The 45252-nt window shown below is 69.7% G+C and carries 34 protein-coding genes and 2 pseudogenes; 9 read left to right on the forward strand and 27 right to left on the reverse strand.

All coding sequences use genetic code 11. The features are described from left to right. On the reverse strand, positions 1-8008 hold an 8008-nt coding region (locus QR77_RS00100), incomplete at its 3' end, for an SDR family NAD(P)-dependent oxidoreductase (RefSeq protein WP_078876390.1). Between the two features lie 559 nt (positions 8009-8567). On the opposite strand from QR77_RS00100, the gene QR77_RS00105 reads away from it, so the two are divergent. The 3 genes from QR77_RS00105 (at position 8568) to QR77_RS49720 (ending at position 10294) form a co-directional block, all read left to right on the forward strand. Next, complete coding sequence (locus QR77_RS00105) at positions 8568-9326, forward strand: 3-hydroxyacyl-CoA dehydrogenase (protein ID WP_040019095.1); 759 nt, start codon at positions 8568-8570, stop codon at positions 9324-9326. 315 nt (positions 9327-9641) lie between these two features. Next, positions 9642-10127, forward strand: a complete 486-nt coding sequence (locus QR77_RS00110) for a hypothetical protein (RefSeq protein ID WP_040019096.1) — start codon at positions 9642-9644, stop codon at positions 10125-10127. A gap of 41 nt (positions 10128-10168) precedes the next feature. Further along, positions 10169-10294 (forward strand): hypothetical protein, encoded by a 126-nt coding sequence (locus QR77_RS49720; protein ID WP_269084303.1) that lies wholly within the window; start codon positions 10169-10171, stop codon positions 10292-10294. A 160-nt stretch (positions 10295-10454) separates the two neighbouring features. Here the strand turns inward: QR77_RS49720 and QR77_RS43000 are convergent. Then, positions 10455-10604: pseudogene (locus tag QR77_RS43000) on the reverse strand (ATP-binding protein); the annotation flags it as partial. 34 nt (positions 10605-10638) lie between these two features. Here QR77_RS43000 and QR77_RS00115 point away from each other — a divergent pair. The 3 genes from QR77_RS00115 to QR77_RS00125 are packed head-to-tail and all read left to right on the forward strand — an operon-like array spanning position 10639 to position 13180. Continuing rightward, entirely contained in the window at positions 10639-11178 is a 540-nt protein-coding gene (locus QR77_RS00115) for a hypothetical protein (RefSeq protein WP_078876391.1), read from the forward strand. After that, entirely contained in the window at positions 11175-11924 is a 750-nt protein-coding gene (locus QR77_RS00120; RefSeq protein ID WP_052488402.1) for an ABC transporter ATP-binding protein, read from the forward strand. The genes QR77_RS00115 and QR77_RS00120 overlap by 4 nt, the downstream gene beginning before the upstream one ends. Before the next feature lie 5 nt (positions 11925-11929). Next, positions 11930-13180 carry an ABC transporter permease gene (locus QR77_RS00125; protein WP_052488403.1) on the forward strand — a complete coding sequence of 417 codons (1251 nt, stop codon included), beginning with the start codon at positions 11930-11932 and terminating at the stop codon, positions 13178-13180. Between the two features lie 134 nt (positions 13181-13314). On the opposite strand, the gene QR77_RS00130 is transcribed toward QR77_RS00125, so the two are convergent. From QR77_RS00130 to QR77_RS00155, 6 genes are all read right to left on the reverse strand, one after another. Beyond that, positions 13315-14250, reverse strand: coding sequence for a MerR family transcriptional regulator (locus tag QR77_RS00130; protein WP_040019097.1), 936 nt, complete (start codon positions 14248-14250; stop codon positions 13315-13317). Positions 14251-14705: 455 nt separating this feature from the next. Further along, complete coding sequence (locus QR77_RS00135; protein WP_040019098.1) at positions 14706-17747, reverse strand: glycoside hydrolase family 38 C-terminal domain-containing protein; 3042 nt, start codon at positions 17745-17747, stop codon at positions 14706-14708. Between the two features lie 99 nt (positions 17748-17846). Further along, positions 17847-18779, reverse strand: a complete 933-nt coding sequence (locus tag QR77_RS00140) for a carbohydrate ABC transporter permease (RefSeq protein ID WP_040019099.1) — start codon at positions 18777-18779, stop codon at positions 17847-17849. Then, on the reverse strand, positions 18776-19651 hold the full coding sequence (locus tag QR77_RS00145; RefSeq protein ID WP_040019100.1) for a sugar ABC transporter permease: 876 nt from the start codon (positions 19649-19651) through the stop codon (positions 18776-18778). Before QR77_RS00145 ends, QR77_RS00140 begins: the two co-directional genes overlap by 4 nt. 73 nt (positions 19652-19724) lie before the next feature. Further along, entirely contained in the window at positions 19725-21029 is a 1305-nt protein-coding gene (locus QR77_RS00150; protein WP_040019101.1) for an extracellular solute-binding protein, read from the reverse strand. A gap of 393 nt (positions 21030-21422) precedes the next feature. Then, entirely contained in the window at positions 21423-22517 is a 1095-nt protein-coding gene (locus QR77_RS00155) for a LacI family DNA-binding transcriptional regulator (RefSeq protein ID WP_040026989.1), read from the reverse strand. 297 nt (positions 22518-22814) lie between these two features. Here QR77_RS00155 and QR77_RS00160 point away from each other — a divergent pair, with 297 nt between their 5' ends. Then, on the forward strand, positions 22815-24074 hold the full coding sequence (locus QR77_RS00160) for a glycosyl hydrolase (protein ID WP_040026990.1): 1260 nt from the start codon (positions 22815-22817) through the stop codon (positions 24072-24074). A gap of 27 nt (positions 24075-24101) precedes the next feature. Here QR77_RS00160 and QR77_RS49940 read toward each other — a convergent pair whose 3' ends face one another. The 17 genes and pseudogenes from QR77_RS49940 to QR77_RS00240 form a co-directional block, all read right to left on the reverse strand. After that, complete coding sequence (locus QR77_RS49940) at positions 24102-24344, reverse strand: hypothetical protein (protein WP_040019102.1); 243 nt, start codon at positions 24342-24344, stop codon at positions 24102-24104. 85 nt (positions 24345-24429) lie between these two features. Next, positions 24430-24540: pseudogene (locus tag QR77_RS48030) on the reverse strand (pentapeptide repeat-containing protein); the annotation flags it as partial. 749 nt (positions 24541-25289) lie between these two features. After that, positions 25290-27032 (reverse strand): M4 family metallopeptidase, encoded by a 1743-nt coding sequence (locus QR77_RS00170; RefSeq protein WP_040019103.1) that lies wholly within the window; start codon positions 27030-27032, stop codon positions 25290-25292. A 501-nt stretch (positions 27033-27533) separates the two neighbouring features. Beyond that, positions 27534-28373 carry an inositol monophosphatase family protein gene (locus QR77_RS00175; RefSeq protein WP_040019104.1) on the reverse strand — a complete coding sequence of 280 codons (840 nt, stop codon included), beginning with the start codon at positions 28371-28373 and terminating at the stop codon, positions 27534-27536. A 3-nt stretch (positions 28374-28376) separates the two neighbouring features. Next, positions 28377-29594 carry an alpha-D-ribose 1-methylphosphonate 5-triphosphate diphosphatase gene (locus QR77_RS00180; protein WP_078876394.1) on the reverse strand — a complete coding sequence of 406 codons (1218 nt, stop codon included), beginning with the start codon at positions 29592-29594 and terminating at the stop codon, positions 28377-28379. Further along, positions 29591-30631: an ATP-binding cassette domain-containing protein gene (locus tag QR77_RS00185; RefSeq protein WP_201778775.1), complete on the reverse strand. Its 1041-nt coding sequence runs from the start codon at positions 30629-30631 to the stop codon at positions 29591-29593. The genes QR77_RS00180 and QR77_RS00185 overlap by 4 nt, the downstream gene beginning before the upstream one ends. A 5-nt stretch (positions 30632-30636) precedes the next feature. Next, positions 30637-31518 carry an ABC transporter ATP-binding protein gene (locus QR77_RS45690; RefSeq protein ID WP_052488404.1) on the reverse strand — a complete coding sequence of 294 codons (882 nt, stop codon included), beginning with the start codon at positions 31516-31518 and terminating at the stop codon, positions 30637-30639. Next, positions 31515-32453: an alpha-D-ribose 1-methylphosphonate 5-phosphate C-P-lyase PhnJ gene (locus QR77_RS45695; protein WP_052488405.1), complete on the reverse strand. Its 939-nt coding sequence runs from the start codon at positions 32451-32453 to the stop codon at positions 31515-31517. Before QR77_RS45695 ends, QR77_RS45690 begins: the two co-directional genes overlap by 4 nt. Then, complete coding sequence (locus QR77_RS00200; protein WP_040019105.1) at positions 32450-33646, reverse strand: carbon-phosphorus lyase complex subunit PhnI; 1197 nt, start codon at positions 33644-33646, stop codon at positions 32450-32452. The genes QR77_RS45695 and QR77_RS00200 overlap by 4 nt, the downstream gene beginning before the upstream one ends. Then, a complete protein-coding gene (locus QR77_RS00205) occupies positions 33643-34860 on the reverse strand; it encodes a carbon-phosphorus lyase complex subunit PhnI (protein ID WP_040019106.1) in 1218 nt (405 codons plus the stop codon). Before QR77_RS00205 ends, QR77_RS00200 begins: the two co-directional genes overlap by 4 nt. 2 nt (positions 34861-34862) lie before the next feature. Further along, positions 34863-35528: a phosphonate C-P lyase system protein PhnH gene (gene phnH / locus QR77_RS41955; protein ID WP_052488406.1), complete on the reverse strand. Its 666-nt coding sequence runs from the start codon at positions 35526-35528 to the stop codon at positions 34863-34865. Next, positions 35525-35965, reverse strand: a complete 441-nt coding sequence (gene phnG / locus QR77_RS00215) for a phosphonate C-P lyase system protein PhnG (RefSeq protein WP_040019107.1) — start codon at positions 35963-35965, stop codon at positions 35525-35527. The genes phnH and phnG overlap by 4 nt, the downstream gene beginning before the upstream one ends. Continuing rightward, positions 35943-36704 carry a GntR family transcriptional regulator gene (locus QR77_RS00220; RefSeq protein ID WP_040019108.1) on the reverse strand — a complete coding sequence of 254 codons (762 nt, stop codon included), beginning with the start codon at positions 36702-36704 and terminating at the stop codon, positions 35943-35945. Before QR77_RS00220 ends, phnG begins: the two co-directional genes overlap by 23 nt. Positions 36705-36848: 144 nt before the next feature. After that, positions 36849-38657, reverse strand: a complete 1809-nt coding sequence (gene phnE / locus QR77_RS00225) for a phosphonate ABC transporter, permease protein PhnE (protein WP_236710476.1) — start codon at positions 38655-38657, stop codon at positions 36849-36851. Then, complete coding sequence (gene phnC, locus QR77_RS00230) at positions 38654-39553, reverse strand: phosphonate ABC transporter ATP-binding protein (RefSeq protein ID WP_078876397.1); 900 nt, start codon at positions 39551-39553, stop codon at positions 38654-38656. The genes phnE and phnC overlap by 4 nt, the downstream gene beginning before the upstream one ends. After that, entirely contained in the window at positions 39538-40500 is a 963-nt protein-coding gene (locus QR77_RS00235) for a phosphate/phosphite/phosphonate ABC transporter substrate-binding protein (protein ID WP_078877724.1), read from the reverse strand. The genes phnC and QR77_RS00235 overlap by 16 nt, the downstream gene beginning before the upstream one ends. A 345-nt stretch (positions 40501-40845) precedes the next feature. Beyond that, positions 40846-41688 carry a LysR family transcriptional regulator gene (locus QR77_RS00240; protein WP_040019110.1) on the reverse strand — a complete coding sequence of 281 codons (843 nt, stop codon included), beginning with the start codon at positions 41686-41688 and terminating at the stop codon, positions 40846-40848. A gap of 93 nt (positions 41689-41781) precedes the next feature. Between QR77_RS00240 and QR77_RS00245 the strand changes: the two genes are divergently transcribed. Next, entirely contained in the window at positions 41782-42519 is a 738-nt protein-coding gene (locus QR77_RS00245) for an SDR family NAD(P)-dependent oxidoreductase (RefSeq protein WP_040019111.1), read from the forward strand. Positions 42520-42773: 254 nt separating this feature from the next. Here the strand turns inward: QR77_RS00245 and QR77_RS00250 are convergent, their stop codons facing one another. Further along, positions 42774-43022, reverse strand: coding sequence for a hypothetical protein (locus QR77_RS00250; protein ID WP_040019112.1), 249 nt, complete (start codon positions 43020-43022; stop codon positions 42774-42776). A gap of 93 nt (positions 43023-43115) precedes the next feature. Beyond that, the gene (locus tag QR77_RS00255; protein ID WP_040019113.1) at positions 43116-43358 is read right to left on the reverse strand and encodes a hypothetical protein; all 243 of its coding nucleotides are present in this window, start codon (positions 43356-43358) and stop codon (positions 43116-43118) included. A gap of 663 nt (positions 43359-44021) precedes the next feature. On the opposite strand from QR77_RS00255, the gene QR77_RS43015 reads away from it, so the two are divergent. Beyond that, the coding region (locus tag QR77_RS43015) for an AAA family ATPase (RefSeq protein ID WP_160310866.1) at positions 44022-45252 on the forward strand (1231 nt) is incomplete at its 3' end.

Genomic DNA, 45252 nt, shown 5'->3' on the forward strand with positions numbered 1-45252 from the left:
CTCCCGGCCGACGCCCGACCCAGTGCCGCCCCGGCACGAAGGCCGTCGGCGGAAGCGGCGCCAGGCGGCGGTGCCCGTCGTGGAGTCCGTCCCACGGCACGTCGGCCCCGCGCACCCACAGCTCGGCGAGGTGCTCCAGCGCGCGGTCCACGACGAGGCCCGCGAGGAACGCCTCGCCCCGGGCGCCGGAAAGGACCGTGCCCAGCGGGCCCGTGTCCTCCTCGGCGTTGCCGTGGTGGACCGGCACAGGAGTGAGCACGCCGTCCGCCGCCCCGGCACCGTCCGCGAGGTACCGGTCGAGGCCCTGCTTCAGCTCCCGCGCGGAGCCCGCCACCACGGCGAGGCGCTCCGGCATCGCCTCACGGCCGAGCTGCGAGGTGTACGCGATGTCGGCCAGGCTCGCGGACGCGTCGCCGTCCAGGAACGTGCTCAGCCGCTGTGCCGCCGTCCGCAGCCGCTCGGGCGTGCCAGCGGACACCACCACAAGCTGAGGTCCCGCGTCCTGCGCGACGTCCCTGGCCTCCTGCGTCACCGGGGGCGCCTCGACGACCAGGCTGACGTGACTGCCGCCCGCGGCCACCGAGTTGATGAGCGCTCGACGGGGATACGGCATGCCGTCCGCGGCCACCGTGGCGCGCGGCCGCCACTGCGACAGCTCCTCGCACAGGCTCAGCGCGGTGCCGTCGAAGTCCAGGTTGGGGTTGGGTTCGCCCGCCGCAGTCAGGGGCGTCAGCTCCCGGTGCTGGAGCTGGAGGACGACCTTGGTCAGCTGGGCGATGCCGGAGGCGGCCTCGGGGTGACCGAGGTTCGACTTCACGGTGCCGAGCGCCACCGGCTCGGCCACCCCGTCGAACACCTCGCGCAGCGCGCGGAACTCGACCTCGTCGGAGAACGCCGTTCCGTTGGCCGCGGCCTCGACGTACCCGATGGAGTCCGCCGTGACACCGGCCTGCTCCAGGGCCCGCCGCATGACCTTCACCTGCGTCCTGCGGCTCGGCGTCATGAAGCCGTTGGCCCGGCCGGCGTGCATCGACGCCGTGCCCTTGATGACGGCGTGGATCCGGTCCCCGTCGCGCACCGCCGCGTCCAGCGACTTGAGCAGCACGGCGCCGACGGCCTCGGCGGGCAGATAGCCGTCCCCGTCGCGGAAGCTGCGGCTGCCGGGGCCGCTGCCGAGCAGTCGCAGCTCGGCGAGCGCAACGTACTTGTCCGGGTGGACCGTGAGGTTGATGCCGCCGGCGACCGCCAGTTCTGCCTCGCCCCGCAGTACGTCGGCGCAGGCCAAGTGGATGGCCATGGCCGACGACGCGCACATGCTGTCCACGGCCAGGCTCGGCCCTTCGAGGCCGAAGAAGTGCGAGACCCGGTTGGCGATCATGTTGTACGAGGCCGCTGAGGTGAGCGCCGCGAGGGCCGGGTCCCCCGACTCGTCGGCGCGGTACAGGTGATAGGCCGCACCGACGTATACGCCGACGCGCCGCCCGTAGCGCCGCTCGATGACCTTCTGGGTCACGCCGCTCTGCTCCAGGACCTGCCAGACGGTCTCCAGGAAGAGCCGCTGCTGCGGGTCTAGGGCAGCGGCCTCGCGCGGCGAGATGCCGAAGAGCAGCGGATCGAACTGGTCGACGCCGTCGAGGAAGCCGCCCCACTTGCCGGGCCGCGCCCGGCTCTCGTCCAGATCGCCGAAAAGGGCCTCATGGTCCCAGCGGTCGGCCGGCACCTCGGTGACGCCGTCCTCGCCGCCGCGGAGGTTCGCCCACAGGGAGCCGAGGTCGCCGGCCTGTGGGTAGCGCCCGCTGATGCCGATGATCGCGACGTCCCTGGTGGGGGCGGCTTCCTCTGCGGGGGCCACGGCCTGCCCGGCGGGGGCGACGGCCCGGTCACGCGCCTCCACGTGGACATCGGCAGTCACCGGCGCGGCTGCCGCTTCCGGGGCCTTCGAAGCCTTTGTCGCGGACACCGCGACCGCGGGACGTGCCGGTTCGCCGAGCAGCGTACGCAGCGCCCGCGGGTGGTCGGTGATGAAGTACCGGGCCAGGTCACGGATGGTCTCGACCTCGAAGAGCAGGGTCCGCGACAGCCGTCCGAACGACTCCTCCAGGCCGGAGATCACGCCCACCGCGATGACGGAGTCCATGCCGTACCGCTCCAACGGCGCGTCGACGTCGACGCGTTCGGGGCGGAGCTTGAGCGACGTGGCAAGGACGCGCCGCAGGTGGGTCACCGTCTTGTCCTGCAGGGCCGCGTCCTCGTCCGGCGCGACGGCGGGAGTCGCGACGGCGGCGGGAGCGGCCTCGGGCGCGCTCTCCGCCGGCTGCGGCTCGGCTTCGCCCCCGACGAGCCGGGACAGCAGCCCGTCCCGCTCACCCACGATGACGATCAGCCTGCCGTCCGCGAGGCCGTTCTCCTCAGGGGCCAGGGCGCATCGCAGCGCCATGAGGCCGCGGGCGGTGTCCAGGGGGGCCAGACCGACTCCGCGCAGGTTCTCCCGTACGGCGCCGCCCCCCATGCCGCCCTCGTCCCACAGCGGCCAGCCGATGGACACGGTCCTGCCGTGGCACGCGCCCGCGTCGGCCAGCCGGTTGCGATAGGCGGCGTACGCGTCCATGAACGCGTTGCCCGCGGCGTAGTCGGCCTGTCCGGCGTTTCCGAAGGTCCCGGCGATCGACGAGAAGCACAGGAAGACGTCCAGCGGCTGGTCCCGGCTCAGCTCGTCCAGGTTCACCAGGCCCGTGACCTTGGGTGACAGGACCCGCGCCAGCTCCTCCTCGTTCTTGCGCAGGAGATAGCCGTCCGCGATGACCCCCGCACTGTGCACGATGCCCGTCAACGGCCCGTGGTTGTCGGCCACATGGGACAGCACACGGGCGACCGCGTCACGGTCGGCCACGTCGGCGCGCTGGTAGTCGACGGTGAGGCCCGCCGCGCGCAGGGCGTTCAGCGCGTCGCGCCGGTCCTCGCCCAGCGGCGAACGTCCGGTGAGCACCACGGTGGCGTGCCCGACGGACGCGGCGATCTCATGCGCCACGATCCGGCCGAGGCCGCCGACACCGCCGGTGATCAGGTAGACGCCGTCCTCCCGCCAGGGCGCGGCCGCGGTCGCGGCGCGAGGGATCTCCACCGGTCGCTGCAGCAGGCGCCGCCCGTCGCGGTGGCGCACCTCGGGTGCGGGGTCGTGCACGGCTTCCGCGGCAAGGCGGGCGGCGACGGCCGCCGGTGCCGCCCCGTCCAGGCACTCGACGTACTGCGTGTGCAGAAGGGGGTTCTCCTGGTGGGCGGTGCGCAGCAGCCCCGCGAGGCCGCCGAAGCAGGCGAGGCGCTCCCGTTCGGCGTCCGTGCCAGCGGCGCCGACCAGGGCGACCTGGAGCAGCACCGGCCGCCGTGGGCCACCCCGGAGGATCGCGCGGGCCAGCGTGAACACGCGTTCGGCGGCCAGGGAGTACTGCCCGTCCAGGGCGCCGTCCGTGAGGTCCACGAAGTGGTGTGCCGTACCGACGGGCAGCGCGGACCGAAGGATGTCGCGCTCCGCCTCCGCGAGGCTGCCGATCATCACGACGTGACGCTCGCCGAACTCCTGTTCCGCGGCGCCCTGTTCGCGTACGGCGGCCTGCTCGACCCACTCGGGGCGCAGCAGCACCATCTCGCCTCGCACGTCGCCTCCGCCCTGTCCGCTCTGTACGTCCGCGTCTCGCACGTTTCGTACGTCTCCTCCGACCCTGCCGCTCTGTACGTCGCCCGCTGTCTCCCGCCCGTCCGTCGCTCCACCCGGCTCCGCGTCGAACCAGCACCGGTCGCGGGCGAAGGGGTATCCGGGCAGACTGACGCGACGGGGAGAGGAGGCCGAGCGGTGCAGCATCCGCCAGGGCACCGCGGCTCCCCGCACCCACAGGCGCGGCAGTTCGCCGGGCTCGGCCCGGTCCATCCAGTGCGACACCGCGGCCCGCAGCACGCTGTCACCGGATCCGACGGGCTGGTCCCCGAGGCGTACGGTGCCCCGCGCCCAGGCACCAGGGCTCCCAGGTGCGGCGACGAACGCGTCGAGCAGCGCGCCGGCCTCGTCGAGGGAGGCCGCCGCGAAGGCCAGTCGCTCGTCCAGCGCCATGCGGCCCGTCTGCAGGGTCCACGCGACGTCCTGAAGCGTGCCGTCGGTGAGCCCGGCCAGCCGCGTACGCAACCGCCGTGCCTGCTCTACGAGTTGATCCTCGGTCTGCGCGGAGAGCACGAGCAGCGCGGGGCCTGCGGGCGCCGCCCGGCGCGGGGCCTGCGGCACGTACTCGGCGACGACGACATGGGCGTTGGAGCCGCCCGCGCCGAAGCCGGACACCCCGGCGACCCTCGGGAGCGTCCGCGGCTCACCGTCGACCACCGCGGTCGGCCGGTGCCACGGCTCCAGGTGCTGCTGCACCCGCATCGGGGTGCTGCCGAAGTCGATGCGGCGGTTGAGAGTGGCGGAGTGCAGGCTGGGCACCATTTCGCCGTGCCGCATCTGCAGCAGCACCTTGGTGAGCCCCGCGATGCCCGCCGCGCTCTCGCAGTGTCCGATGTTGGACTTGACCGAGCCGATCGCGCAGTGCTCCGGCAGGACACCGTGCGCCTCGAACGCCTTGTTCAGGCCGACGACTTCGAGCGGGTCGCCCAGGGCCGTTCCGGTGCCGTGCGCCTCCAGGTAGCCGAGCGAGCGTGCGTCGACGCCGGAGGCTGTGAGCGCCCGCGCGATGACCGCGCCCTGCGCCGCCGGAGAGGGCACCGAGTAGCCGGAGGTCCGGCCGCCGTGGTTGAGGGCGGTCGCCTTGATCACGGCGTGGATGTGGTCTCCGTCGGCGACAGCCCGGTCCAGGGGCTTGAGCAGTACCGCGCCCACACCCTCGCCGGGCACATAACCGTCGCCGCCCTCACCGAAGCTGCGGCACCGGCCGTCGCTGGAGAGGAACCTGCGCTGACTGAGCATCAGAAACTTGTTGGGGTGGGAGTGGAGGTTCACCCCGCCGGCGAGCGCCGTCTCGCACTGGCCGCTCCTGATGGCCTCACAGGCCAGGTGGATGGCGGTCAGGGACGACGAGCACATGGTGTCGACAGTCATGCTCGGACCGGTGAAGTCGTAGAAGTAGGAAACGCGGTTGGCGACGCTGGACGCGCTGCCCGAGAGCGCCGCCTGCTGCCCGCGCTCCTGTGCCTGCGCGCCGTGCAGCTGATACTCCTGGTACATCACGCCGACGAAGACGCCGACCTTGCCGGCCGGTCCCGCCGCGTATCCGGCGTCCTCCAGTGTGTGGTGGGCACACTGGAGGAAGAGGCGCTCCTGCGGGTCGAGCAGCTCGGCCTCGTGCAGCGAGATCTGGAAGAACAGCGGGTCGAACCGGTCGATCCCGTCGAGGAAGCCGCCCCACTTGCCGGAGGAGGAGCCCTCTGCGTCGGCGTTGCGGCGGTGGTCCCAGCGGTCCGCGGGCACCTCGGTGACGCAGTCGCGGCCGGAGCGGAGGTTCTGCCAGAAGGCGTCCAGGTCCGGCGCCTTCGGGTAGCGTCCGCTGACTCCGATGATCGCGACGTCGGTCCCGGCGTGCGGCGCGAGCTCGGCCAGAGGGGCGGGCTCGACCGGCGGGGTGGCGTCCGCAGGGCGCGGATCCCGCGCCAGGACCCGCGTGCACAGTCCGGTCACATCCGCGCACACCCGGCCGTACTCGTCGAACACGGTCACGTCCAGGCGTGCCGTGGCGGAGTCGGGGTCACTGCCCGCCTGGTGGCGCACCCAGGCGTAGGCCGTGGCGGGCGTGGCGGCGACGACCTCCAGGTGATCCAGGGCGAACGGCAGCGCGGGGCGGGCCTGTTGTCCGTCGTACCGGCGCTCAGCGAGGCGCAGTCCGACAGTGGCCTGCAGGGCTCCGTCGATGACGCTCGGGTGCAGGTGGCAGTCGTCCAGGGGCGGCGCCGCCGAGGGCAGCCGCAGCTCGGCGAGGACCTGGGGCCGGCCGGCCTCGTCGGTGCCGAGACCCAGCTTCACGAGGGACCGCTGGGCGGGGCCGTAGTCCATGCCGACGGCGGCGTACAGGTCGTAGACGTCGGCGGCGGGAATCGACTTCTCGGCGCAGGCCGCGCGCAGGTCGTCCAGCCGCGGCAGGCTCCGCTCACTGGTGGTGGCCAGGTTCGCCCGGCCCTGGCTGTACGGCACGACCTCGCCGTCCGCGTCGACGCCGTTGATGGTGTACTGCCAGCCGCGTCCGGCCAACTCGCTTACTTCCACGCGCAGTTCGAGTCCGTCCGGCCCGCTGACGGCCGGTCGCAGCCACACCACGTCGTCCAGACGTACGGTGCCGGTGTGCCCTTCGCCCAGGGCGCGGGCGACCGCCGCGCGCGCCATCTCCAGTTGTACGACGGCGGGTAGGACGCGGCCGCCGTGTACCTGGTGGTCGCGCAGGAACGGCTCGTCGCCGTCGAAGCACGTCCGGTAGGCGGTGCCGTCGTCGAGCGGCACGGCGTCGTGCAGCAGGGAGTGCGGCCGTGCCGGGGCACTCCCGGTCACCGGGCCGGGGACGTGCGGTGCGGCCTGCGGGGGTTCCTGCCGGGCCGCGGCACGTTCCTGCGCGAGGGAACGTACGGTGCGGTGCTGCGGGAACGCGGCGGGGGTGAACGCCACCTGGAAGCGGTCGGTGAGCCGTGCGGCCAGTCGGCCGATGTCGGTCATACCGAGGCCGAACTCGGCGAATTCAGCGTCCGGGTCGACCTCCGCGGCAGGCACGCCCAGTTGTGCCGCGATCTCTTCGGTCAGTGTGACGAGGGTCAGCGGGTGCGCCATGTCGGTTCCCTGCGTCCCCGCGGAAGCCATGCGTGTTTCCTGCGGCCGCCGCGCGGTGGCCGTCACCGTCCCGTCGGCGGCATCCTCGCGCAGCCCCGCCGCCACCTCGGCGATCGACCGGTACTCGAACATGGTCGTCGGCGAGATCTGTCGGGCCAGCCGGTCCTCCAGTTCGGGCACCAGGGACACCAGGTCCGCCGAGGCAAGTCCCAGTTCGTAGAAGCTTCCGTTGACGTCGACTCGCGCCACGGGCAGGCCGAGGCGTGCCCCGACCAGCTCCCGCAGTACGGCCGCGACATCGTTTCCTGCGGCCGGTGCTGCGGGCTTGCCGGCCGGCGGGCGGCCGGTGCGCGCCATGGAGGAGGCGGGCTCTCCCCGCACGTCGAGGGCCGTCACCGCCCGCACCCGTTTGGCCGAGAGCCGTCCGATCTCGGCGACCTTCGTCCCGCTCTCGTTGTAGAACTCCACGGCCAGACTTATGAGTTCGTCATCCCTGCGCATCGAGTCGGCGGGGGCCCTGACGAAGCAGCGCTTGCCCAGCGGCGCCGCCGCCCGGAACGACTCGAGAATCAGTGGCAGATAGAGCCCTCCGGCGGCCTCCCCGGTGTGCAGCATGTGGCTGCCCACGCTGCTGCCGAGCAACCCGCCCTCGAACAGCGCCGGATGGAAGAGGAAGGAGTCCGCGGTACCGTGGTGGGCCGGTCCGAGTTCCACCTCCGCGACCCAGTCCCCGGCTCGGCGGTGCACGGCACCGCTGATCTTCATCAGCCCCGAGTGAACCAGCTCGCGCTCACGCAGCCAGGTGTAGATGTCGGCGAGGTGAGTGACCCGGTCGGCCCCGGCGAGCGGAAGCGACAGCCGTTCCTCAAAGACGCAACGGGCACTCACGTGCGCCGACACCACCGCGTGCAGGACGTCCGTGGTGTCCTGCCGCCGGCGGCTGCGCACCTCGATGCGCCACCCTCCCGTCGGCGCGGCCCGTCCCGCCACGGTGGCCAGGACCTCTTCACCAGGCACGGCGACGAGCGGCGCGAGGATCGTGAGGTTCCGCAGCTCGACGTCCGGCATGGCATGACCGTGCCGGGCCAAGACCTGCAACACCAGATCCACGTAGCCGACACCGGGCAGCAGATTTCGCCCGTGCACAACGTGGCCACTCATCAATGGATTATCGGCAGTGACAGTGAAAGTCTCGTCGAACGACGATGAGCCGGTCATCGATATCCGTCCCAGGAAAGCATCAGTCTGAAATCGAAGCCCATTTCAGGACCAACCATAAAAACCCCAGGCCACACCAGGAACTCCACGCCCATATACCGTGAAGCAGCGCAGCGGAAATCGAAGACGATTACCGGCAGTCCTGTGAAGGCAAAGGATGAGGCATACCCGAAGGGCGGGATGACACCCGAGAGTCACGGTCAGGTCTCAGCGGCACCAGAGGAGCACGACAACTCCCCCGCCAGAGCGGGACGCAGAACGCGAAAAATCCGACTCACTGCAGCGCAGTGAGCATCACACTACCGCCATAGTGGAATAAACATTCCTCAGAACCCCCGTCAAGAGAAATTTACTCTTCGTAATTCGGGGCATCTTTCGAACCGAACCTGCCCCTTACGCCTGGGCTTAACCTACCCCCCGCCGACATCAAGATCAATAGACGGAGAGTAGTGATTCTGAACGTAGCGTGACATAAACGGAGACCTTTATTCCTGACCCGCGCAAGATAGAGTCACACCCTTTCCTGGCGCATTGGGACACCACAGAACAGGAGCACAAAGTGCGAATCGAAGGAAGTGTCGCGCTCGTCACCGGAGGAACCTCCGGCCTGGGCCTGGCGACCGCGCGCGAGCTGCGCGACCGGGGCGCGACCGTGGTACTCCTCGGCCGTTCCCCGCGGGGCAAGGACATCGCGACGCGGCTGGGCGACCGCGTCGTGTTCTCCCAGGGCGATGTGACCAGCGAAGAGGACATCACCGCGGCACTCGCCCTCGCCTCGGACCTCGGCACCCTGCGCATAGCCGTGAACTGCGCCGGGATCGGCAATGCCTTCAGGACCGTCGGCAAGAACGGTCCGTTCCCCCTGGAGGCCTTCAGCAAGGTCGTCCAGGTCAACCTGATCGGCACCTTCAACGTCGTCCGGCTCGCCGCCGCCCGGATGACGCGCTCCGAGGCGGACGGCGAGGAACGCGGAGTCATCGTCAACACCTCCTCGGCGGCCGCGTTCGACGGCCAGATCGGGCAGGCCGCCTACGCGGCCTCCAAGGCGGGCATCGCGGGCATGACCCTGCCGCTCGCCCGCGACCTCGCGCAGGAACGGATCCGCGTCGTCACGATCGCCCCAGGCCTGTTCCGCACGCCCATGTTCGACGTCCTGCCCGAGTCCGCGATCGAGGCGCTCGGCCGGCAAGTACCGCACCCGACCCGGCTCGGCCACCCCGAGGAGTACGCCGCGCTCGCCGCCCACATCGTGGAGAACCCGATGCTCAACGGCGAGACGATCCGACTCGACGGCGCGATCAGGATGGCACCGCGGTAGCCGATCCCGTACCTGTCCTGCCCACTCCAGGCTCAGTGGTGAAGAGACCCCTGACTCTGTCGGGTGAACGCGGGTCGGTGAACGCGGGTCCGGCGTCCGCGTTGCCGGCCCTGGCACCGATTCGGGCACGGTGGCCGCCCGGCCGGGGCGACAGGAGTATCCGACGCCGCAGGCCGAAGCCGACGCGGCCATACAACAGTTCAGCCGCCTGATCCCCGTTACGTCGCCCCGGTCGCTCCCAGAGCGGGTTGCCCCTATGGGTTTCGTCAATAAAATCGGGCCGCGGTGTGAGGGGATGGCGGGCAGCATGGCGGGGTGTCAGATCTGCTGTGGGATGACGTCGGGAACTTCTTCGACCCGGATTTGATGGGGGCGTTGCCGGACGTCCGTGTGCCTGATGCGTCGGTGGAGGACTGGCAGGCGTTGCTGGACCTCGTGACCGCGAGCGGCTGGCAGTTCCAGTACTCCGTGGGTGTGGTCGTGCTGCCGCTGCCCAGGGCTGAGGCGGTGTTCTCCCGTCCGGCGGACGCGGAGTGTGCGGATTTGCTGGTTCGACCGGTGGCTGAGGTGAGGGCGATCTTCCGTTTCTATGCCGCAGAGGAGATCGACTTCGACGTTGACCTGCGGGAGTTGCGGGGGCAGGAGCGGCTTGATGTGTTCTGCGGCTTCCTTCGGGCGATCGGTCGCCGTCTGGGCAAACCAGTGCTGATGGATCCGGAGACCGACGAGGGGCACCCGGTGCTCGGATTCGATGTCGAGGCCGACAGGGTGGTGCTGCTGGCGGATCCGGGAATCAGCTGACGCCTTCCGGCCGGGCTTGGTGAAAAGTGCCGTCGCGGAGCATGGCGAACTGGACGCCAGAGGCCGCGCTCTCCCTCTTCCACGACAACCAGCGGGTGCTGGTCGACGCGATCGCCCTGGTCGGGGAGGGCTCCCCGGGCGGCGGCCTGAGGAATCCGGGGTCGTGATGGGAGCGAGTTCGCCCTTGGCGCCAGGGACTTGGTACAGGAGCCCGCCGGGTCGTGGTGGGCGCTTGTGGGTTGCGGTTGTTTCCGCGGGCCCCGTCCCCCGGCACCAGGCAGCCGCGTCGCAACCACGACGCACCCCCACGACCTCCAGCCGGAAAGCTCACAGCCGCAGTGTGAACGTCGACCCCCTGCCCACCCCACTCGTCACCGCCACCGACCCCCCATGCGCCTCGACCAGTTTCCGGACGATCGACAGCCCCAGACCGCTCCCACCCGTCTGCCTGCTGCGCGACTTCTCCGCGCGCCAGAAGCAGACCGGAACCCTCGACGTCGGCCGGGTCGCGGTGCTCGCCGGCACGGTCCGGATCAGCGGTCTCAAGGCCCAGTTGGGCGACCCGGCCTCCGGGGACGTGCTGTCGGTCACCTCGCAGGTGAAGTCCATCGCCGTGAAGGTGGACGCCACCGACGCCGGACCGATCCACCAGGGCGACAAGGTGACCATCACCCTGCCCGACACCAGGACGGTCCCCGGGGAGGTCAGCTCCGTCGGACAGAGCGTCGATGGCGGGGGCGGGGGCGGGGACGAGGACCCGTCCGGCGAGGCCTCGACGCCGACGCTCCAGGTCACGGTCGTGCCGAGCGACACCGGCTCGGTGGAGGGCCTTCAGGCGGCAACCGTACAGGTGGTGTTCACGACGGAGACCAGGAAGAACGTGCTGGTCGTGCCGGTCGGCGCGCTGCTAGCTCTCCAGGAGGGCGGGTACGCGGTGCAGACGCCGGGCGGGAAGCTGCTGGGCGTGCGGACCGGGCTGTTCTCGAAGGGCATGGTCGAGATCTCGGGCCGGGGCGTCAGCGAGGGCGACCGGGTGGTGACCGCGTCATGAGCCTGCCGTACGTGCCGGCGGCGCCACCTCTGGTGCCCGTAGTGCCGGTGCTCGCCGTCAAGGGGGCGAGCAAGGCCTACCGGGGCGGCGTCAGGGCGCTGGACGATGTCTCCCTCACCATCCGGGAGGGGGAGTTGCTTGCCATCATCGGTCCTTCAGGGTCCGGCAAGTCGACGCTGCTGAACATCATGGGCACACTCGACCTGCCGACCAGCGGCTCGGTGGAGATCGGCGGCCACGACGCGGCGACGCTTTCCGACCGCCGGCTCTCGGCGCTGCGCGGACGCTGGCTGGGCTTCGTCTTCCAGCAGTTCCACCTCACCGACGGGCTGAGCGCGGCGGAGAACGTCGCGACCGGCCTGCTGTACGCGGGGGTTGCGCGCCGGCTCCGGAGTCCGCTGGCGGCCGCGGCCCTGGACCGGGTCGGGCTCGCGCACCGCGTCGGCCATCTTCCGCACCAGCTCTCCGGCGGCGAACGGCAGCGCGTGGCGATCGCCCGCGCCCTGGTCAACGAACCGGCGCTGGTCCTGGCCGACGAGCCGACCGGCGCCCTGGACACCGCCAACGGGCGGGCCGTACTCGACCTGCTGATCAAGTTGAACAGCGAGGGCACCACCATCGCCGTCATCACCCACGACCGGGACATCGCCGCACGGCTGCCCCGGCAGGTCGAGATACGCGACGGCCGCATCGTCTCCGACGACGGGGCGTCCGGGCCCCTCGACCCGTGCGGGGGGCCGGGATGAGGCTCATGGGCGCCGCTCCCGGCGCGGGCCCCGGGCCCGGCACCGATCGGGCCGGCGACCGCGGCCGCCCGGTGCGCCTCGCTCCCTCCGACGTACTGCGGCTCGGGCTGCTCGGCATCCGTACCCGCAGGATGCGGGCCGCGCTCTCCGCGCTCGGCATCTCCATCGGCATCGCCACGCTGGTGCTGGTGACCGGGATACCGGCCTCCAGCCGCCAGGACCTGAACGAGCAACTGTCGGCGCTCGGCACGAACATGCTGCGCGCCGAACCCCAGCCGGACCAGAAGCCGCCCGTCCTCCTCCCCGAGGAGGCATCGCGCATGGTCGCGCGGATCGGTCCGGTGACACACGCCAGCGAGGTCGCCAACACCCATGCTCTCGTGCGGCGTTCGGACCGAACCGACCCCAACGACGGACTGGGGCTGACCGTCCTGGCCGCGCGTACCGACCTGCTTCCGGCGGTGAACGGGAAGGTCCGCTCGGGGAAGTTCCTCGACAGCTCCACACAGACCTTCCCCACCGTGGTGCTCGGCTACCAGGCCGCCGCCCGGCTCGGCATACCCCGGCTGGTCCCGGGCCAGGAGCCGCCGCAGGTCATCATCGGCGCGAAGTGGTTCACCGTCATCGGCGTACTCGACCCGCTGCCTCTCGCCCCGGACCTGGAGCGTTCCGTACTGGTTGGCTGGCCGGCCGCCAAGAGCCAACTGCACTTCGACGGCCACCCGACCGTGATCTACGTCAAGGCACGCGAGGACGCGATCGAGGCGGTCAGCTCGGTGCTTCCCGACACCCTGTATCCACAGCTCCCCGGGTTGGTCCAGGTCAGCAGGCCCTCCGCCGCGCTGGCGGCGAAGCGGGCGACCGACTCGACCTTCTCCGCGCTCTTCCTCGGGCTCGCGGGCGTCGCGTTGCTCGTCGGCGGGATCGGGGTGGCCAACACGATGTACATCTCCGTACTGGAGCGCCGCAGGGAAATCGGTCTGCGGCGCGCCCTGGGCGCGAACCGCGGGCAGATCCGCGCGCAGTTCCTCACCGAGTCGGTGGCGTTGTCGCTCCTCGGCGGTGTCGCAGGCACCCTGCTGGGTGTCCTGACGACACTGGGATACGCCACCTACCAGGGCTGGCCCCCGGTGATTCCGCTCCCGTCGATCGTCGCGGGGACGGTGGGCGCCGTGGTGATCGGCATGGCGGCGGGGGTCTATCCCTCGGTCCGCGCGTCGCGGCTGACGCCCACGGAAGCGCTGGCGGCGGCCTGAGGCAAGTGGCGGGGGCCTCCGGACCGGTACGGAGGCCCCCGCCGCTCCCAGGCACCGACGTCATTTCTCGCGAACACTCCCGGGGCCCCGCGACCTCCACCTGCTGCCCAAGTGCCGGACAAACGCACCCGCACTCAGGATCTCACTGCTCGTCGGCCGAGCCGGGGAACGGCGGCGCGCAAGGCCCGCGCCAGCCACTCCAGCTCCTCCGTCGCTTCGGGAAACGAATCCTGCCCGCGCACGCGGGCGACGAGCCTGCGGTAACGCTCCGCCCCGGCCTCGATCCCGGCCTCCAAGCCGCGCAGCACGGCAGCCCGATCGGCGTCGCCGAACAGCTTGGACAGCAATGCGGCCGCTTCCGCTCCTTCGGGGGCGACCCCGCGTTTTCTGACCTCGGCGACGGTCTGCGCGACCTGCCTGGCCCACCAGATGGACGACCCGGGGGGACGACCCTGCCCCGGTACGGGCGTGTTGAGCTCCATCCATGTGCGCAACCGGGCGCGGAAGCCGGGGTCCCGCACCAGCTCGGCCAGTTCGATCCAGGCGTCGACCTGCTCAGGTGTGGGGTCGTCGGGCAATTCGATGCTGAACGTACGCATGCGGTCGCGCAGGCGCGGCTCGACGTCGAGACCGCCGAACACCTCCTCCTTGAACTCGTCGATGATCTGTTTGCGTTCAGCGGCGGAAAGCCGCGCCAACCGGTTCATCAGTGCTGTCTCCTCAGCAGTCGAACCACGTTTCGCCACGGTGGACAGGACAGCCCGGCTCACCTTGAGCGAGCGGATCTGCGCGTCGAGCGCGGCCACATGCGCGTCGGCGACCTCGGCGACCGTGGTCCGGCCACTCAGCACCCGGCACACCTCGTCGAGCCCGAGGCCCAGCTCCCGCAGAGTGCGGACCAGCTCGACGCGGGCCACGGACTCGGCGTCGTACAGCCGGTAGCCACTCGCGGAGCGGGCCACGGGCGGCACCGCTCCCTCGTCCGACCAGAAGCGCAGGGTACGCACCGGAAGACCGGTGCGGTGCGCGAGCCGGCCGATGGTGAGTACGTCGGGGTGTTCGTTGTCCATGGGCGAGATCCTGGACCCTCCAGCCGCTGGAGGCTCAAGGCGCCTCAGTGCGACTTCCCGTGACTTCTCCGGAGCGCTGCCGAGTTGACTCACCGCCGGCGCCGACAGCACGCGAACGGGAGAAGCCTCAGGCCTCGGGCTCAGGACCCAGCGGGAGCCACAGGAACTGACGGGATGCGGCACAGCCGGTGCCGGATCGCGTCAGGACAGCCCGTCCCTCCGCCCCCCTTTCCGCGCGTGCGTGAGCCAGGCCGAGGACCGTGGCACCCGCTACGGCCCGGGCTCCAGCGCCATCAGTACTCCCGCGGTCCTGGCCAGTCTCGGCGGCCTGTGAAACGGCACTCGCCCTACTTCGCCGGGGAGAGCCGCAGCTTCGCGGTGTCCCCCGCGATTTCGGCGGCCCGGTAGTCGGGCTGTCCTCATGGACGATGATCCTGGTCTCTGCCCCGGGGTCTTCACGGCTCCTGCCGGGAGAGCCGCAGGGTGACGATCTCGAAAGGCCGCAGAGACAGGTCGATGCCGTCCCCGTCCACGGGCACTGTGGACAGGGGCCGTTCGAGCAGGTCGCACGCCTGGGCTCCGCCGAGGCCGAACCCGGCCGTGAGCCTGGCGCGCGCCCGGCCGCCATGGGCCTCGTAGAAGCGCACGACCACGTCGCCGCTCCCGTCGTCCGCGAGCTTGAGGGCGGTGATCACGACCGCGTCCTCATCGATATCGACCAGCGGGGCCACTTCGGCGTCGCCCGGTACGCGGCGCTCCGGCAGGTTGACGCGGTAGCCCTCGCGAACCGCGTCGGCGAGGCTCCCACCGGGGACGAGCGCGTAGCGGAAGCGGTGCACCCCCTGGTCGGTCTCCGGGTCGGGGAACCTCGGGGCGCGCAGCAGGGACAGCCGTACCGTCGTGGTGGTGCCCGCTGTGGTGCTGTCGGCCGCCCGCACCGTCCGGGTCACGTCGTGCCCGTAGGTGGAGTTGTTGACCAGCGACACGCCCCAGCCGGGCTCCTCCAGATGGATGAAGCGGTGGTTGCAGGCCTCGAACTTGGCCGCTTCCCAACTCGTGTTCGTGTGGGTGGGCCGGTTGAGGTGGCCGAACTGGGTCTCCGCCGTGTAGCGGTCGGTGTGGATGTCCAGGGGGAAGGCCGCCTTGAGGAACTTCTCGGTCTCCTGCCAGTCGATCTCGGTGTCGATGTCCAGCCGCTTGGCGCCCGCGTCCAGGGTCAGCGTCTGGACGGCACGGGAGGAACCGAAACACCGTACGACGTTGACGGCCACGGACTCCGGCCCGTCCGCCACGACCGTGACCTCGTCGACGTCGGTCAAGTCGGTGACGGTGTTCCGGTAGAACTCGTCGACGTCCCAGGCGTCCCACATGTTCGGGAAGTCGGGGTGCATCTGCAACAGGTTCGCCGCGGCTCCTGGTGCGATGCTCTCCCTCCCTCCGGCGAGGTCGTACGCGGAGATCACCAGACCCCGTCCGTCGACGACGACCTGGAGCAGGCCGTTCTCAAGGACGAAGCCGCCCTCGGGCCGGGTGGTCACCGTGCACACGCCCGCGGCCGGTGATGCCTGGCCGGCGCCCCCCGCACCGATGCCGCCACGCCCGTGGGGTGCCGCGTTGAAGACGACCTCGGTGCCGGCTGTCGCGTCGCCGGCGAGTGCCCGCGTCGCGTTGGCGATGATGCCGCCAAGTTCTTCGGCGACCGCCGCGTATGTCTTCTCTGCCTCGCGGTGCACCCAGGCGATCGAGGAACCGGGCAGGATGTCATGGAACTGGTGCAGCAGCACCGTCTTCCAGATGCGGTCCAACTGCTCGTGCGGATAGGGGAATCCGGTGCGGACGGCGGCGGTGGCAGCCCACAGTTCGGCCTCCTGAAGGAGGTGTTCGCTGCGGCGGTTTCCCTGCTTGGTCCGCGCCTGGCTGGTCAGTGTCCCCCGGTGGAGCTCCAGATACAGCTCGCCTGCCCATACCGGCGGGTTCTGGTACTCGGCCTCCGCCTTCGCGAAGAATTCCGCCGGCTTCTCCCACTGGACCGTGGCGGAGCCTTCGAGGCTGCGCATCCTGGCCGCCTTCGCGACCATCTCGCGGGTCGTGCCGCCGCCGCCGTCGCCCCAGCCCGTCGGTGCGAGCGAGTGGGTGGCCGCGCCCTTGTCCTTGAAGTTGCTGACGGCGTGTGCGATCTCCTTCCCGTTCATCGAGCAGTTGTAGGTGTCGACCGGCGGGAAGTGCGTGAAGATCCGGGTGCCGTCGATCCCCTCCCACAGGAACGTGTGGTGCGGGAACTTGTTGATCTGGCTCCAGGAGATCTTCTGGGTGAGCAGCCACTTGGAGCCCGCCGCCTTGATGATCTGCGGGAGCCCTGCGGCGAAGCCGAAGGTGTCGGGCAGCCACGCCTCCTCGTTCTCGATGCCGAACTCGTCGAGGAAGAAGCGCTTGCCGTGCACGAACTGCCGTGCCATTGCCTCGGATCCGGGCATGTTGGTGTCGGACTCCACCCACATGCCGCCGGCCGGCACGAAGCGTCCCTCCGCCACGGCCTTCTTGACCTTGGCGTACACCTCGGGTCGGTGCTCCTTGATCCAAGCGTACTGCTGCGCCTGGGACATGGTGTAGACGAAGTCGGGCTCGTCCTCCAGCAGGGAGGTCATGTTGGACGTCGTCCGCGCGACCTTCCGGACGGTCTCACGCAGCGGCCACAGCCACGCCGAGTCGATGTGGGCGTGCCCGATCGCGCTGATCCGGTGCGCGGACGGGACCGCGGGGGCCGCGAGGACCTTACGCAGCCGCTCGCGCGCGGCGACCGCTGTGGCGCCCACGTCCTGCAGGTCCACGGCATCGAGCGCGTGCTCGACCGCGCGTAGGATCTCCCAGCGGCGGGGCCCGTCGAGGGGGAGTTCCGCCATGAGTTCACCGAGCACCTCCAGATCCTGCACGAGGTTCCACACCGTCTCGTCGAAGACGGCCAGATCCATGCGGGCCAGTGTGTACTGCGGCTCGGTTCCTGCCGTCTCCTTCTGCCCGAGACCGGTGGGCAGGAAAGGGTGGTAGTCGAGGATCACCGGGTTCGAGGCCGCCTCGATGTGCAGGACGACCTCATCGCCGCCCTCTGCCGGCGCGCCGACCCGTACCCACTGGTTGCGCGGATTCAGTCCCTTGACCGGGGTGCCATCCGGCCGGTAGATCAGCCCCTCGCACTGGAAGCCCGGCATGTTCTCGTCGAATCCGAGGTCCAGCAGCGCCTCTACGGTGCGTCCCGCCCACTCGGCGGGGACAGTGCCGGACACGGTCAGCCAGCTCGTACCCCAGGGAGCGCCCCACGCGTCACCGACCGCGATGGGAGTTCTGGGGGCCGCGAGCCCCTCGGCGACGGGCACAGGCTCGCCCGGCGCGGTCCAGATCCCGACCTCGAGCGGCACGGACACCGGGTACACGGCGGGGCGGATGCGCTCGTCGAGCACACGCTTGAGTCGGGCTTCGACCAGGGAGTGGTCGTCATGCATGGGGATGCTCCGTATGACTTCTGAGGTTCGATGAATCGCGGTGGCGGTGGGAGGGGGCCGCGGGTGGGTTCGCCCGTCGCGGCCGTCGGTTCGGGGTGGTCAGCCCTTCACTGCGCCCTCCCCCACTCCCTTGAAGAAGAAGCGCTGCAAAGCGACGAACAGCACGATGATGGGAATCAGGGCGATCATGGCTCCGGCGGCGATGGTGCGCGGGTCCACCGAGAAGGTGCTCTGGAGGTAGGAGAGGCCGACGGTCAGGGTGAGCTTGTCCGGGCTCTGTAGGACGAGGAGCGGCCAGAGGAAGTCGTCCCAGGCTCCGATGAAGGCGAGGATGGCGACGATGCTGATGGTGCCCTTGACGGCGGGGAGGCCTATATAACGTAGCCGTTGCAGGACGGTCGCACCGTCGATCACCGCCGCGGCGTCGATCTCTGGCGGGATCGCCATGAAGGCGTTGCGCATGAGCAGCACATTGAGTGTGCTGATCATGGCGGGCAGTGCGACACCGATGAGGGAGTTGCCGAACCCCAGGCTGACGATGGTCTGGAACTGGGAGATGATCGTCACCTCCGCAGGCAGGACCAGCGTCGCGAGGAACAGCCCGAAGACCAACTTCTTCCCCCGGAACTCCAGGCGGGCCAGGGCGAATCCGGCGATCGTGGCGCCGATGATGTTGCCGCCCACGTTGAGGAAGGCGACGAGAAGGGAGTTCTCGGCGAAGTGCCACACCGGAATGGTGTTGGCCACCTTCGTGTAGTTGCTGAGGGTCGGGTGCTTCGGGAGGAGATTCGGCGTGGTGCTGTAGACGTCCTCCGCCACGCTCTTGAGGGAGGTGGACAGCTCCCACAACAGCGGTCCCACGCTGACGGCCAGGACGATCACCAGCAGGACATAGCGCGTGATGAGCGCCCTGCGGCTGAGGGTGTTGAAGCCACCCGCGCCGGGGCGGCGCTTCGGCCGCTCCCGGGCGGAGCCGGCGGCGGAGAGCGTCGCGGGGGCGGCCAGGGGTCGCGGTTCGTGCGTCAGGCTCATACCTCCGCCCTCCGGTTCAAACGGGCCAGCAGCAGCATCGGAACGACGGTGACGAAGAAGAGCAGCACGCTCAGCGCCGACGCATAGCCGAGTCGGCCGCTGGAGCCCCCGGCCGCGTTCTGGATCAGGAGGACCAGCGACACGTCCTGGCCTCCGACCCCGCCGCCGCTCCCACCGAGGATGTACAGCTCGGTGAAGACCCGGATGGCGGAGACCGAGACCAGGACGGCGACCAGAATCATGGTGCGGCTGACACCGGGAATGGTCACCGCGAAGAAACGTCGTACCGAACCGGCACCGTCGACCGCGGCCGCCTCGTGCAGGTCCCGGCCGACGTTCCCGAGCGCTGAGAGATAAATGATCATGTAGTAGCCGAGTCCCTTCCATACCGTCAGGGAGATGGCGCTGAACAGCAGCAGCCAGCGTCCGGTGAGGAACGGAATCGCCTCATGGCTCAGGTGCAGGGCCTTGATGGTCCCGTTGGCCAGGCCGCGGTCGTCCAGCAACCACTGCCAGATGACGGCGACGACGACCGCCGAGGCGACGACCGGGAAGTAGAAGAGCGTGCGGAAGAAGGCGATGAACGGCAGGGCCCGTTCGACAAGCAACGCCATCAGCAGTGGGAGCACTGTCAGCAGCGGTACGCAGACGATCATGTAGATCACGCTGTTGAGCAGGGCGTCGAGCACTTGCGGGTCGTGCAGGATGTCCGCGTAGTTGCGGAGTCCGACGAACCGCCCACCGGTGAGTGTGCGGACGTTCGTGAAGGAGAGAAAGGCGGTGTTGACCGCCGGCCAGAGGCTGAAGGCGGCGAGCCAGGCCACCGCCGGGAGAACCAGCAGCCAAGGGGTGTACCACCGGTGGTATCGCATGGTGGGTCGGGTCCTGTCTCGCGAGGGCGAGGGCGGCGCGGTCGGCGAGCCCCGCCCTCGCGCGGGTCTCGGATCAGTCGGAGAGCAGCTGGTTCGCCTTGTTGACGATGTTGTCCAGCGCCTTCTTGGACGTTTCCTTGCCTGAGATCGCGAGAGCGAACTGCTGGTTGAGGATGGTGGTCATGTCCTGTGTCCAGACCGGCGGCTGGTAGTTCACAGCCGTCTGCAGGTCCTGGTACGAAATCACCGCGGCGTCGCCCTGCGGCGTGCCGTCGCTCTTCGAGTACGCCGGGTCGTGCGCGGCCGCGACGGTGCCGGGAAGGAAGCCCTGTGCGAGCTTGACGAAGTTGACCTGGTTCTGGTTGTCGGTCACGAACTTGGCGAACGCGAGGGCCAGCGACAGGTTCTTGCTCTTCGACGAGACGGAGATGCCCTGCACGTTGAGGATCGGCGTGCCGATCGACGGCGAGGGGATCATCTCCTTGGCGAGGGTGGGGTTCGTCTGCTGGGCCTGCTGGATGCCGTTGCCCTGACCCGTCGTCCAGGCGACCTCCTGCTTGAGGAAGGCCGCGTTGTTGCCCATGTACGCCGTCGTGAGCACGGTGGACGGGAGGTAGCCGGACTTGTACGCGGCGCGGTACTTGTCGAGCATCGCGGCTGCGGCCGGGGTGTTGAAGACGAACTTGGTCTGGTCCTTGTTCGTCAGCGGCGTACCTGACTGGACGATGTCGTTGAGCCACGGCATGCGGCTCATCAGGCGGTCCTTGCCGCCGGACTTGTCGTGCATGACCTTGGCCTGAGCTGTGAGTTCGTCGAGGCTCGTCGGCAGCTTCTTCGTGTCGAGGCCGTCACGCTCGAGCATCGCCCCGTTCCAGTAGTTCATGTCGGCGCCGAGGTACCAGGGGAAGGCGTAGGTTCCCTGAACATTGGAGTACGTGTACGCCTTGAGCCCGCTGGACACGTACGTGGAGTCGAGCGTCGGCACGTTCTTCTTCAGGTCGAGCAGGCCACCGGTCTTGGCCACCGAGTAGGCGATGTCCGGGGGCAGGTTGACGACGTCCGGGAGACTGCCGCTGGTGACCTGGCTGACGACCTTGTCCGCGTAGTTGGCGCCGGGCTGGTCGACCCAGTTGATCTTCGTCCCGGGATGATCCTTCTGGAACGTGTTGATCAGCGAGGTGAAGTAGGGCGTGAACGTCGGATTCTTCAGTGACCACGTCTGGAAAGTGAGGGATCCCTTGAGGGGCGCGTCGGCATCCACCTTCTTCTGTGAGTCGTTGCTGTTGCCGCCGCTGCCGCCAACACCGCACGCGCTCAGGGCCATTGTCAGCGCGACGGTCCCAATTATGCCTGTAGCCAGGATTTTGGGGTTTCTCATGGGATCCTCCTGTGGGCCGCCATTGGCCCGTCTCACCTGTATGCCGCGGGTTCTAAGGGTTATGTGAACCGGCATCAACTAATTCGATAAAGCTCTCAGGAACTATGCGTGCGGTGCGGAACCGTGTCAAGAGGTCGTAGTCATATCGGAAGCGGCGGTCAAAGCGGCGCCCGCAGCGGGTCGGCCACCGGGAATAGCTGCCTTACCTCACAGTTCCGAATGAATGACCCACAGCGACAGTTGGGGAAATCCGGGCGGCACGAATACGGCCCACAAGGCGCACGCGTACGCGCCACCCACGCGTGACGCGCATAAGACGGACGGAGGTGTCGCTCTGTGCGCGAGTGCCACTACTGGGAGAGGCCGCCTCCAGGGGACCGAGGGGCCGCCTTTTTACGGTGCGGCGGAACGGACGAGGGGCGGCGCGGTACTCTCGCGAAGGATGAGTTCTGGCAGCGGAACCTCCACGTTCCTGGCCGGCCCGCTCTCGATCAGCGCCGTCAGTTCCTCCGCCGCGCTCTTGCCGAGTGCGACGGTGTCCCGGGCCAGGGCGGTCAGCCAGGGATGGACCATCCGGCAGATGAGCGAGTCCTCCCACGCCACGATGGACAGGTCGCGGGGGACGGACAGCCCCCTGCTGGTGGCCAGCGCCAGCCCGGCCGCGGCCATCACGTCATTGTCGTAGATGATCGCCGTCGGCACGCAGTCGCCGTCCAGGGCCTGTTGGGTCGCCGCCGCGCCCTCCGCACTGGAGTAGTCAGTGGCGACGGAGCGTACGTCACTGAGCCCGAGGCGCTCCGACTCCCTGGCCAGGGAGTGGATGCGTCGCTCGGTATGCACCAGATCGGCCAGCCCCGAGATGTGCAGGATCCGGCGATGCCCCAGCTCGTACAGGTGCGTGACGACGCGAGCCATCGCGGCGGCGTCGTCGGCGTGGATCGTGGAGAGCGCCGGGTTGAGGGTGGCCTCCGTCCCCGGCCGCTCCGGAGTGCTGCCGATGACCACGGCGGGCAGGCCTAGTTCGTCGAGCAGTTCGGGACGCGGGTCGGCCTTGCGCGGGTCGACAACGAGCACGCCGTCCACGCGTCGCTCGGCCCACCAGCGTCTGTACGTCGCGCATTCGGCGTCGATGTCCTCCACCATCTGGAAAAGCAGCCCGAGTTGGTAGTCGGCGAGCACTTGCTGGATTCCCGAGATGAGCTCCAGTACGAACGAGTCCACGCCATAGGTGTGCGCCCGCCTGGCCAGTACGAGACCGACGGTGCCGGCCCCCTCCCCCGACAGCGCCCTGGCGGCCGAATCCGCTCGCCAGCCGAGCTGTTCGGCGACTCGGCGGACCCGGTCCCTGGTGGCCTCCGAGACGCCGGGACGGTCGTTGAGCGCGAAGGAGACCGCACTCTCGGACACCCCCGCACGACGAGCGATGTCCTTCATCGTGGGCCGGCGCGCCGGGATACGCCTCGTACGCCGGCCCGCCGGGGGCACCATTTTGTCCGAGGCCTGTCCCGCACCCATCCTTGCGCCTCCTGGAATCCGTTTGCCCGGGCCGCGTCTTGGTGAGCAGAACTAAGGCGCTTGACCTGGAGGACTATAAAGCGTTTTAGTTGCACGTCGCAAGACCCGGCAAACCACTACTCCTCATCGATATGTTTCAGCTCGGCCCACAGTGAAGGAAAGGGGTGTGCTCGCAATCCGTGCGCCCACCTCGCGGGTCGTCGGGCCCTCCGTTCTACCCAAGGACTCCCCACGCGCATGACTGCTGAGAGCAGCGCGCCCCACGCGCTGATGCCCCGAACGCCGCGCTTCGGCGTCAACTACACACCGTCCGAAGGCTGGTTCCACCACTGGCTCGACTTCGACCTGACTTCCGTCAAGGCCGACTTGGACTCCATCGCGGCCCTCGGACTCGACCACATACGGGTCTTTCCGCTGTGGCCGCTCTTCCAGCCCAACCGCACGCTGATCAGGCCGCGCGCGGTCGAGCAGTTGGTACAGCTCGTGGACGCCGCGGCCGAGCACGGTCTCGACGTCAACGTCGACGGGCTGCAGGGCCATCTCTCCAGCTTCGACTTCCAGCCGTCGTGGACCCAGACCTGGCACCGGCGCAACATGTTCACCGATCCTGACGTGGTCAACGCGGAGGCCGAGTACCTGCGCACGCTGGCCGCGGCCCTCGCGGACCGCCCCAACTTCATCGGCATGACGGTGGGCAACGAGGTCAATCAGTTCTCCAGCAAGCCGCACCCGGATCCGGACCGGATCACGCCGCAGCAGGCCCACTCCTGGCTGACGCGCATGCTTGAGGCGTGCGAGAGCGGCGCCCCCGGCAGGCTGCACGTGCACGCGGAGTACGACGCTGCCTGGTACCAGGACGGACACCCGTTCACCCCGGCCCAGTGCTCGCGCCTGGGCGGGGCGACCGCGATCCATTCGTGGGTGTTCAACGGAACCGCCCAGACCTACGGAACACAGTCGACGGCCACCTCCCAGCACGCCGCCTACCTGATCGAACTGTCCAAGGCGTGGGCGGACGGGCCGGGCCGGCCGGTGTGGCTCCAGGAGGTCGGGGCGCCCGCCCCCTACATCCCGGCCTCCTACGCGGCCGAGTTCGCCGAAGCGACGATCGTCTCCGCCCTGGACTGCCCCGATGTCTGGGGGGTCACCTGGTGGTGCTCCCACGACGTGGACCGGCAGCTCGCGGACTTCCCCGAGCTCGAGTACAGTCTCGGCCTGCTCACCAACGACCGCGAGGTCAAGCCCGCCGGCCAGGGCATCTCACGGCTCATCAAGAACATCCGTGAGCGGGGTGAGTCTCCGGCTCCGCGCACCACCGCCCTGGTGGTGGACACCGGAGATCCCGATGCCGCGCCGAAGTTGTCGGTCTGTGCCCCCGGTGGTTCCGTGTTCGAGGCGTTCATGCTCCTGAGCGAGCGCGGAGTGAGGCCCACGACCGTACTCTCCGAACATGCCGGTGACGCCGCGCACTTGGCGGCGCGAGGCATTGTCGAGGTCATCACTCCCGAGGAGGTGAGATCCCTCTCCTAGTGCAGCTCCGCGTTGACCCTGCGAGGGTCATGAGGCCCTGAGCGGGGTGCCCTCGCAGGTCCGGGCGGAAGGGCAGGCTTCGTCGTCGTAGGCGGCCGTCCGCGAGTATGCCAACTGCTCCGGCGTCCCGCGCTGGGCAGCGTCCCACCGCACCGTGAACGGGTTGTCGACCGCCATGCTCCACCCCTGTTCGAAGCCGAACAGCCCTGCCGCGCCCGTGACTGAGCCCAGACCGTCGACCTCGTAGTGCCCGGGGAAGGCCATGTTCACCCGGCGCTCCGCACCGAACAGGCCCGCGCCGCTCAGATCTGTTTTGGACCAGGCCTTGGCCGTTCAGGTTCACGCCGCTCAGGTTCGTATTGAACAGGAACGTACGTCCGAGGTCAGCGCGGGCGAGGTCAGCTCGGTTGAGGTTCGCGTCGCTGAGGTCCGCGTGCCTGAGGTCCGCACCGCCCAGAGCCGCCACTGTGATCGGGCCGGCAGATGTGAGTTCGACTCCGGGCAGTCTGGCGCCACGGAGGTCCGGGCCACCCCGACGCCGCCCGGGTCGAGAAGGCCTGTCCGATCGACGGCGACGATCCCTGGTCGGCGGCTCTCGACTGGTCGGCCGCCGTCACCGACGCGGGCCGGACCTGTCCGACGACCACCGACGAGAGGGCGCTGAACCGCGAGAAACGGGAGGTCTACGGCTACCTCTTCGACGACGAGCACGCCCCGGACGACGTGGGCTACGCCGCACCCGAGGGGTTCCCGCTCGGGGCCCTGGAAGCCCTTCGCGAACGGCGACCACATCCAGCGGCTCGCCCCGGGCGCGGGAGGCATCGGCCCCGTGGACCCGGATCAGGAGGGCAGGTGTGAACTGCGGCGGTCCGTCGGGCTGTCCTCCCCGGCACGTGCTGCCACGGCTCGATGACCTGACCGAGCTGATCGAGGCGTTGGCGACGCGCGGGCCCCGCACTCCCGGACACGGAGTACGGGGCAGACCGCCTGCCGCGCGCCGATGCCGGAGCCCTGACGGGGCCCTGTCAGAGGCAGGAACGAGGCGGGCACACCTCCCGTCTCACTCCCCGCGCGCGTCTCAGGAAGGTGGGGCAGCGAGCGACCACGACGAGACATCTGGTCGCAACTGCCCTGACATGGGCAGTTGTCGTCGCTTCCCAGCCACCGGCCGGGGCGGGCCGCTCGCGCGGTCGCCCCACCTCCCAGGAGGGGTGATCAGCCGTTGGACGCGGTGACGTTCACCGCCGCCCACGCCTTGTCGACGGTGTTGTACTCCGTGCCGCCCTGGCCGTACAGGTCCGCCGCTGCCTGGAGAGTCGCGGTGCGGGCGTCGTGGAAGTCCGTGGTGGAGACCATGTACCTGGTCAGGGCCTGGTAGAAGATCGCCGTCGCCTTCTCCCGGCCGATGCCCGTGACCGTGGAGCCGTCGAACGTCGCCGAGTTGTACTGGATGCCGTTGATGGTCTTGCTCCCGCTGCCCTCGGCCAGCAGGTAGTAGGCGTGCGAGGAGACGCCGGAGCCGGCGTGCACCTCGGTCTGCGGAGCGTTCGTGCTCCAGTAGTCGACGGCGCCCTCGAGCTTGTCCAGCGACGGGTGGTCGAGCCGGCGCAGGAAGCCCTGCGAAAGGCCGAGTTGCTCACCCATGAGGTAGTTCGGGGACTCGGCGGCGGTCTTCGAGCTGAACTCCACGTTGCTGCCGAAGATGTCGGCCAGCGACTCGTTGAGGGAGCCCGGCTCACCGACGAACGTGCCCTGCAGCCCTGCCGTGGACGCCACCACGCCGTGCGTCAGCTCATGACCGGTGACGTCGAGCTGGGTGAGCGGCTTGGTGAACGTCACGCCGTCACCGTCACCGTAGATCATGCACCAGCAGTCGTCCGACCATCCGGCGTTGCCGTAGTTCTGCCCGTAGTGGACGGCGCCCTGCGGACCGACGCCGTCATCCCTGATGCCGTCGCGGCCGAACGTGTTCTTGTAGAAGTCGAAGGTCTTGGTCAGCCCGTACTGGGCGTCCACGCCGGCGGTGTTGATGTCGGACGTGGTGGCGTTGCCCCACTTGTTGTCCGAGTCGGTCATGACGGTGGCGTCGTTGAACGGGTCCGCCAGAAAGCTGTTCTTGTCGTTCCTGATCTCCGTCTGGCCGCGCGTGGTGTCGACGAGGGTGTACTGGTTCGTCGCGGTCTGCGTGGTGTTGAGCGTCACCGTGCCGTTGTACATGGAGGCGCCGCTGCCGACTGCGGGCGAGGGGAGCCGAAGTGCGGGGCTCTGGGCCTTCGGTGTGGCGGTCCGTCCGGTCAGGGACGGCGTGGCGCGCTCACCCTGCGCCTTGAGCTTCTGCCGCACCTTCGGCGAGATGAACTCGTCCATGGTGCTGACGTTGCTGACTACGCTGCCCGTGCCCGCGTCGACGACCACCGAGTGGGAGGTGGCCACGTCGCCGCCGGCGGTGACCGTGACCTGGTAGGCGAGGACGCTCTTGCCGTCCTGGACGTTCACGAGCAGACGGGGAGCCGCCGCGGCCCCCTTCTGCACGGCCGAGGCGGCCTTGGACTGCGCCTGCTTCACCGTCAGCTTCGCGGCGACGGACGGCACCGAGACCGGCTTGTCGGCGGCGCGCGTCACACCGAGGTACTTCGAGCCCGGTGTGAGGTGGACAACGATGTCGGCACCGACGACGGGGAGCCCGCGGTACGTCTGCGAGAACCGGACGTGCTGCTTGCCGCTCTGATCGACCATGACGTCCGTGGCGACCAGGCCGCTCCATCTGGAGAGGCCGGTCTCGGTCTCGCGCGCGAAGGCGGCGGCGCTGGCGGCGTGGGCGACCGTCGCCTGGGAGGCCGCCTGGGTGCTGACGCTGTGGGGCGCGGGGCTCGCCATCGCCGTCGCCGTGATCGAGGCAGAGGCCGCGGTCACGATGGTCACCGCGATGGCGAGCTTGGATATAAAGGGAGCACGCATGTGGGGGGTCGTCCTTCCTGGACACGTCTCGGCACGTCCGCCGGGGGGGGCGGCGGAGGTATGACGAGATCATGACATGGCGATGCGAAGTACTGGAAGGTTAAAGAACTTTTTTGTGGGGCGAGATGATCGTCTATCAGCCACCTCCCGTTCGCCGGCTGTTGCTCGGAAACCCCCGTCCGACAGCCCCGGGGTGATGGTGCGCAAGCCTGGAGAGAAGCCTGCGAAGGGCGTGCCGGAAGGCAGTGCGCCTTGGCTTTCCGCCACCCGCAAGCCGGTCGTGCTCGGCCGAGGCGGGTGAACGCATGGCCTGATCAGACCGGCTGTCCGCTGTCAGGCATGGGCGGGCGGTCACGGCACACAGCGGCGAGCAGGTCTGATCCACAGTCGATTCACCGTAGCCGCAGCCCAGTTCGACTCCGCATGTGCGTTGTTCCGTGGCTCGCGGGCGCCCGCGAGCGCGCCCACCCCCGGCAGGGCGCCACCCGACCCGGGGAAGGGCTACCCGGCCGCGCGCTGCGCGGAAGACAGCACCTCGGCGAGTTCGTCGGCGAGTTGTGGCGTGGCGGCGATCACCCCGCTCCAGCGGCGGGTGAGGTCGGTGTCGAAATCCACCGGCCGGCCGTGGACGTCGCGTACCGCTCCGCCGGCCGCGGTCACCATGACCACGGCGGCCGCCAGGTCCACGAGGCGGTGGGTGTCGGAGCAGGCGTCGGCGAACGCGTCGATGGAACCGTCGGCGACCAATGCCGCTTCCAGGCACGTGGTCGACAGGATGCGGACCCGGGCAGCTCGCTCGGCCGCCGCCCACCACGCCGCCGCCGCACCGGGGTTGGCGATGTGCGGGCGCAGCATGGACAGCGCGGCGCCGGTCAGCTCGGTGCGCCCGGAGGTGCGGTAGGGAGTCGCGCTGTCCTTGTGGGCCCACCAGGAGCGTCCCGTGTCCAGCCACACGGTGAGTGCCTCGGTGAACTCGTCGCCCACCGCGATCACCCCGGCGAACGCGGTGAGCGGGACACCGGCGGCGCCGTTGGCGGAGCCGTCGAGCGGGTCCATCACGAGCGAGATGTCGCTCCCCCGGTCGATCCAACCGGTCTCCTCAGAAAGGACGTTGACCGGCGGAAGGCCGTCGAGCGCCTTGAGGATGGCGTCCTCCACGATCCGGTCGATGCGCATCGTGGGGGTGCCGTCGGCGCCCTGGGCCACGGTCTCGGCGAGCGTCGCCCGGTCGAACCGGTTCCTCGCGTCGGCGTAGGCCGCTCGGGCCGCCTCGGCCGTCGCGGTCAGTACGGGACTGACCCGCCCCGCGGCGTCGCCCTGTGTGCTGGTCCTGTCGGTCATCCGTCAGCGTCCCGTCGGGGTCAGGTGCGCCGCCGCGGACAGCGGGGCGCTGTCGCGTGTCTCCTCGGCCAGCAGGGTCATGCGTACGGTCTGCTGCCGTACGTCACCGGTCACCGCGACCAGGTCGGCGCGCATGCCCCGTACCAGTGCGCCGCGGTCGTTCAGGCCTGCTGTCGTCGCGGCGCCCGAGGTGATGAGGCGTACCGCGGCGGGCAGCGGCAGGACACCCTGGTCCGCCAGTCGCATCACCGCGGCCAGCAGGGTGGTCGGCATGTAGTCGCTGGACAGGTTGTCGACCACGCCGGCGGCGACCAGTTGGATGGCTCCCACGTTGCCGCTGTGCGATCCCCCGCGCAGTACGTTGGGTGCTCCGGCCACCACCTGCATGCCGACGGCCCTCGCCGCCTCGGCAGCCTCGGCGGTGGTGGGGAACTCCGCGACCGCCGCTCCCGCCGTGTAGACGTGCGCGATCTCCTCCGCTGTCACCACGTCGTGGGCGAGGAGCCGGATCCGGCCTGCCAGCGCCTCCTCACTCAGCCAGCCGAGAGTGATCTCACGCTGTGCGAGGCTCTCGTCCCGCTCGGCGATCCGGCTGTCGATGTACTGCTGGGCGTCGGCCTCGCTGATCTTCTCCTGTTCCGCGATCATGCTGCGGAACGAGTCGACGTCGGTGTACTGGCCCTGGCCCGGAGTGTGGTCCTGGTACGACACCAGGGGCAGCACACCGTCCCTGTCCGGCAGTTCGGAGAGCGCCTTCCGCAACACGACGAGAGCCTCCGGGTCGCGCGCGTCGAGCCGGTAGAGAACACGGTGGTCGATCAGTCCCACTCCCCCGGCGACCCGTTCCCGCAGCGCCTCCGAGAGGCCCAACGACCTCTCCAGGGTGCGGTCCTTGCCCAGATGTGTCTGGTAGCTGATTCCGTGGTACATCGTGGTGACGCCTGCGGCGCGTGCTCGGCCCTCGTAGCTGGACACAGCGAAGTCCGGAGGGAACTCCACAGTGGGGCGCGGGCGTTGCTCCTTCTCCAGCGCGTCGCTGTGGGTGTCGACGACACCGGGCAGCAGCAGCGCGCCGCGCAGGTCGAGGGCCTCGGAGGGCACCGGGCCCGGGGTGGGTCCTGTCACTTCCACGATCAGGCCGTCCTCGACGACGACTGTCGCGTCGTCCAGGATCCTGTCGGGCAGCACAGCCCTCGCGTGGGCGAATACGTACCGGCTCATCGAGCCACCTCCAAGGGCAGGTTCACGTCGTGCAGGATGGTTTCCGGGCTTCCTGAGGCCAGCACCCGGCCGGAGCCGAGCACCACCACCCGGGTGGCGAGACGTTCGATGGCGTCCAGGTCGTGGAAGACCGAGAGCACCGCGGTGCCTGTCTCCTCCAAGCGGGCGATGGTCTCCAGTACGGCGGCCCGGTTGGCCGGGTCGAGCGCGGAGACCGGCTCGTCGAGAAGCAGCAGGCGCGGCGGGGAGATCGTGCCCGCGGCGATGTTGACGCGCTGCTTCTGGCCACCGGACAGCACGGTGGCGTGCATGTCCCAGAGCCTCTCGGCGATGTCGACCTGTCGCAGCGCCTGGGCCGCCGCCTCTTTGGCGTCGGCCCGGTGCATGCCGCGCGCGATTCCGGAGGCGGTGACGATGTCGAGCACCGAGCGGCGCGGCTGCGGACGGAGGAACTGCGACACGTAGCCGATCTCCTTGCCGCGCAGATCCGCGATGTCGGAATCGGGCAGTGTGGCGATGTCGACGCGCTCACCCCCGGCGGTGCGGAACCAGATACTGCCGCTGCCGGACAGATAGGTGCGGTAGACGCAGCGCAGCAGTGTCGACTTGCCCGCGCCGGACGTTCCGGCGAGGGCGACGTGCTCGCCGGGCGAGACGTCGAGATCCACACCGTGCAGGGCTTCGACGACCCGTCCGTCGATGGTGTGCAGGGTGAAGTCCTTGCGCAGGCCCCGTACGGAGAGCACGCTGCCCGGCAGAGCCCCCGCGGGGAGATCTCCGGCAGGAGCGCCGGACGCGCGCGGTTCCGCCGTGGCTGTGGAGGCGGCGGCGGTGGTCATGGCGGCTGTTTCCGCGAGGGGCAGCGCCGTGGTCCGCTCGGTGACCGTCTCGGTGATCTTCTCGGTGGTGGTCGGAGTGATCTTCTCCGAGGTCCTCTTGACGGTCTTCTCGGTGGTCGTCGGGGTCGTCCTCTCGACGACCTCCTCGGTGGTCTTCTCGCTGGTCTTCTCGGTGATCGTGATCATGTTCGTGGTCATCACCATCAGCCCCGGGCCGCGGAGACGAGTTGCTGACTGTACGGCTGCTGGGGATCCTCGAGCAGTTGGTCGGTCAGACCGGCCTCCACGACTCGGCCGTGCTGCATGACGAGCACCCGCCGGGTGAGCATCTCGATGACTCCGAAGTCGTGCGAGACGACCACGGCCGCCACACCCGTCTCTTCGAGCAGGACGCGCAGCAGGTCGAGCACTCCGGCGGCGACCGAAGCGTCGAGTCCGGTGGTGGGCTCGTCGAGCAGCAGTACGGGCGGGTCGGTCGCGAGCGCCTTGGCGATCTGCACGCGCTGGCGCATACCACCGGAGAAGGTCCGCACCGCGTCGTCCATGCGCGAGAGCGGGACCTCCACACGGGCCAGCAGGTCGGCGGCCCTGGCGCGGATCCGCCCGTAGTCGCGCCAGCCGATGGCGGTCAGCGGATCGGCGATGTTGCCGCCCGCACTGATGTTGAGGTTCAGTCCCGCGGCCGGATCCTGGTACACCGTGGAGATCTGGTCCAGGCGCAGACGCCGCCTGGCCGAAGGGGAGAGATCCCTGATGTTCACTGTGCCGTTCTCGACGCCACGCAGGGCGATCGTGCCGGCGGTGGCCTGTTCGTCACCCGCGATGCACCGCATCACTGTCGACTTGCCGGAGCCGGACTCGCCGATGATGCCCAGCGCCTCGCCGGGCGCCACGTCGAAGGCGACGTCCCAGGCGGCGACGACGGCCCCGGTGGCCGGGGAGACAGCGGTGGCGAACGCGGGCCCGGTGCCTTCCAGGGACCTCGGTCCCTGGTCCCCGTAGATCTTGCCGAGGCCGGAGACCTTCAGCGCCCAGCCGGGCCTGACCCCGGCCGGGACGGGGGCGACGGCTGTGGTGGTGTTCATGACTGGGTCGCCTCTTCCTGTGTGAGTGCCTGGGCATGCGCCGCGGGTGTCCCGACGTGTGTGGAGGCAGGGGCTTCGCCCGTCCTGCGGCGCCGGCAGAAGTCCGTGTCGGAGCACACCCAGGTGGTGAACCCGCCGTCCCTGGCGGGCTCCTGGACGATGTAGGTGTCCTGCGACCGGCACAGGCGGCAGGCGGCGCCGGGCGTGAACTCGACCTCGAAGGGGCGGTCCTCGAAGGTCAGCGGCTCGACGTGGGTGTGTGGAGGCACCGCGAAGATGCGCTTCTCGCGACCCGCCGACAGGATGGTGACGGCGTCGGAGTTGTTGAGCTTCGGTACGTCCCAGCGGGGGATGGGGCTGGGGGTCATGATGTAACGCCCCTCCACCATGACCGGGTAGCCGGCCCCGGTGGTGATCAGGCCGTTGCGCACCACGTCCTCGTAGAGCCTGACCCACATCTTCGAGTAGTCGGCTTCGGCATGCATACGCCGCTGTTCGTGCATCTCGGGAACGATGCCGGCCAGCGGTTCCGCTCCCGGGACCTGGAGAACGAGCACCTGCCCCTCGCGCAGCGGCTGTTCGGGGATGCGATGCCTGGACTGGATGACATCTGCGGCGCGGGTGTCGCTCTCCTCCTCGCAGCCCACGTGGTTCACCACGAGCCTGCGCAGATTCGAGGCGTTGACGCCGGCGTCCTCCCCCTGGTCGATCACCTTGAGCCGGGTGTCCTCGCCGACGAGGGCGAGAGTGGCCTGGAGGCCACCGGAGCCCCAGCCACGGGCGACGGGCATCTCACGTGAGCCGAAGGGGACTTGGTAGCCGGGGATGGCGATTCCACTCAGAACAGCCCTGCGGATCTCCCTTCTTGACAGCTCGTCGAAGATTCCTGGCCGGTCCGCCGGGCCCGCCAGGGAGTGGAGGGTCGTCGTTGTCATTCCTTGTCTCCGTCTTCAATGGCCCCGTTCCGTACGGCCGTTACGGCCCGTGCGCGCTCGACGAGCGAGCGGAACTCCGCGTGGTGGGGCAGTTTCAGATGCCGTGCGTAACCGGTGGAGTCCATGCCGTCGAGGGTGAAGAGCACCTCGCGGTGGATGGCCGAGTCCGGCTCGTGGTGGACGAGCAGCAGGTCGAGCCCCGCCATGGAGATCGCCTTGCGGTCGTTGTGGCCCAGGCACAGCCCGTACCCCACATCCAGGGTGCGGGCGAGTTCCCCGGCGCGGGCGACGCTGTGGAAGGTCTGCACCTCGCTGACGCGTACCCGGGTGACCGCCACCGGTTGTCCCGTGTACGGATGCGGCACCGACAGGGAGAGGGTGCCGTGCCTCACCTCACCGGGAATCTCATGACCGCCCGATCGCAGACTGTTGCCGTACCACATGTGCATCAGCGAACCGGTGTCCGCGCGTGCCATGGTCTGCAACCAGGCGGAGCGCGGCGCGTCGGAACGCGCGGGGGTGCGGGTGACGTCGTACGGGGCGGGATCGGCCGCGGCACCGACGGGCCGGACGACGTCCATGCCCCGCAGGACCGACAGCAGGTTCGCGGGTGTCCGCTCCACGGATGCGGCCGGGGCGGACACGGGGGTGCCGAGGCCGTGGGTGTGCTCCTCGGAGCCCTGACGCGCCTGCTGACGCGGCTGCTCGTGAAGGTGCTGGTGGCCGCTGTGGTCGTGGCCGTTCGCCCCGCCGGCCGCCGTCGATCCGGAGACCCTGGAGCGGCCCTCGTCCTCAGGAAGCAGGTCGAGCAGGCGCCCCACGTAGTCGAGGGTGCGGCCGAGGACCTGTCCGCCGGGCGGGTTGCGGAACGCCGAGCTGATACGCCGGGTCACCCTCAGCTCGTCGGTACTGACGGGCAGACCGCGGCCCAGACGCGGCAGGGTGGAACGGTGGGCGCGGATCAGTTGAGCGGCCTCCAACGGGTCGCCCTGTGCCTGGCGAATGGCGCGGGCCGCCAGCTCGGGCGCCCACAGCCCGCTCTCGCCCATGGCGCGATCGACGGCCAGCGGCAGCCGCTCGGCGATCTGCTCCAGCTCCAGCCACGGACTTCTCCTGTCGCGGCCGGCCTCTTCCACCAACCGCTCCGCGGCGGTGACCGCTTCCTGGAGGGTGTTCGGCTGCCCTGCGCTCATCGCGCACCTCCTGAGGTGGCGTGCACTGCCTGGATGCGTTCGAGGGTGGAGCGGAAGTCCACGTAGTGCGGGAGCTTGAGGTGTTCGAGGAAGCCCGAGGACTCGGGGCCGTCCAAGTGGATCAGCACCTTCTGTTCCAGGCCGTCGGTCTCCGGGTCCCGGCGGACCAGCAGGTCGAGCCCGGCCATGGCGAGTGCCTTGGCCTCGTTGTCGCCGAAGCAGAGGCCGTAGCCGACGTCGAACCTGGTGTGATCCTCTTCCGGCAGACCGGCGCCGCGGATCGTCCGGGTCTCGGTGACCGCCGCGGCCGCGACGGTGACGGGGTTTCCGGTGCACGGGTGTGTCACCCTGACCGGCAGCCTGCCGCGGCGCAGTTCGAGCGGAATCTCCGGTCCGCTGTGCTCGGGTCGGCGCCCTGACGCGTACCACAGGTGGATGAGGGAGCCGGTCTCCGCACGGGCCATCGCCGACAACCGGGCCGAGCGGGGGGTTCCGGGGCGCGCGGGTGCCCTGGTGATGTCGAAGGGTTCCGGATCTGCGGGAACCGGCCCTCCCGTCAGCAGTCCCTGGTCCCGCAGGGCCTCGACGACGCCGCTGGAGACCGGAATCGCCCCGGACCCGCACGCGCGCGGAACATCTGGGCCTTCGGTGTCGGTAGTGGCCCCGGCTCGGCCGGACGGACGCTCCCTGCCCGCGCCGTCCGCTCCCGCGCCGTCCGCTCCCCCACCGTCCATACCCACGCCGTCCGCGCCCGTCTCCTCCGCACTGACGCGGTCGGCGCGGACCGACTCGTCGCGGGCCCTCCCCTCGGGCTCCGGTGTGAGGTCCAGACGCCGTGCCACATAGTCGAGGGTGCGGCCGAGGATCTGGCCGCCCGGCGGGTTGCGGAACGCCGGGCTGATACGCCGGGCAACCCTCAACTCATCGGTGGAGACAGGTGTGCTGTAGGCAAGACGCGGCAGGGTGGAACGGTGCGCACGCAGCAGTTGCGCCGCTTCGAGCAGGTCGCCCTGCGACTGGCGGATGGCGCGGGCGGTGAGTTCGGGAGCCCACAGGCCGCCCTCCCCCATGACCCGGTCGACCGCCAACGGCATCCGTTCCGTGATCTGTTCCAGCTCCAGCCAGGAGCTGCTCCCTCCGTAGCGGGCCTCTTCCACCAGCCGCTCGGCGGCGGCGATGGCCTCCTGGCCGCCGCGTACACCCGAATACCCCATGGTCAGCCACCCGCCACTTCGACACGGACCCTCGTCGTGCGCGGCAGACCCGTCACGGCGCCGTCGGCGGCCACCAGGAAGGTGTCAACCCCGAGTGGGAAACCGCTGTTGACAGCGGTCAGCGCCTCGATCACCGCCATCGGCAGGCCGCGGACGCCGAAGCGCCGCTCGCCCGGGACTCCGGGGCCGCTCAGCAGGAGAACCGTCTCCCCGTCGGCGAGGACGCCGCCCGCGCTCCCCCCGTCGGTCAGCGTGTCGACAGCGGCGAACAGCCTGGCGCCCTGCTCCGGGTTGAGCGCGTCGCCCCTGTGCAGCACGGCGATCTCCGCCCCGCTCAGCGGTCGCAGGGCCACCACTGTTCTGGCCGCGTCCAGTTCGGCACGCGGAGCGCTGGTCGCGGCGTGCACGGCGTCGCCCCACCCCCGCGCGTCCTCGCCCTCGGCGGTGAGTACGTGGAGCGTCACCTCTACGTCGATGAGCCCGCAGGCAGCCGCCGCGGCGGCAGGCACCGCGTCGGGGACGTCGAGCCGGCCGATCTTGCCGGGCCTGGCGAGCACGTCGAGCAGGGTCGTGAAGTCGCGCTGCGACTCACGAGCGCCGCGCCGCAGCGCGCCGATTCGGGCGCCGGCACCGAGTACGGAGGGGGTGGTCAGCAGTGTGTCGGTCACGTCAATTCCTCGAAGGAGACAGTGGTGGACCGGATTTCGACCCACTCGGCGGCGTCCCGTCCGGCCTGTCGGTCGGCGATCCGCCCGCAGAGCGCGTCGATCTCGGCGAGGGCGGGCAGACGCGCCGCCGCGACGGCGTCGAGCAGTGCCGCGGCCAGGGCCGCCACCCGGTCGTCCCCGGCGCGCATGGCCCAGCCGGGTACACCCGCGATCTCGACCGAGCACTCGGTGACGAGCACCTCGCCCAGGTAGAAGCGGGATTCCTCGACCGGCTCGCGTACCTGGAGCACGACCATGCCGACTTCCGGTGGCCGCACCACCGTCAGGTCCGAGGTGACGCCCTCGGCGACGAGCCGTTCCGCGAGCGGGACGATCTCCTCGTGATCGGCGGCGGCCAGCAGTTCGGATCGCTGCTCACGTGTCAGCGTGTCGGCCATGCTCTGTTCCCTCCGGTTGCTTCCATGGCCCGTCCATCTCGACGATGATCCGGGTGCTGTCGGGGCGGCTCCATGTGCTGCTGCACATCAGCGCCCTGCCGGTGCGCAGGTCCCGGCTCAGGCTTTCGACCAGCCAGACCGGCCGGCCCGACTCCGTTTCGAGGTTCGCCGCGATGTCGGGTTCCGGCAGTGTGTAGCTGACTCGGCACCACGCTCTGACCGGCTGCGCCCCGCACATCTGGCGCAGGATGGCGTCAAGCGATTCGACGGCGTGCACGGCGGTACTGACCTCGGGCAGCACATCGGTGGGGATCCACTCGTTGGTCCAGCCGCTGAGCAGTCCGTCGATATATGACTGCCTGATCAGCAGATGGGCCGGGGATCCCTCGGGCCGTTCGAGTCGGGCCGCCAGGGAGCCGGTCAACGGCAGCGGCCGCACGTCGCGCACGACGGTGCGGGGCGTACTGCCCGCCTGTCGGATCGTCTCGTGCATCGAGGGTGACTTCGCCTGCGAGAGGACGTAGTCGATCGGACGGTTGACGAAGGTCCCCGCGCCGCGTGTCCGGCGTACCAGGAGGCGGCTCTCCAGTTCCTGGACCGCCGCCCGCGCGGCCGCCCGGCCGACTCCGAACCGGGCCGCGATCTCGTGTTCGCTGGCGACTCTGGTTCCGGCAGGACGATCGGCGATCTCAGCGGCGACAAGATTGGCTATCTCGACATATCGGCTTTGATTGGCCACATCAGGAAGCTTGCTCCTGCGAATTGTCCGGACAACCGCACGGCATTCAACGTTCCACCCCGCACCTGGTGAACAACTGGAACGGTTGTTGCTCGTTCTGCCCGCCGCCGACACGTCACGTAGGGACCCGTCACGCGCGGACCGTCACGTGTAGACACGGCGTAGCCAGACGGCGAGTCCTTCCACCAGGAGCACGACCGCGAGGAGCATCAGGACGATGGTGGTCACGGTCTGGAACTGGAGAACACGCGCCGCGTCCAGGAGTCGGTATCCGATCCCCCCGGCGCCGACGATGCCGAGCAGGGTGGCGGCCCGGATGTTCGTGTCGAGCTGGAAGAGCATGTGAGCGATCACCGTGGGCCAGGCCCGCGGCAGTATCGCGGAGAAGAACAACTGCCAGCGGGACGCGCCGGAAGCGAGCACCGCCCTGGTGGGTCCGGGATCGAACTCCTCCAGCGAGTCGGCCACCAGTTTGCCGAGAAGTCCGACGGAGCCGACGCCGAGCGCCAGCACACCGGCGACCGGGCCGAGTCCCGTGACCACCACGAAGACGATGGCCAGGACCAGCTCGGGGACGGCACGTATCAACAGGATGACGGTCCGCATCATCCTGGCCACGGCGGGGGACGGTGCGATGTTGCGTGCGGCCAGCGTACCGAGTGGGAGTGCCAGGACCAGGCCGATGAATGTCCCGGCGAAGGCGATCTCCACGGTCGTCCACAGATCGGACAGGAGGATGCCGAACATCCCGCCGGCCCGCGGCGGGAAGAAGTGCGCGAGGGACGGGCCGATGTTGGGGGCGTCCTCGAACCACAACCGGACCGAGACGCCCGCACCGGGAAGCGCCGCGACCACCAGGGCCACAGCCAGGAGCGCCCAGACCGAACGGCGAACCCGCTGAACGCTCCACCGGGGGGAGGTGCGCCGGCCCGTGCCACGTCCTGACGCGGTGGACGCCCGCCCGACCGGAGCCGACCGCGACACCGGTGTCCGGTGTTCCAGGACCCCGCCCGGCGCCGCTTCGCGCACGACCGGCCGGAGTCCGCGCAGTTTCCGCCGCAGGAACCCGTGGCGTACCTGGACGCCCGAATCCCGCAGCAGGGCCCGGCGGATGACGCCCGAGACGGCCTCCACGACGAAGCACATCAGGAGCAGTACGAGCGCGAGTGCCATCGCACGCCGGTAGTCGATCTGGCCGATGCCGATGTAGAGCGCGTAGCCGAGCCCGTTCACACCGACGTAGCCGAGCACCACGGAGGTACGCAGGTTGATGTCGAGCCGGTGCAGAGCCGTGGCCACGAGAGAGGGCAGGACCTGTGGGAGCACCGCGCTGAGGAGTTCCTGCGGGCGGGAGGCGCCGGTGGCCCGGATCGCCCGGCGCGGCCCTTCGTCGACCGCCTCGATGGAGTCGGCGTACAACTTTCCGACCATGCCCACGGAATGCATCCCCATCGCCAGCACACCGGTCATGCCGCCGAGTCCGAAGACGCGGAAGAAGAAGATGGCGAAGATCACGTCGGAGATGGCGCGGGCCAGCACGATCAGCGCGCGGACGACGGGCCGCACGCCCTTGAACGGTGTGGTGTTGCGCGCCGCCAGCAGAGCCAGCGGAATGCTGATGACCACCGAGACCAGCGTGGCCGACACGACGATGGCCAAGGTCAGCCAGATCAGATGGAACAGTTCACCGGCCGGCGGGAAGTCCAGCGGGAACATCCGCCGGGTGAAATCGGCAGCGTTGTGGGCACTGTCGATGATCGTGCTGACATTGATCTTCAGGTCCACGAAGGACCAGATCCCGCCGCCGAGACAGATCAGCAGGGCAAGCCCGGCCAGCAGCCCGGAGGGGCGGGGACGCGCCAGTGTCCTGCGGGTCCCGCCGTCTCCCGTGGGTATCGGAGACGGCCTTTTCGTCCTGATGGGTTTGCCGACCAGTGGCGCGTGGGCGCTCACAGGGCCCCCACCGGGACGGAGAGTCCGTCCCGGCCTGCCCGGTCCTCGCCCACGGCCGAGTAGAGCCGCATGACCTCGTCGCGGCTGATGCCTTCGGTGGGTACGTCGAGCACCACCCGGCCGTCGCGGAGTCCGATGATCCGGTCGGCCCAGGACAGCGCCAGATCCACCTGGTGCAGGCTGCACAGGACGGTCAGATGTCGGCTGCGGCCGACATCCTTGAGCAGGCGCATGATCTGCCCCGAGGACTCGGGGTCGAGCGAGGCGACCGGTTCGTCGGCGAGCAGCATGCTCGGCTCCTGCATCAGTGCGCGCGCCACGGCGACCCGCTGCTGCTGGCCGCCGGACAGGGTATCGGCCCGCTGGAACGCCCAGTCCACGAGGCCCACTTCGCCGAGCCGGTCGAGTGCCTGCTCACGGACGCCCCTGGGGTAGCTGAACAGACCCATCCGCGGGCCGCGGAGCCGCCCCAGCGCGCCCGTGCAGACGTTCTCCAGCACGGTAAGCCGCCCCACCAGGTGGAACTGCTGGAAGACGAACCCGATACGGCGGCGCAGCGCCCGTAGCTGGCCGGTCGAAGCGGCGGCCAGTTCGGTCCCCAGGACGTTGCCCCCACCTGACGTGGGTGTCTGCAGCCCGTCGAGGTGCTGGAGCAGTGTGGACTTGCCGGAGCCGGAGAGGCCGAGCAGCGCCACCACCTCGCCGGCCCGTACCGTGAAGCTGACCTCGTCAAGGGCGACGATCATCTCTTCGCCGGAACCGAACCGTTTCGTGAGCGAATCCAGCCGCACCACGACGTCGTCCCGTACCGTCGCGTCTGTCCCCGCGCTCGGGCGGGGCGCCGGGCCCGACGCCGGAGCTTCGGGCGTCCTCAGGCCGCTCAGCCGTTCTGGCATTGCTTGTCCTTGGTAGCGGCGCAGACGTCCCGGATGGTCTTGAAGTCGGCGTCGACGGACTTCTGGTAACCCCAGGCGCCGTCAGGCAGGCAGTCCTTCTGACCGGTGCAGAACCCCTGGGCGGCCATGTAGTCCGCGTTGGCCTTGGTCAGGAAGGTGTCCGTGAGTTTCTTCTGGAGCGACGGGGTGAGGTCGGTCGAGAGGCCGACGGGCGAGCCCGGGATCTCGTCCGACCTCCATACGACCTTCAGGTCGCCCGGCTTGAGCTCGCCCTGCTGGGGAAGCAGCTTGTCGACCATGTCGTCGTAGGCGAAACCCGCGTCACACTGGCCGCTCTTGACGGCGAGCGCCGAGGCGTCGTGACCGCCGGACATCACGGTCTTGATGTCCTTGTCCGGGTTCAGACCGGCCTTGATCAGCCCGGTCCTCGGGTAGAGGTAACCGGATGTGGAGGTCGGGTCGACGAAGCAGACCTTCTTGCCCTTGAAGCCCTTGAGGTCCTTGATCGACGACTTGCCCGGCACGATCCCGTACGACTGATAGGCGCTGCTGCCGCCCTTGGCGTCCACCGTCGTCCCGATCGGGGTGACGTCCACGCCGCTGTCCTTGGCCACCACGTACGAGAGAGGGCCGTAGAAGGCCAGGTCGACCTTGTGTACGCGCTGGGCCTCGATGACGGCCGCGTAGCTCGTGACGTTCTGGACGGTGACCTTCTTGCCGGTCTCCTTCTCCAGCAGTTTGATGAGGGGAGCGTTCGACTTCGCCTGTGTCGCGGCGTTCTCCGAGGGGATCTCGGCGATCACGAGCGTGCCGGGGTCACGCCCGGAATCGCCCGCGGACTGGCCGCTCGCCGCCTTGCCCCCGCTGCTGTCACCGTTGTCGAGGGCGCTCTCACCGCAGGCCACCAGGGCCAGAGGGAAGAGGGCGGAGACGAGCACTGCACTCATTCGCCGCTTGGTGAAAAGCATGAATTGTCCTCATTCCGGCGGCCTGTGGCCACCCATACGTACCTGCTCCTGAACCTGGTGCCGCGACGGGGAGAGCGTCGCCGGGAAGGGCACTCGGTGCTTGCACTGCCAGGCTTGGGACCAGAGGTGTTAAGCCGGACGTATCGGGGTGGAGCGGAAGAGAACTGTGGGTAAGGCCCCGGGAGGCTTGACCCGACAACTGGTACAGGCGATCTCTCACGGAGCGCAGGCCGCGCCGGTCACGGCCGGGCGGTTGGACGGGTTTTCCGGCCGTCGATCCGAACAGTCGGCCGCTCTCCACGCGAGCGGACGCGGAGCGGCCAGTCAGAGACGTGCTGCTACGCGGACCAGGTCGGCGGCCGCGCGGAGTCGGCTCTGCGACGGCCACGCGATCACCGTTGTCACGGATGGTGCGTCGAGGACCGGCACGGCGGTGAGATCCCGGCGCAGGTCGTCGGTACCGGCGGACTCGGGAATGATCGCGGTGGTACGGCCGAGCGCGATCAGTTGGAAGAGCTGTGTCAGGTTCCGCACCTCTGCGCCCGGTCCCTCCGGGTAGCTGCCGCCAGAGCCGGGCCAGCGCGCCATCGGGAGCTCCGGCAACGCGGTGACCTCGGCCGTCCGAATCTGTGAGCGGCCGGCAAGCGAGTGAGAGGCGGGCAGGATCGCCACCTGTCCCTCGGTGTACAGGATTTCGGTGTCGAGTCCGACCGCCGAATCGAATGGCAAATGCAGCAGAGCCACATCAGCTTGCCCGTTCCGCAGCAATTCCTGTTGCTGGTGCGCCTCACACAGCAAGAGATCGACGGTGGCCGCGCCGGGCTCCGCGCGGTAGGCATCGAGCAGTCTGGCCAACAACGCGTCTGCGGCGCCGGCTTTGACGGCGAGGACCAGGCTGGGGCGCCTTCGCGCGGCCTGCTGGGTACGCCGCTCGGCTGCGGCTACCGCGCCGAGGATCGCGCGGCCCTCGGACAACAGTACGGCGCCGGCCTCGGTGAGCGTGACCTTGCGGCTGGTGCGCTCCAACAGGGTGACCCCCAGACGTCGTTCGAGCCGGGCGATCGCGCGGGACAGGGGCGGCTGGGCTATCTCCAGACGCTGGGCGGCCCTGCCGAAGTGCAGTTCCTCGGCGACGGCGACGAAGTACCGCAGCTCGCGTATCTCCATACCCGCACAGTAGCCGCGGCGGACGGTCGACCCATGTCGCTCGGGTATCGGTGCCTTACCGAGGTGGTGTTGGTGCGTGGTCGAAGCGCGGCCATGCTCGCTGTCATGAGCGAGAAGACGATCGCGCTGGTCACCGGCGCGAACAAGGGAATCGGGTACGAGATCGCTGCCGCGCTGGGCGCGTTGGGCTGGAGCGTCGGTGTCGGCGCCCGGGACGAGCGGCGCAGGACGGACGCCGTGGCGAAACTGCGCGCGGCAGGTGCCGACGCGTTCGGTGTGTCCCTGGACGTGACCGACGACGAAAGCGTGGCCGCCGCGGCGCGGCTGATCGAGGAGCGAGCGGGACGCCTTGACGTACTGGTCAATAACGCCGGGGTGGCGGGCGGTTGGCCGGAGAAGCCGACGACCGTCGACCTGAAGACCGTCCGACGGCTGGTGGAGACCAACGTCATCGGTGTCATCCGCGTCACCAACGCGATGCTGCGGTTGCTGCGCCGCTCGGCACACCCGCGGATCGTCAACCAGTCCAGCCATGTCGGCTCACTGGCCCTGCAGACCACGCCCGGCGTCGACCTCGGAGGGATCAGCGGGGCCTACGCGCCGACGAAGACCTACCTCAACGCCATCACCATCCAGTACGCCAAGGAGCTGAGCGGCACCAACATTCTGATCAACAACGCCTGCCCCGGCTACGTGGCCACCGACCTCAATGGGTTCAGCGGTACTCAGACCCCCGAGGAGGGCGCGGCGATCGCCATCCGGTTGGCGGCTCTTCCCGACGACGGCCCCACTGGTCAGATGTTCGACGACAACGGAGTCGTGCCATGGTGAAGTGCAGGCGTTCCCGCTCGACGGGGATGCGGCTCGATGCGCCCCGCCGTTTTCCGCCGACGCTCAGGTGGTTCACGATGGCTGCGTAGGTGCCCTCGTGCTGGAGGAGGGTGCGATAGGTGCCTTCTTCGAAGAGGGGGTCGAGGTTCGAGGTGGGTTCGTCGCAGACGAGGACGGAGGCGTCGCGGCGGAACGCGCGGGCTGCGGCGACGCGCTCCCCGGGGATGCGAAGGTCACGCCGGTTGCCGGATGGCCTACGGGGTGTCGGGCACGGGCTCGCTGCTCCCGGGGGCGGCGGTGCGGGCGCTGGTGTCCATGAGGAAGCCGGCCCGGTCGGCCACGTAATAGCCGGGCCCGTAAGCCGCGTTGGCGCCTCGTACGACACCGGTCAGGAGTCGCCGGCTGGTCTGGACGGCGATGAAGGCGGTGCCGGCGATGTCGGGTGGCGAACGGGGAATCCGAGGACGCCGCTGCGCCTCTGTCCACAGAACAGGTTCTGGCACACAACGTGAGGGGGCACGCTGATCCGACGGGGCTTCGGCGAAGGGCCTCGGATCACGTGGTCCGAGGCCCTCGCGCCCAGCGGGTTGCTCAGTTCACTGACCGCCTGTGCCCTCGTCCCACTGCCTGGCGTGGTCGTAGGCGCCCTTCTTGCCGAACTCTTCGAACTGCATGTTCGTCGAGCCGAAGCCAGGATCACCTTCATCCTGAAGAGCGGGGAATCGCTGGGCGGGGGCCGTCGCCGGCGAAGCCGTGGCAGCCTGGACTGGGCCGACCAGGGAAAACGCACATGCTGAAGTCAGAGCGGTCAGGATCAGAGAGCGGATCAAGGTCTTCACAGTCGGAACTCCTGGTGGTCGAGGAAGGGACAGGGACAGTCTTGAGTTGATCCCGCCTCACCTGTGCGCCATGGCCATTGCTGCCAACGAGGGCGCGTCGCAGAGATCGCTCACGAAGGCGTGCAGAGCCTGTTCTCGTGAACAGAATCACCTCTGAATCGGGCGCACTTCAAAGGACTGGCGGGCCCGGGCGGGATGACGGCCGTCCCCGAAGAACACACCCCGCATGTAGGTCCGCCGCGCGTTCCCGGGCTGAACCTTAGAGACACTGATCATCCCCACAGCGCTGCTGACCGTCGACGTACCGGAGACCGGTCCGGACTGGTCCTGGCCGTCGCTCGAAGGCTGTGTTGGGGGGACTGGCGAGCGCTGGCGCCGCGAGACATGGCCGTCGGCTACAAACAGGCATTCCACGCACTCGCGGCAACCCTGCATCCGCTTGTCCTGCTCTGGATGCACGGGGGGTAACTCCCTTTTAGCTCCTTTGGGTTGACGGCCGTCCGAAGCACAGACACCGGCTCGCGCCGCGTTCGGGACACGGGAGCCGGCCCGGGGGCAGCCGGCCCGCCCCCACCGGACGAGAAAAAGTTGCACCCTCGTGCGATGACCTGGGGCAGGAATCACCGGCAGAATATGTGCACCAGGCATGGATCGGAGTCGGAGATGAGCGCGGACAGACGTGCCGCCGACGCGTCGGCACGAGGACGCCTCGCCGTACCCCGCCTGGTCGGCCGCGACCGCGATCTCTCGCTGCTCGGCCACGCCCTCGACGAACGGCCAGGGCCCGTCGTCATCGCGCGCGAAGCGGGCATCGGGAAGACCCGGCTGCTCCCCGAACTCCTGTGGCTGCGGCGGGAGACGGCGCTGGTCGCGGTGTGCCCACCGTTCCGGGAGCCGTATACGCTCGGCCCGGTCGTCGACGCCGTACGACGGCTGGCCGGGCAGGTCACCGGCCTGCCGCTCACCGGACTCGTGGGGGCGCTTCGGCCGCTGTTCCCGGAGTGGGCCGGACAACTGCCGCCCGCCCCCGAGCCGTTGCCCGACGCTTCGGCCTCCCGGCACCGGCTGCTCCGCGCGCTCGTGGAACTCGTCGACGTCCTCGGAGTCGGGCTCTTCGTGGTGGAGGACGCCCACTGGGCCGACGAGACCACTCTGGAACTGCTGCTGTTGCTGCAGGCCCGGCGCGAGCGCGGCCCCCGGCTGGTCCTCACCTACCGGTCCGAGGACGTCCCGCCGGACTCGTCGCTGCGCCGGCTGGTCGCGCGGGCCGGTGTCGTCCGGCTGGAGCCCGGCCCGCTGGACACCGCCGGTACGGCACCTGGTGTCCTCGATGCTCGGCGGGCTGCCCGTCTCCATGGAGTTCGCGGAATTCCTGCGCGGCCACACCGACGGACTGCCGCTCGCGATCGAGGAGTCCGTACGGCTGCTCCACGACCGCGCCGACCTGGTCTCTTCGCGCCCGCCTCGGCGGCCGACCGCTCCGGGCGGACCACCCTCGGCGTGACCGACGGCGCGTACACCGCTTCGACCGCGAAGGCCACCGTCGCCCGCGACCAGGTGACCCGGAAGAACTGGAGCCTGGGCGCCGGCCGGATCAGCGTCTCCGGCGATCCGCTGCGGGTCACCCGGCCGCTGGGCCGGTCGACGGAGCGGACCGTGACGCTCCACAACACCGGTACGGCACCCGTCCACGTGGTGCTCAACCCGCAGGACGGCTCGTACACACCCGATTCACACGCCGGCAAGACGGTGAACCCCGGCACGCGCACACCGGTCCGGCACGCCGGTGGCGACTTCAGCCGCAAGTCACTGCTCGGCGCGAAGCCGGACGGGCCCGCGACGCCGAAGGCCGCGGCGCCCACAGCCGCCGGGGCGACCGCGGCGGGGGGTGCCG

Source organism: Streptomyces sp. 150FB, assembly GCF_000818195.1.
Classification (GTDB): domain Bacteria; phylum Actinomycetota; class Actinomycetes; order Streptomycetales; family Streptomycetaceae; genus Streptomyces.

What these genes read in the sequence shown, in the direction of transcription:
- QR77_RS49720 (WP_269084303.1), top strand. Translation starts at nt 10,169, where the DNA reads ATGGCGAACTGGACGCCAGAGGCCGCGCTCTCCCTCTTCCACGACAAC.
- QR77_RS00120 (WP_052488402.1), top strand. Translation starts at nt 11,175, where the DNA reads ATGAGCCTGCCGTACGTGCCGGCGGCGCCACCTCTGGTGCCCGTAGTG.
- QR77_RS00125 (WP_052488403.1), top strand. Translation starts at nt 11,930, where the DNA reads ATGGGCGCCGCTCCCGGCGCGGGCCCCGGGCCCGGCACCGATCGGGCC.
- QR77_RS00130 (WP_040019097.1), bottom strand. Translation starts at nt 14,250, where the DNA reads ATGGACAACGAACACCCCGACGTACTCACCATCGGCCGGCTCGCGCAC.
- QR77_RS00135 (WP_040019098.1), bottom strand. Translation starts at nt 17,747, where the DNA reads ATGCATGACGACCACTCCCTGGTCGAAGCCCGACTCAAGCGTGTGCTC.
- QR77_RS00140 (WP_040019099.1), bottom strand. Translation starts at nt 18,779, where the DNA reads ATGAGCCTGACGCACGAACCGCGACCCCTGGCCGCCCCCGCGACGCTC.
- QR77_RS00145 (WP_040019100.1), bottom strand. Translation starts at nt 19,651, where the DNA reads ATGCGATACCACCGGTGGTACACCCCTTGGCTGCTGGTTCTCCCGGCG.
- QR77_RS00150 (WP_040019101.1), bottom strand. Translation starts at nt 21,029, where the DNA reads ATGAGAAACCCCAAAATCCTGGCTACAGGCATAATTGGGACCGTCGCG.
- QR77_RS00155 (WP_040026989.1), bottom strand. Translation starts at nt 22,517, where the DNA reads ATGGTGCCCCCGGCGGGCCGGCGTACGAGGCGTATCCCGGCGCGCCGG.
- QR77_RS00160 (WP_040026990.1), top strand. Translation starts at nt 22,815, where the DNA reads ATGCCCCGAACGCCGCGCTTCGGCGTCAACTACACACCGTCCGAAGGC.
- QR77_RS00170 (WP_040019103.1), bottom strand. Translation starts at nt 27,032, where the DNA reads ATGCGTGCTCCCTTTATATCCAAGCTCGCCATCGCGGTGACCATCGTG.
- QR77_RS00175 (WP_040019104.1), bottom strand. Translation starts at nt 28,373, where the DNA reads ATGACCGACAGGACCAGCACACAGGGCGACGCCGCGGGGCGGGTCAGT.
- QR77_RS00180 (WP_078876394.1), bottom strand. Translation starts at nt 29,594, where the DNA reads ATGAGCCGGTACGTATTCGCCCACGCGAGGGCTGTGCTGCCCGACAGG.
- QR77_RS00185 (WP_201778775.1), bottom strand. Translation starts at nt 30,631, where the DNA reads ATGACCACGAACATGATCACGATCACCGAGAAGACCAGCGAGAAGACC.
- QR77_RS45690 (WP_052488404.1), bottom strand. Translation starts at nt 31,518, where the DNA reads ATGAACACCACCACAGCCGTCGCCCCCGTCCCGGCCGGGGTCAGGCCC.
- QR77_RS45695 (WP_052488405.1), bottom strand. Translation starts at nt 32,453, where the DNA reads ATGACAACGACGACCCTCCACTCCCTGGCGGGCCCGGCGGACCGGCCA.
- QR77_RS00200 (WP_040019105.1), bottom strand. Translation starts at nt 33,646, where the DNA reads ATGAGCGCAGGGCAGCCGAACACCCTCCAGGAAGCGGTCACCGCCGCG.
- QR77_RS00205 (WP_040019106.1), bottom strand. Translation starts at nt 34,860, where the DNA reads ATGGGGTATTCGGGTGTACGCGGCGGCCAGGAGGCCATCGCCGCCGCC.
- phnG (WP_040019107.1), bottom strand. Translation starts at nt 35,965, where the DNA reads ATGGCCGACACGCTGACACGTGAGCAGCGATCCGAACTGCTGGCCGCC.
- phnC (WP_078876397.1), bottom strand. Translation starts at nt 39,553, where the DNA reads ATGCCAGAACGGCTGAGCGGCCTGAGGACGCCCGAAGCTCCGGCGTCG.
- QR77_RS00235 (WP_078877724.1), bottom strand. Translation starts at nt 40,500, where the DNA reads ATGAGTGCAGTGCTCGTCTCCGCCCTCTTCCCTCTGGCCCTGGTGGCC.
- QR77_RS00240 (WP_040019110.1), bottom strand. Translation starts at nt 41,688, where the DNA reads ATGGAGATACGCGAGCTGCGGTACTTCGTCGCCGTCGCCGAGGAACTG.
- QR77_RS00245 (WP_040019111.1), top strand. Translation starts at nt 41,782, where the DNA reads ATGCTCGCTGTCATGAGCGAGAAGACGATCGCGCTGGTCACCGGCGCG.